The 57,671-nt window shown below is 44.8% G+C and carries 61 protein-coding genes (2 of these 61 cut by a window edge); 60 read left to right on the top strand and 1 reads right to left on the bottom strand.

Translation table 11 applies throughout. The features are described from left to right. The 5 genes from holB to rsmI all read left to right on the top strand — a co-directional run. Positions 1–587, top strand: the 3' portion of a protein-coding gene (holB, locus tag NSQ99_RS02290; RefSeq protein ID WP_251671329.1) for a DNA polymerase III subunit delta'. The gene continues 397 nt to the left of window position 1, outside the view; the window shows 587 of its 984 coding nt (coding positions 398–984); the start codon falls outside the window, past its left edge; its stop codon occupies positions 585–587. 3 nt (positions 588–590) lie between these two features. Continuing rightward, a complete protein-coding gene (locus NSQ99_RS02285) occupies positions 591–1,394 on the top strand; it encodes a PSP1 domain-containing protein (protein ID WP_251671327.1) in 804 nt (267 codons plus the stop codon). 46 nt (positions 1,395–1,440) lie between these two features. Then, positions 1,441–1,818: an initiation-control protein YabA gene (locus tag NSQ99_RS02280; RefSeq protein ID WP_251671325.1), complete on the top strand. Its 378-nt coding sequence runs from the start codon at positions 1,441–1,443 to the stop codon at positions 1,816–1,818. A 75-nt stretch (positions 1,819–1,893) separates the two neighbouring features. Further along, positions 1,894–2,619, top strand: a complete 726-nt coding sequence (locus NSQ99_RS02275; protein WP_340834765.1) for a tRNA1(Val) (adenine(37)-N6)-methyltransferase — start codon at positions 1,894–1,896, stop codon at positions 2,617–2,619. Further along, positions 2,616–3,494, top strand: coding sequence for a 16S rRNA (cytidine(1402)-2'-O)-methyltransferase (rsmI, locus tag NSQ99_RS02270; RefSeq protein ID WP_340834763.1), 879 nt, complete (start codon positions 2,616–2,618; stop codon positions 3,492–3,494). Before NSQ99_RS02275 ends, rsmI begins: the two co-directional genes overlap by 4 nt. Before the next feature lie 97 nt (positions 3,495–3,591). Here the strand turns inward: rsmI and NSQ99_RS02265 are convergent, their stop codons facing one another. Continuing rightward, complete coding sequence (locus NSQ99_RS02265; RefSeq protein WP_251671319.1) at positions 3,592–3,846, bottom strand: AbrB/MazE/SpoVT family DNA-binding domain-containing protein; 255 nt, start codon at positions 3,844–3,846, stop codon at positions 3,592–3,594. Between the two features lie 270 nt (positions 3,847–4,116). Here NSQ99_RS02265 and NSQ99_RS02260 point away from each other — a divergent pair, with 270 nt between their 5' ends. The 55 genes from NSQ99_RS02260 to NSQ99_RS01990 all read left to right on the top strand — a co-directional run. Then, positions 4,117–5,415, top strand: a complete 1,299-nt coding sequence (locus tag NSQ99_RS02260) for an HD domain-containing protein (RefSeq protein ID WP_340838712.1) — start codon at positions 4,117–4,119, stop codon at positions 5,413–5,415. Positions 5,416–5,422: 7 nt separating this feature from the next. Beyond that, positions 5,423–6,196 (top strand): TatD family hydrolase, encoded by a 774-nt coding sequence (locus NSQ99_RS02255; RefSeq protein ID WP_340834760.1) that lies wholly within the window; start codon positions 5,423–5,425, stop codon positions 6,194–6,196. 426 nt (positions 6,197–6,622) lie between these two features. Beyond that, positions 6,623–7,771, top strand: coding sequence for a ubiquitin-like domain-containing protein (locus tag NSQ99_RS02250; RefSeq protein WP_251671316.1), 1,149 nt, complete (start codon positions 6,623–6,625; stop codon positions 7,769–7,771). Between the two features lie 141 nt (positions 7,772–7,912). Continuing rightward, positions 7,913–8,467: a ribonuclease M5 gene (gene rnmV, locus NSQ99_RS02245; RefSeq protein ID WP_340834758.1), complete on the top strand. Its 555-nt coding sequence runs from the start codon at positions 7,913–7,915 to the stop codon at positions 8,465–8,467. After that, a complete protein-coding gene (gene rsmA / locus NSQ99_RS02240; RefSeq protein WP_251671312.1) occupies positions 8,467–9,348 on the top strand; it encodes a 16S rRNA (adenine(1518)-N(6)/adenine(1519)-N(6))-dimethyltransferase RsmA in 882 nt (293 codons plus the stop codon). The genes rnmV and rsmA overlap by 1 nt, the downstream gene beginning before the upstream one ends. Before the next feature lie 91 nt (positions 9,349–9,439). Beyond that, positions 9,440–10,309 (top strand): sporulation peptidase YabG, encoded by an 870-nt coding sequence (gene yabG / locus NSQ99_RS02235; protein WP_251671310.1) that lies wholly within the window; start codon positions 9,440–9,442, stop codon positions 10,307–10,309. 157 nt (positions 10,310–10,466) lie between these two features. Next, positions 10,467–10,742, top strand: a complete 276-nt coding sequence (gene veg / locus NSQ99_RS02230) for a biofilm formation stimulator Veg (protein WP_251671308.1) — start codon at positions 10,467–10,469, stop codon at positions 10,740–10,742. Between the two features lie 131 nt (positions 10,743–10,873). Then, on the top strand, positions 10,874–11,056 hold the full coding sequence (locus NSQ99_RS02225) for a small, acid-soluble spore protein, alpha/beta type (protein WP_251671306.1): 183 nt from the start codon (positions 10,874–10,876) through the stop codon (positions 11,054–11,056). A 103-nt stretch (positions 11,057–11,159) separates the two neighbouring features. Next, complete coding sequence (gene ispE / locus NSQ99_RS02220) at positions 11,160–12,017, top strand: 4-(cytidine 5'-diphospho)-2-C-methyl-D-erythritol kinase (protein WP_251671304.1); 858 nt, start codon at positions 11,160–11,162, stop codon at positions 12,015–12,017. 80 nt (positions 12,018–12,097) lie between these two features. Then, on the top strand, positions 12,098–12,928 hold the full coding sequence (purR, locus tag NSQ99_RS02215; RefSeq protein WP_251671302.1) for a pur operon repressor: 831 nt from the start codon (positions 12,098–12,100) through the stop codon (positions 12,926–12,928). A 225-nt stretch (positions 12,929–13,153) separates the two neighbouring features. After that, the gene (spoVG, locus tag NSQ99_RS02210) at positions 13,154–13,435 is read left to right on the top strand and encodes a septation regulator SpoVG (protein WP_251671300.1); all 282 of its coding nucleotides are present in this window, start codon (positions 13,154–13,156) and stop codon (positions 13,433–13,435) included. A gap of 118 nt (positions 13,436–13,553) precedes the next feature. Then, positions 13,554–14,945 carry a bifunctional UDP-N-acetylglucosamine diphosphorylase/glucosamine-1-phosphate N-acetyltransferase GlmU gene (gene glmU / locus NSQ99_RS02205; RefSeq protein ID WP_251671298.1) on the top strand — a complete coding sequence of 464 codons (1,392 nt, stop codon included), beginning with the start codon at positions 13,554–13,556 and terminating at the stop codon, positions 14,943–14,945. A gap of 12 nt (positions 14,946–14,957) precedes the next feature. Next, entirely contained in the window at positions 14,958–15,518 is a 561-nt protein-coding gene (gene pth / locus NSQ99_RS02200; protein WP_251671296.1) for an aminoacyl-tRNA hydrolase, read from the top strand. A 57-nt stretch (positions 15,519–15,575) separates the two neighbouring features. Next, entirely contained in the window at positions 15,576–15,806 is a 231-nt protein-coding gene (locus NSQ99_RS02195) for an anti-sigma-F factor Fin (protein WP_251671295.1), read from the top strand. Between the two features lie 135 nt (positions 15,807–15,941). Then, complete coding sequence (gene mfd / locus NSQ99_RS02190) at positions 15,942–19,472, top strand: transcription-repair coupling factor (protein ID WP_340834751.1); 3,531 nt, start codon at positions 15,942–15,944, stop codon at positions 19,470–19,472. Positions 19,473–19,542: 70 nt separating this feature from the next. Beyond that, positions 19,543–20,679 (top strand): peptidylprolyl isomerase, encoded by a 1,137-nt coding sequence (locus NSQ99_RS02185; RefSeq protein ID WP_340834750.1) that lies wholly within the window; start codon positions 19,543–19,545, stop codon positions 20,677–20,679. 375 nt (positions 20,680–21,054) lie between these two features. Beyond that, on the top strand, positions 21,055–21,663 hold the full coding sequence (locus NSQ99_RS02180) for a sigma-70 family RNA polymerase sigma factor (protein ID WP_340834748.1): 609 nt from the start codon (positions 21,055–21,057) through the stop codon (positions 21,661–21,663). Beyond that, on the top strand, positions 21,664–21,843 hold the full coding sequence (locus NSQ99_RS02175; protein WP_340834747.1) for a YvrJ family protein: 180 nt from the start codon (positions 21,664–21,666) through the stop codon (positions 21,841–21,843). It begins immediately after the preceding gene. After that, positions 21,830–22,090 (top strand): helix-turn-helix domain-containing protein, encoded by a 261-nt coding sequence (locus NSQ99_RS02170; protein WP_340834745.1) that lies wholly within the window; start codon positions 21,830–21,832, stop codon positions 22,088–22,090. The genes NSQ99_RS02175 and NSQ99_RS02170 overlap by 14 nt, the downstream gene beginning before the upstream one ends. A gap of 288 nt (positions 22,091–22,378) precedes the next feature. After that, on the top strand, positions 22,379–22,921 hold the full coding sequence (gene spoVT / locus NSQ99_RS02165) for a stage V sporulation protein T (protein ID WP_251671283.1): 543 nt from the start codon (positions 22,379–22,381) through the stop codon (positions 22,919–22,921). Positions 22,922–24,011: 1,090 nt separating this feature from the next. Continuing rightward, positions 24,012–25,574, top strand: a complete 1,563-nt coding sequence (locus NSQ99_RS02160; RefSeq protein WP_340834744.1) for an oligosaccharide flippase family protein — start codon at positions 24,012–24,014, stop codon at positions 25,572–25,574. 30 nt (positions 25,575–25,604) lie between these two features. Then, the gene (gene mazG, locus NSQ99_RS02155) at positions 25,605–27,110 is read left to right on the top strand and encodes a nucleoside triphosphate pyrophosphohydrolase (RefSeq protein ID WP_340834743.1); all 1,506 of its coding nucleotides are present in this window, start codon (positions 25,605–25,607) and stop codon (positions 27,108–27,110) included. Positions 27,111–27,287: 177 nt separating this feature from the next. Further along, a complete protein-coding gene (locus tag NSQ99_RS02150; RefSeq protein ID WP_251671276.1) occupies positions 27,288–27,560 on the top strand; it encodes an HU family DNA-binding protein in 273 nt (90 codons plus the stop codon). Positions 27,561–27,563: 3 nt separating this feature from the next. Beyond that, entirely contained in the window at positions 27,564–27,845 is a 282-nt protein-coding gene (locus NSQ99_RS02145) for an RNA-binding S4 domain-containing protein (protein ID WP_251671274.1), read from the top strand. A 122-nt stretch (positions 27,846–27,967) separates the two neighbouring features. After that, a complete protein-coding gene (yabP, locus tag NSQ99_RS02140; protein WP_251671272.1) occupies positions 27,968–28,252 on the top strand; it encodes a sporulation protein YabP in 285 nt (94 codons plus the stop codon). Then, positions 28,249–28,854: a spore cortex biosynthesis protein YabQ gene (gene yabQ / locus NSQ99_RS02135; protein WP_340834739.1), complete on the top strand. Its 606-nt coding sequence runs from the start codon at positions 28,249–28,251 to the stop codon at positions 28,852–28,854. The genes yabP and yabQ overlap by 4 nt, the downstream gene beginning before the upstream one ends. 3 nt (positions 28,855–28,857) lie before the next feature. Then, the gene (locus NSQ99_RS02130; protein ID WP_340834736.1) at positions 28,858–29,154 is read left to right on the top strand and encodes an FtsB family cell division protein; all 297 of its coding nucleotides are present in this window, start codon (positions 28,858–28,860) and stop codon (positions 29,152–29,154) included. 120 nt (positions 29,155–29,274) lie between these two features. After that, a complete protein-coding gene (locus NSQ99_RS02125; protein WP_251671267.1) occupies positions 29,275–29,766 on the top strand; it encodes a S1 domain-containing RNA-binding protein in 492 nt (163 codons plus the stop codon). 281 nt (positions 29,767–30,047) lie between these two features. Next, the gene (locus tag NSQ99_RS02120; protein WP_251671621.1) at positions 30,048–30,221 is read left to right on the top strand and encodes a hypothetical protein; all 174 of its coding nucleotides are present in this window, start codon (positions 30,048–30,050) and stop codon (positions 30,219–30,221) included. 163 nt (positions 30,222–30,384) lie between these two features. Continuing rightward, positions 30,385–31,647: a group II intron reverse transcriptase/maturase gene (gene ltrA, locus NSQ99_RS02115; protein ID WP_340834732.1), complete on the top strand. Its 1,263-nt coding sequence runs from the start codon at positions 30,385–30,387 to the stop codon at positions 31,645–31,647. Positions 31,648–32,085: 438 nt separating this feature from the next. Continuing rightward, entirely contained in the window at positions 32,086–34,551 is a 2,466-nt protein-coding gene (gene spoIIE / locus NSQ99_RS02110) for a stage II sporulation protein E (RefSeq protein WP_340834730.1), read from the top strand. 223 nt (positions 34,552–34,774) lie between these two features. Further along, the gene (locus NSQ99_RS02105) at positions 34,775–35,494 is read left to right on the top strand and encodes a vWA domain-containing protein (protein WP_251671263.1); all 720 of its coding nucleotides are present in this window, start codon (positions 34,775–34,777) and stop codon (positions 35,492–35,494) included. Beyond that, complete coding sequence (locus tag NSQ99_RS02100; RefSeq protein WP_340834728.1) at positions 35,478–36,413, top strand: protein kinase domain-containing protein; 936 nt, start codon at positions 35,478–35,480, stop codon at positions 36,411–36,413. Before NSQ99_RS02105 ends, NSQ99_RS02100 begins: the two co-directional genes overlap by 17 nt. Before the next feature lie 15 nt (positions 36,414–36,428). Further along, complete coding sequence (gene tilS / locus NSQ99_RS02095; protein WP_340834726.1) at positions 36,429–37,841, top strand: tRNA lysidine(34) synthetase TilS; 1,413 nt, start codon at positions 36,429–36,431, stop codon at positions 37,839–37,841. Positions 37,842–37,920: 79 nt separating this feature from the next. Next, entirely contained in the window at positions 37,921–38,457 is a 537-nt protein-coding gene (gene hpt / locus NSQ99_RS02090) for a hypoxanthine phosphoribosyltransferase (protein WP_251671257.1), read from the top strand. Between the two features lie 89 nt (positions 38,458–38,546). Next, positions 38,547–40,589: an ATP-dependent zinc metalloprotease FtsH gene (gene ftsH / locus NSQ99_RS02085; protein WP_251671255.1), complete on the top strand. Its 2,043-nt coding sequence runs from the start codon at positions 38,547–38,549 to the stop codon at positions 40,587–40,589. A 749-nt stretch (positions 40,590–41,338) separates the two neighbouring features. After that, positions 41,339–42,277, top strand: a complete 939-nt coding sequence (nadA, locus tag NSQ99_RS02080) for a quinolinate synthase NadA (protein WP_251671253.1) — start codon at positions 41,339–41,341, stop codon at positions 42,275–42,277. A gap of 42 nt (positions 42,278–42,319) precedes the next feature. Next, a complete protein-coding gene (gene nadB, locus NSQ99_RS02075) occupies positions 42,320–43,936 on the top strand; it encodes an L-aspartate oxidase (protein WP_340834720.1) in 1,617 nt (538 codons plus the stop codon). After that, on the top strand, positions 43,929–44,813 hold the full coding sequence (nadC, locus tag NSQ99_RS02070; protein ID WP_251671249.1) for a carboxylating nicotinate-nucleotide diphosphorylase: 885 nt from the start codon (positions 43,929–43,931) through the stop codon (positions 44,811–44,813). The genes nadB and nadC overlap by 8 nt, the downstream gene beginning before the upstream one ends. Continuing rightward, positions 44,810–45,577 (top strand): type III pantothenate kinase, encoded by a 768-nt coding sequence (locus NSQ99_RS02065; protein ID WP_251671247.1) that lies wholly within the window; start codon positions 44,810–44,812, stop codon positions 45,575–45,577. The genes nadC and NSQ99_RS02065 overlap by 4 nt, the downstream gene beginning before the upstream one ends. A gap of 4 nt (positions 45,578–45,581) precedes the next feature. Then, positions 45,582–46,475: an Hsp33 family molecular chaperone HslO gene (gene hslO, locus NSQ99_RS02060; RefSeq protein ID WP_340834716.1), complete on the top strand. Its 894-nt coding sequence runs from the start codon at positions 45,582–45,584 to the stop codon at positions 46,473–46,475. Between the two features lie 13 nt (positions 46,476–46,488). Further along, a complete protein-coding gene (locus tag NSQ99_RS02055; protein WP_340834715.1) occupies positions 46,489–47,439 on the top strand; it encodes a peptidylprolyl isomerase in 951 nt (316 codons plus the stop codon). Positions 47,440–47,553: 114 nt separating this feature from the next. After that, the gene (cysK, locus tag NSQ99_RS02050; RefSeq protein WP_251671241.1) at positions 47,554–48,492 is read left to right on the top strand and encodes a cysteine synthase A; all 939 of its coding nucleotides are present in this window, start codon (positions 47,554–47,556) and stop codon (positions 48,490–48,492) included. A gap of 170 nt (positions 48,493–48,662) precedes the next feature. Next, positions 48,663–50,231, top strand: a complete 1,569-nt coding sequence (locus NSQ99_RS02045; RefSeq protein ID WP_340834713.1) for an anthranilate synthase component I family protein — start codon at positions 48,663–48,665, stop codon at positions 50,229–50,231. Between the two features lie 19 nt (positions 50,232–50,250). Beyond that, on the top strand, positions 50,251–50,829 hold the full coding sequence (gene pabA, locus NSQ99_RS02040) for an aminodeoxychorismate/anthranilate synthase component II (RefSeq protein WP_340834711.1): 579 nt from the start codon (positions 50,251–50,253) through the stop codon (positions 50,827–50,829). 17 nt (positions 50,830–50,846) lie between these two features. Then, positions 50,847–51,743 (top strand): aminodeoxychorismate lyase, encoded by an 897-nt coding sequence (gene pabC, locus NSQ99_RS02035; RefSeq protein ID WP_340834709.1) that lies wholly within the window; start codon positions 50,847–50,849, stop codon positions 51,741–51,743. A 37-nt stretch (positions 51,744–51,780) separates the two neighbouring features. Further along, positions 51,781–52,647 carry a dihydropteroate synthase gene (gene folP, locus NSQ99_RS02030; protein ID WP_340834706.1) on the top strand — a complete coding sequence of 289 codons (867 nt, stop codon included), beginning with the start codon at positions 51,781–51,783 and terminating at the stop codon, positions 52,645–52,647. Then, a complete protein-coding gene (gene folB, locus NSQ99_RS02025; RefSeq protein WP_251671228.1) occupies positions 52,647–53,018 on the top strand; it encodes a dihydroneopterin aldolase in 372 nt (123 codons plus the stop codon). Before folP ends, folB begins: the two co-directional genes overlap by 1 nt. After that, positions 53,011–53,535, top strand: a complete 525-nt coding sequence (gene folK / locus NSQ99_RS02020; RefSeq protein WP_251671226.1) for a 2-amino-4-hydroxy-6-hydroxymethyldihydropteridine diphosphokinase — start codon at positions 53,011–53,013, stop codon at positions 53,533–53,535. The genes folB and folK overlap by 8 nt, the downstream gene beginning before the upstream one ends. Next, positions 53,505–53,717 carry a helix-turn-helix domain-containing protein gene (locus tag NSQ99_RS02015; RefSeq protein WP_251671224.1) on the top strand — a complete coding sequence of 71 codons (213 nt, stop codon included), beginning with the start codon at positions 53,505–53,507 and terminating at the stop codon, positions 53,715–53,717. The genes folK and NSQ99_RS02015 overlap by 31 nt, the downstream gene beginning before the upstream one ends. A 5-nt stretch (positions 53,718–53,722) precedes the next feature. Further along, entirely contained in the window at positions 53,723–54,703 is a 981-nt protein-coding gene (gene dusB / locus NSQ99_RS02010; RefSeq protein ID WP_251671222.1) for a tRNA dihydrouridine synthase DusB, read from the top strand. A 272-nt stretch (positions 54,704–54,975) separates the two neighbouring features. After that, on the top strand, positions 54,976–55,452 hold the full coding sequence (gene greA / locus NSQ99_RS02005; protein WP_251671341.1) for a transcription elongation factor GreA: 477 nt from the start codon (positions 54,976–54,978) through the stop codon (positions 55,450–55,452). A 69-nt stretch (positions 55,453–55,521) separates the two neighbouring features. After that, a complete protein-coding gene (lysS, locus tag NSQ99_RS02000; RefSeq protein WP_340834701.1) occupies positions 55,522–57,021 on the top strand; it encodes a lysine--tRNA ligase in 1,500 nt (499 codons plus the stop codon). A gap of 136 nt (positions 57,022–57,157) precedes the next feature. Continuing rightward, positions 57,158–57,664: an RNA polymerase sigma factor gene (locus tag NSQ99_RS01995; protein WP_340834699.1), complete on the top strand. Its 507-nt coding sequence runs from the start codon at positions 57,158–57,160 to the stop codon at positions 57,662–57,664. Continuing rightward, positions 57,657–57,671, top strand: partial view of a zf-HC2 domain-containing protein gene (locus NSQ99_RS01990; protein WP_340834696.1) — the 5' end (the start) only. 813 nt of this gene lie beyond the right edge of the window; 15 of the gene's 828 nt are visible here — the first part of the coding sequence; the start codon lies at positions 57,657–57,659; the stop codon falls past the right edge of the window. Before NSQ99_RS01995 ends, NSQ99_RS01990 begins: the two co-directional genes overlap by 8 nt.

Genomic DNA, 57,671 nt, shown 5'->3' with positions numbered 1-57,671 from the left:
TAGAGGAGCCCGTTTCACCAGTAGTTGCCCTGCTCATTACAAGCAATGTACAAGCCGTTCTGCCAACAATCCGCTCGCGGACGATGAACGTGCCCTTTACCCCGTTATCGCCTGAGCTTATGCTAGAGCAGCTTACAATGGAAGGGGCGTCTCCAACACTAGCTAGGGCAGCTGTACAACTAAGCTCTGGTATTGATGGAGCGCGAGCCATACTTGAAAAGAATGGGTTTGCAGAAATCAGAACGCTAGTGATACAATTAGGGAAGGAAAGCATAACAACATATACTACAGCTATGCTGACAGCAGCTCAAAAGCTATTTAAAGGAGAATATGCTGATCAAATTGAGCTTGTTCTGCAGCTGTTATTGCTGTGGTTTAAGGATATGACACAATTCCAAGCTGGGAGACAAGAAAACCTAGTTTTTATTGATCAATTGGAATGGATCAGCGCACATGCTTTCTCACGCTCTTTCGCTGGATGGGTTTCCTGTATGGAGCATATTCTTGAAGCGGACAAGCGTATTAAAGCAAACGTGACGCCCCAACTTTCTATTGAGCAACTTTTGGTAAAATTACAGGAGGGCTAATCCTTGTATAATGTTATAGGTGTTCGCTTTAAGAAGGCGGGCAAAATCTACTACTTTGACCCTGTAGATCATCCCGTAGAGAAGGAACAACACGTTATTGTTGAGACAGCTCGCGGTATAGAATACGGAAAAGTAGTAATTGGTCAAAAGCAGGTTGGTGAAGAGGATGTCGTATTGCCGCTTAAGCGTGTGATTCGGATCGCAAATGAGACGGATGCACAGGTGGTCGATGAAAACCGTAGTGCCGCGTCACAAGCGTTTACGACATGTCTGGAAAAAATCCAACATCACCAGCTGCGCATGAAGCTTGTAGATGTAGAATTTACCTTTGACCGCAATAAAATCATCTTTTATTTCACAGCGGAGGGAAGAGTAGATTTTCGTGAGCTCGTAAAGGATTTAGCAAGTGTCTTCCGTACGAGAATTGAGCTGCGCCAAATTGGTGTGCGCGATGAAGCGAAAATGCTTGGAGGAATAGGCCCGTGTGGACGCGTATTATGCTGCTCCTCCTGGTTAGGTGACTTTGAGCCAGTATCCATTAAAATGGCCAAGGATCAGAACTTATCTCTTAATCCTACTAAAATATCGGGTTTGTGTGGACGATTAATGTGCTGCTTGAAATTCGAGCATGATAACTATGAAAGTGTACGTGAAGAAATGCCGACAGTTGGTAAGCTTGTCATTACGTCACTTGGTGAAGGTAAAGTAACAGGAATCAATGCTTCAACCAAAACCGTCTTCGTTCAATTGTTTGATATACCAGGGAAGCCAAAGGAGCTTTCTTTGGATGATGTTGTTACAAAATAAAATACAGTTGTAGCTTAGCATGTAACTCTGGGGTGGAGACTTAGAGATGAAGGATATATTCGTACAAATGACAGAGCTTGAAGCTCGAGCTGAAGCAATGAATCAAGATCTTGGCTTGTTAAAGCAGAGGGTTGTAGCCTTGCTTGAGGAAAATCAACGTCTTACACAGGAGAATGAGCAGCTAAGAGGAATTTTGAAATTTGAACGTGAGCAAGAAGAACAACGCTCAAGTCCAAAATCCGAGCCACTCTCTCAGGTGCATGACGAGGCTTTACCGCAAGAACAACCTGCTGATGAGCCAGGTGAAGGTCATGATAATCTTGCTAAGCTTTATTATGAAGGCTTTCATATATGCAATGTGTATTATGGACATCTTCGTACTGAGGGAGATTGCTTATTCTGCTTATCTTTCCTTAATAAATAGTAAACTGTTAAGGCCGCCCCTTATATTGATAAGGGCGGCTTTTTTTCGAAATTAATGGTGTGGGGAGCGAAAGGCTTGAGCAAGAGTAACGATGTTATACTTAACGATGACGAGCGTATTGATGATCTGTTAACGGATTCAGGACTTCATATTATACAGAGTAGAGATGTCTTTAGCTTTTCACTCGATGCAGTGCTGCTTTCGCGCTTCGCTAAGCTGCCTAAGCAAGGACGAGTGGCTGATTTTTGCACGGGCAACGGCGTGATTGCGTTGCTATGCTCGGATAAAACAGAGGCAGCTATTGATGCAATCGAGATACAGCCAAGGCTTGCTGATATGGCTAGAAGAAATGTCACAATGAATAAGCTAGAGCACCAAATTCAAGTCATCGAAGCAGATTTAAGGCAGTATGCAATTGAAGCGGGCAATGGAATATATGATGCAATAACCGTAAATCCTCCATATATGAGACCTGCTGCTGGTGATAAAAATGTGAATGAGCATTATGCGATTGCAAGACATGAGGTCATGTGTACGATTGAGGATATTGCGAAGGCAACCTGCAAGCTGTTGCGTCCAGGAGGGAAAATATTTATCGTTCATCGTCCATCACGATTAGCCGATATTATCGAAGCATTGCGCAAGTGGAAGATTGAGCCTAAGATTGTGCAGTTTGTCCATCCGAAGCAACAAGGTGAGGCCAATATGGTTCTTATTGAAGCATGCCGTGACGGAAAGCCAGATCTGCGCGTACTACCTCCATTAATTGTATATAATGAAGCGGGAGAACAAATCATATGAACATTCAAAAAAGCTATCAGGACGAACGAGCATCAGGCACATTGTATTTAGTTGCCACACCAATAGGTAATCTTGAGGATATTACAATGCGCGCCCTGCGCATGCTCAAGGAAGTAGATATTATTGCTGCTGAGGATACACGCAATACACGCAAGCTATTGACGCATTTTGATATTAAAACAAGACTCGTTAGCTATCACGAGCACAACAAGGAAGCTAGTGGACCAGAGCTTATTAAGCTTTTAATAGAAGGAAAGCATATCGCATTAGTTAGCGACGCTGGAATGCCTGCTATATCTGACCCTGGTGCGGATCTGGCACGAATGGCTATAGAGCAAGAAATTGCCGTTGTTCCAATTCCTGGGGCGAATGCAGCGCTTTCTTCTTTAATTGTATCTGGCCTATCGACTGATCGCTTTACGTTTATTGGCTTTTTGCCAAGAGACAAAAAAGCAACACAGCAGCTGCTTGAGCAGTATAAAAACTATCGAGAAAGCATTATATTTTATGAATCACCGCATCGCATAAAAAAAACATTAGAGGCTATGTTAGATAGCTGGGGAGATCGTCAAGCTTCGATATCACGTGAGCTTACTAAAAAACATGAAGAAATGCTAAGAGGCCGTTTCACAGAGCTTCTTGCCCACTTTGAGGAGTATCAGCCATTAGGAGAGTTCTGCATAGTCGTAGAAGGATTAGATGAGGAAGGTGCAGAGCAGCTTAAGCAGGAAGCAAATGCTTGGTGGCAGAAGATGAGTATAGAGGAGCATGTCAGCTATTATGAAGCATCGATGCCACGTAAAGCTGCCATGAAACAGACAGCGTTAGATCGAAGTATTTCTAAGCGAGATGTCTATAACGAAATCAATCGATAAAAAAAGACCTTCCTGGCATAATATGTCCAGGAAGGCATCAAGGAGTATAAAAAGGTTAGAATTAACAAGTCGATAAGTATAGTATACCTTATTTTTTTTATTTTGTCACAGGAGAAGGCATTTCTGATAGACAATTTTGGCAAACAATTTTTCCTTTGAAGTAAGAAACGTTTTCAGCGTTGCCACAGAAGATACAAGCAGGCTCATACTTTTTAAGCATGATGCGCTCACCGTCTACATAAATCTCTAGAGCATCCTTCTCGCCAATACCTAATGTACGGCGTAGCTCGATAGGAATAACGACACGACCTAATTCATCTACTTTACGAACAATACCAGTTGATTTCATCATAAAAAATCGTCCTCTCACCTTTTGAACTTTGTCATTATTCGACAATGTTCGTGTTAATTTAAATTAATAATACCAACTCTTACCAAACCAGTCAATATTATTTTTTCATATTAAACTGCTTATTTTACAACGATTAATAGTATTAAGCTGCAATTCTCCTTGTAATAGAATACAACAAATGCGACTTTTTGGAAACTGTAAAACGACATTCTTCGACAAAAATCTTTAAATGTGACAAAACCTTGAATAAAGGGGGAGTATAAATTGAGTATGCTGCGGGAAGAAAAGGTGTTTAAGGACCCTGTTCATAGCTATGTCTATGTGCAGGACAAATTAATCTGGAATTTGATTAATAGCTCCGAGTTTCAACGTCTGCGCCGAATTAGGCAGCTAGGTACGACCTATCTAACATTCCATGGAGCTGAGCATAGTCGATTCTCTCACTCACTGGGCGTATATGAGATCACCCGTAGAATTATTTCGCAGTTTGAACGTCATCATTATCCAGACTGGCCTAAGGAAGAACGAATGGTCGCGTTGTGCGCAGCATTACTGCACGATATCGGTCATGCTCCATTCTCTCATTCTATTGAAGAAATATTTGGAACGGATCACGAGGAATGGACCGTGAATATCTTGCTAGGAGACACAGAGATTCATCGCATATTATCAGCAGCTTCTCCGACACTTCCGCAGCAGGTTGCAGAGGTGATTCAAAAGACGTACAGCCAGTCTATTGTAGTAAGCTTAATTTCGAGCCAGCTGGATGCAGATCGGATGGATTATCTGCTTAGGGATGCTTATTTTACTGGGACAGATTACGGCAACTTTGATTTGGAGCGGATTCTGCGTGTGCTTCGGCCACATCAAGGCACGATTGTTGTGAAGGAAAGTGGCATGCATGCCGTGGAGCATTATTTAATGTCGCGTTATCAAATGTATTGGCAAGTATATTTCCATCCCGTAACACGAAGCTCAGAGATTATATTGCGACAAATATTTAAAAGAGCGAAGCAGCTTCATGCGACAGGATACTCCTTTCAATGGATGGAGCCAGCCATCGGTTCTTTAATAGAAGGAAACTTATCGCTGGATGGTTATTTAAGTCTAGATGAGTCGTTAGTTCAGTACACATTCAGCCGCTGGCAGCAAGAATCAGATGAGCTGTTGGCAGAGCTTTGTTATCGTTTCATGAATCGAAAGCTATATCAATATATAACGTTCGAGGAAATATCTGCTGAGTCGCTTGATGAGATTGAAAAAGCGTTTTCAGAGCTTGGGCTTGATCCAGAATACTATATGGAAATTGACTATCCTTTTGATCGACCTTATGACGTATATCGAACGGAGAAAGCATCAATGGACGGCAAGGAAAAGGCCCCGATTATGCTGCTAGAAAAAGATGGATCATTATCAGAAATTGCAACACGTTCAGACATTGTTTCCTCAATTAGCGGTTTGCATCAAGGGCGTTACCATCTGTATTACCCAGAAGAGAAGCTAATTAGACAACGTCATCGGTTAAGTGCTAATATTAAACAAATTTTTAACATACATGATGAGGAGTAGCATACATATGGTTAAGTTATTCGACACTCACGCACATTTAGATGCGTCACAATATGACGAGGATCGCGACGAGATGATTGCAAGGGCGAAGGAAGCTGGGGTGGAGCTCATTGTAAATATCGGGTTTGATCGACAAACGATTCCGACAACAATGGCTTTAGCTGAGAAGTATGATTGGATCTATGCTGCAGTTGGCTGGCATCCCGTTGAAAGTATTCATATGCAGGAAGGAGATCTTGAGTGGATCGAGTCACTTTGCTCACATCCGAAAGTGGTGGCGATTGGTGAGATCGGTCTTGATTATCATTGGGACACTTCGCCTAAGGACATTCAGCATCAAGTGTTTCGGAAGCAAATTCGTCTTGCAAAAAAGGTGAATAAGCCGATCATTATTCACAATCGAGATGCTCATCAGGATATCGTCCGCATTCTTCAAGAAGAGGGAGCTGAAGAAGTTGGAGGGATTATGCACTGCTTTTCTGGTAGCTGGGAAACAGCAAAACAGTGTCTAGATATGAACTTCTATATCTCATTCGGGGGGCCTATTACTTTTAAGAATGCTAGAGTTCCAAAAGAGGTGCTGAAAAACGTTCCACTCGACCGATTATTGATCGAAACGGATTGTCCATATCTTACACCTCATCCATATCGTGGAAAGCGAAATGAGTCTGCATATGTGTCGCTTGTCGCTGAGTCAGCAGCACAAATAAAGGAAATTTCACTTGAGGAACTAGCGACGATTACTATGCAAAATGGTAAAAAATGTTTCCGAATTATGTAGAAACCGCTACAATCGGAAGAAATAAAGACCTTTCGTACGAAAAAACTGATTTTACTCGCTAAATTTAATATAATTTTCGGAAGAAACCTAGTTTTTTCTTGAAAATCGCATTTTATCGTGTCTTTACAAGTCCACCGTGAACAAGGTATGATTCATTTCAGAACTTTACACTCTGTATTGAATTTCCAGTTTTAATCATTTGCATTTCTTACTCCATATTCGATTTCGAGGAGGGACATGATCGCTCACAGTCATTACTTCCTGTTCTATTGATTTTGCATAAAAGAGAGATAGAGCTCATAGAGATAGTATTGAGGAGGATGAAGCTAAACTGGAAGCGTGCAAAGCACGCCATATAGGTTATAGTCGCGTCAGTTGTAACATGCGTAACACTTGGCGGCGGGGCTATGAAGGAGGACCGATGAAGTGGGATTAATTCCAGACAAGGACACCCATGGCAAACGATCATCCAGCATGACTTTCGCAATGCGATGGAAGCATGGAAACTTGCGTTTGATTATGTTAAGTATTGCAATCTCAATCGCTATGACTTTCATGTTTTTGGTGTTGTTGTACGGGACGAATGAAAAAAACGTCTCCGTAGTAGTGAATGGACAAGAAACTGTTGTGACAACTAAACAATGGGTCCTGCAACGCCTACTGGATGAACAAGCTATTACGGTTGGGCCGCATGACGAAATCTCAGCACCACTTCGTGCGCCAATAAAAAATGGTGATGTAATCGAGATTAATTATGCAATGCCGATCAATGTAATAGCAGACGGAAAATCGTCTAAAGTATACACAACGGAGAAAACGGTGCAGGCAGCGATCGAGAATTTGAATATATCGATTCGCAGTCAAGATAAAATAGATCCTCCACTAACTGCTGAGCTGGAGGCTAACGATACAATCAAAATTGTTCGTGTTGAAACGAAGGTTACGTCGCAAGAAAAGACAGTACCTTTCTCTATTGTGAAGAAGGAAGACAAGGCCTTGGATAAGGGCACAGAGAAGGTTGTGCAGCCAGGTCAAGTCGGTGTAGTTGTTGAACAAGTAGAGCAGCGCTATGAAGATGGTGTGCTCGTATCGAAAGAAGTTGTGCAGGAAACCGTGAAGACAGAAGCGATCGATCAGATCGTCGCACTAGGTACTGCAAAAGCGAAACCAGCGATCACTACGCTGGCAAACAGCAGTAGCTCTAACAAAACGGTATCGGTTGGCGATTATCAGTTTAAGGCTTCTGAGGTCTTAAAGAACGTTACGCTGACGGCTTACACGGCAGGACCTGAATCAACTGGCAAGGATGTAGGCGATAAAGGCTACGGCATTACTGCATCAGGCAGCAAGGTTGAAGAAGGGCGTACGATTGCTGTGGATACTTCTGTTATCCCGATGGGCTGGTGGGTTTACATCGAAGGTGTAGGCCTACGAAGAGCTGAGGATAAGGGTGGCGCAATAAAAGGTAATAAAATTGATGTTTATTTCGATGATGTCGATGTAGCGACGAAGTTTGGTAAGAAAAAAGGGGTTACGGTTTATGTTATCGGCCCTAACAAGCCAAAGGCGAGCTAACCGTATTCACTTATCGAAATAACCGGATGAATAAAGGAAGAGGCCTAGGCCTCTTCTTTTATTTTTGTTGAGGGTCAATATCGGCTATACTAGATGTAGTTATCAGGAACATCGTTATTCGTATGAAGGGTGGAAATCAGTTTGATTAAAGAGGTCATCGTCGTCGAGGGGAAAGATGACACAGTAGCGATAAAACGTGCTGTTGAGGCCGATACGATAGAAACAAATGGATCTGCGATAGGTAAAGAGGTGCTTGCTCGAATTAAGCTTGCCAACGAACGAAGGGGCATTATTATCTTTACAGACCCCGATCATGCGGGCGAGCGAATTCGCAAAATCGTGGCAGGTGTAGCTCCAGGATGCAAGCATGCCTTTCTACCGCAGGAGAAGGCATCCTATAAAGGCGACATCGGTATTGAAAATGCGAGCCCTGAGGCAATTCGTCAAGCACTTGCCGAGCTGCGTACAGAGACGGCTACGATCCGGGGCGAGATTGCGTTGGAGGACTTGATGCAGGCAGGCCTGCTCGTTCACCCTAATGCGGCAGAGCGTCGATTAGAGCTTGGGAAGCTGCTCGGCATCGGCTATGCCAACGGAAAGCAGTTTTATAAGCGCTGTACGAGCTTTAATATTACAAGAGAAGAGTTTTATGCTGCAGTAGATCAATTAGGCTATAGGCTGGAGGAAAACGAGTAATGAAGCAAATCGAGGTATCGACACCTAAGCGCACGAAAGAAATTATTCAAAGGCATGGCTTTTCTTTCAAAAAAAGCTTGGGTCAAAACTTTTTAATTGACGGCAATATATTGAATCGTATTGTAGGTGCGGCAGAGCTAACGAAGGAAAAGGGAGCGCTGGAAATCGGTCCCGGCATCGGCGCGCTAACCCAGCGACTTGCAGAGGAAGCAGGTAAAGTTACTGCTGTTGAGATTGATCAGCGACTCATTCCAATCTTAACTGAAATACTAGAGGACGAGTCTCACGTAAGCGTCATCCATGCCGATGTATTAAACGTCAATTTACGCGAGCTTTTTGCTGAGCAGTTTGATGATGTGAGCAAGGTGAGCGTCGTTGCAAATTTACCGTATTATGTGACAACTCCGATACTGATGAAGCTGCTGGAGGAAAAACTCCCATTAGAGCATATTGTGGTGATGATTCAAAAGGAAGTCGCTCAGCGGATGGCAGCAAAGCCTGGCGGCAAAGAATATGGAAGCCTCAGCGTAGCTGTACAGTATTACTGTACAACGGAAATTGTATGCATCGTTCCACATACGGTGTTTATTCCGCAACCCAATGTCGATTCGGCTGTTATTAAGCTAACGCTGCGTGATCGTCCAGCCGTAGAGGTCGATGATGAGGCGTTCTTTTTCCGTGTCGTGCAATCCGCGTTTGCACAGCGACGTAAAACGTTAATGAATAATTTACTTGCGTTAACAGGCAAGGATAAGCGTGCTGAGCTGTCTGAGCTGCTTGAGTCTATAAATATCGATGCCTCTCGTCGAGGTGAGACGTTGAGTCTTGAGGAATATGCAGCGCTAAGCGGGGCATTGTCCCGTTCAGGATTAGTCATATAGGGCGTGCTTAAAACGCCCTATATTTTTTTGCTTGTCAGGACTCACCATTTTTCTTCACTATCCATACGATAGATGAAGAGGTGATTAGCCTATGAAGCAAGGTGATTTAGTTGTTCGTCAATCGTATGGCGGAGACGTATTATTTCGAATCGAAGCGATGCAAAATGATTATGTAATCCTAAAGGGGTTAGATTTTCGTCTGCTGGCAGATGCACCAAGACATGACCTAGCATCGATTCACGACCAAGCAGCAAGCCAAGCCGCTTATATGGCAGTGCGTAACAAGGTCAATCAAGCTTTAAGACAAATCAATACAACACTAGAGGAGCCTGCGTCCATTGGCTCAGATGGACAGCGTAGGCGGGATACCCTTGACAGTGACATGTATTTTGAATGGCCAGGCAAGGTGCTGCATCTGGATGGCGATGCGAATTATTTGAAAAAAAGCATGCAGCTGTACGAAGCGACAAAGGTGCCGGCAGAAGGCTTTTATGTAAGTGAGTCGAAGATGGCTGACGCGCTGCTTCGTCTGCTTCCTGTTGTTCAGCCTGACATTGTTGTCATCACAGGTCATGACGGCGTGCTTAAAAATCGCGAAGGCATTGAGCTAGCCAGCTTAAGCAGCTATAAAAACTCTCAGAATTTTGTTAATGCTGTGAGAGTAGCTCGTGAATATGATCGCAATCGAGACAGTTTGGTAGTCGTTGCTGGAGCCTGTCAATCCCATTATGAAGCGCTGCTGCACTCCGGTGCGAATTTTGCAAGCTCACCAGGTAGAATACTTATTCATGCATTAGACCCGGTTTACGTAGCGATCAAAGCGAGCTACACACCGATGAAGAGCATTATAGATTTGCCTGACCTTGTATCCGGTACAATAAGCGGTATAGATGGGGTGGGCGGGATCGAAACGTTTGGCCGTTATCGTGTCGGTTATCCGCGACCAAAATCGTATGTATAAGAAGAAAAAACGATGGCATAATAAAAAAATATTAATTTTGGATGAAATGGGCGAATTAACCGTTGACAAGAAACCTGAGCTACTGATATAATATTTTGCTTATTTGACAAACACCTCAATTTCCGTTATAATGGACAAGGAAAGAGGTGGTAGATCGATGGCAAAAAATACGCTATTGGAAATAAAACGCAGCTTAGAAGCTCATGTTGGATCACGAATTATGCTTAAAGCAAATGGTGGTCGTCGCAAGACGGTTGAACGTACTGGCACGTTAGAAGAAACCTACCCTTCTGTCTTCATCGTCAAACTCGATGAAGATCAGCACGCGTTCAAGCGCGTGTCTTATAGCTATGCGGATATACTAACGGAATCGGTAGAAGTGACGGTTTGCAATGATGAAGGAGAAATCCGTATTGCACATCTTCAACAATAACGGACGTATTACGTATAGAATTGGTAACACAGTGAAGACGCGAATTGCTCGCGTCTTATTTTTTTGCCAGCATGCTATGGTTACATCTGTACATACTAAGCTTATGTTTCATCTAAGGAGGCTATAAGCGTATGGGCAGAAGAAGAAAAGTAATGTCTGAGCAGCTGAAAGTGGAAATTGCTCGTGAGCTCGGGATTCTAGATACGGTAGAGAAGGAAGGCTGGGGCGCCATAAAAGCTAAGGATGCCGGAAATATCGTTAAGCGCGCCATTCAAATAGCTGAGGAAGCTGCAGCCCGCGATATGAATAAGTAATGACGAAAAGCTAAACGAGGCTGACGATGCAGCATTGTTTAGCTTTTCTGCTTTTCGTTTGCTATAATGTACCTATGCTAAAATGAACGGGTGAATAGGATTCATGAAAATATACGAAAAAGCGCCAGCCAAAATTAACTTAATTTTAGATGCATTACGAAAGCGCGAGGATGGCTTCCACGAGGTTGAAATGATCATGACGATGGTTGATTTAGCGGATCGTCTAGAGATGGAACCATTATCGAGAGATCAAATTATTATTAGCTCGCAAGTCGGTTACATACCGCTTGATGAAAAAAATCTAGCCTTTCAAGCAGCTCAGCTTATTAAAGAGCGTTATGGTGTAAAGCAGGGTGTCTATATCCATCTCGATAAAAAAATTCCGGTCGCAGCTGGCTTAGCAGGTGGGAGCAGCGATGCTGCAGCTACATTGCGTGGGCTTAATCGTTTATGGGGGCTGGGTATTTCGGAAGAGGAGCTGTGTCAGCTAGGCGCTGAGCTAGGCTCTGATGTGCCGTTCTGTGTAACAGGAGGTACTGCGATTGCGACGGGGCGAGGGGAGAAGCTGGAGCGTATTGCAAATCCTCCTCAATGCTGGGTCGTGCTTGCGAAGCCGCCGATCAATGTATCTACAGCAGATGTGTATGGTCGTTTTCGTGTAAACAAAGTAGACAAGCATCCTTCGGTTGCAACGATGCGTGCTGCGTTAGAAGCGGGATCGTTCGCTGGAATGTGCTCTTCGCTTGGCAATGTGCTGGAGCAGGTGACGTTAAATCTATACCCTGAGGTTCGGCAATTAAAGGAAAGTATGATTCGATTAGGCGCCGACGGTGTATTAATGTCAGGAAGCGGGCCAACTGTATTTGGTCTAGTGAGTAAGGAAGCAAAGCTATCTAGAATATATAATGGGCTTCGTGGATACTGTAAAGAGGTGTATGTTGTTCGTATGCTTACCTCCTAATTAAGGAATCACTTGATTAAACCCGTATAAAAATGTAATAATGACATTATATTATTCGGATTTAGGAGGGGGAGAATACGTTGAAAAAGTTTAAGCGTAGTTCACGGCTTGTAGAAATGACTCAGTACCTGCTTGCTCGTCCCCATACGTTAATTTCACTAACTACGTTTGCAGAACGCTATCAGTCTGCTAAATCCTCGATTAGCGAAGACCTTGCTATCATTAAGGAAGTATTTGAGGAAGAGGGGATCGGTCAGCTGCATACATTAGCTGGTGCTGCAGGCGGAGTTATGTTTAAACCAATGATGCCTAAGGAAACCTCATTAAGCATTATGCAAAAGGTTTGTGAAGATCTTCAGCAGCCTGATCGCGTATTGCCAGGCGGTTATTTATATATGACGGATTTGCTTGGACATCCGGAATTGCTAGCAGATGTCGGAAAAATGTTCGCGACAGCATTCGCAGATCGACAGGTCGATCTTGTGATGACGGTAGAGACGAAAGGAATTCCTTTAGCTTATGCTACGGCAGCATGCATGAATATTCCGGTCGTAATCGTTCGTCGCGACAATAAAGTGACAGAAGGCTCCGCTGTAAGCATCAACTACGTATCTGGTTCTACAAAGCGAATTCAGACGATGTCGCTTGCAAGACGTGCGCTTAAGGAGCAATCAAGGGTTCTTATTGTCGACGACTTTATGAAAGTCGGCGGAACGATTCAAGGGATGATCGATTTACTGCATGAATTCAATGCTACGGTTGCAGGTGTTGGTGTATTTGCAGAGTCTGGTGAAGTTGAAAACGATGAACGTTTATTAACTGATTATGTATCATTAGCAAAGCTAACGTCAGTCGATCTGAAAATGAAACAGGCCGAGGTTGTACCAGGAAATTATTTTAGCGTAGATTAGCTGCTTTCAACAGCCTTTGAACGCAGCTACGATCGCGCATAGCATCTGTTGGCTTTTGTCGCATAAACCTTGATTTCAGCGCATTATGTCGAATGCAGTAGAATACTTTTAAGTTGCGAAAAAAAAATTAAAAAAAGTATCAAAATTGTCAAAAAACAAGAAGGATTTAGCTTCAAAATGTGGAATTATACACCAAGTCTCCAATAGACAAAGGTGGTGAACACAATGCAAATTACTGATGTAAGACTCCGCCGCGTGAACTCTGAAGGACGTATGAAGGCGATTGCATCAATCACGATTGATAATGAATTTGTCGTTCATGATATTCGTGTAATCGATGGCAACAACGGTATGTTTGTAGCTATGCCTAGTAAGCGTACTCCAGACGGAGAATTCCGCGATATCGCTCATCCTATCTCTTCTGCTACAAGAGAAAAGATCCAATCTGCTGTATTAGCAGAATATGAGCGTGCAGCTGATGAGGTTGCAATCGAAGAAGTTGTGTAAAACCGATGTACTGGTTACTGTTTTTACAAGGGGGAGAAGAGAGCTGAAGCTCTCTTTTCTTTTTTTGTATAATACGATATATTCAGTTGAGGAATGGTATTAAGGAAGGGGTAAGTCGATGAAAGTAATGTCTATTGTACTGGCTGCAGGTCAGGGGAAACGAATGAAATCTAAGCAATATAAGGTGCTCCATTCGGTTGGTGGAAAGCCGATGGTAGGACATGTGATCGATACAGTTAAGCAAGTGAACAGTGAGAAGATCGTCGTTATCGTAGGACACGGTGCGGAGCAGGTCATGGCCTATATCGGAGATCAAGCTCAATACGCAAAGCAAGAGCAACAGCTAGGAACGGGTCATGCTGTCCAGCAGGCTGAAGCGTTGCTTGGGAAGGAAGAAGGCACGACCATCGTCATCTGTGGGGATACCCCGCTCGTTAAGGCTAGTACGATAGAACAAATGCTGCAGCTTCACCAGCAAAGCGGTGCAGCGGCAACGATATTGACTGCTTCCTTTGATGATCCAACCGGATATGGCCGAATTATTCGCAATGCTGATGGATTTGTAGAACGCATTGTGGAGCAGAAGGATTGCACAGCTGAAGAAGCTGCGGTTAAGGAAATCAATACTGGCACATATTGCTTTGACAATAAAAAGCTATTTGAAGCATTAAGCAAAATTACGAACAACAATGCACAAGGCGAATACTATTTGACGGATGTTATCTCTATCTTCAAAAACGCAGGGGAGATCGTTCAAGGCTACTGTACAGCTGATCTAGCAGAGGCAATCGGCGTTAATGACCGCGTTGCATTAGCAGAGGCAGAGCGCCTGATGCGTGAGCGTATTAACCGTCAGCATCTCGTAAACGGTGTTACGATTATCGATCCAGCATCAACGTATATCGAGTCAGGGGTCGAGATTGGTGCAGATACCGTAATTTATCCTGGCGTTGTGCTAAAGGGCAGCACCGTGATAGGTGAGGATTGCGTTATTGGTGCTCAATCTGACATTACGAGCAGCATCATTGCCAGCGGCGTGTCTATTAAGCATTCAGTGCTGGACAAAGCCGAGGTTGGCGATGGCAGCAGCATCGGTCCGTTTGCTTATTTGCGACCGGGCAGTAAAGTCGGCAAAAATTGCAAGGTTGGCGATTTTGTAGAATTAAAAAATGCTCAGCTTGATGATGGCAGTAAAGTATCTCATCTAAGCTATGTCGGTGATGCAGTCGTTGGTAAAGAGGTTAATATCGGATGCGGCGCTATTACGGTCAACTATGACGGTATTAATAAGTTTAAGACTGAAATTGGTGATCATGCGTTTATTGGCAGCAATGTCAATTTGATTGCGCCAGTTAAAGTTGGTGAAGGCGCTTATGTTGTTGCAGGCTCGACCATTACGAAGGATGTACCAGCAGGAGACCTAGCTATCGCTCGCCAGCGTCAGGAGAATAAACCAGCTTATGCCGATAAAATTCGTGCACGTGCTAGAGCAAAGAAGGAAAGCAAATAAGGAGAACCTGTCATGAAATGGATTGTAGGCCTAGGTAACCCTGGCTCCAACTATGAAAAAACAAGACATAATGTCGGCTTTATGGTGATCGATGAATTAGCGCGTCGCTGGGGAATCTCTGTAACGCAGAGCAAGTGTAAGGCGCTAATCGGCGAAGGAAACGTCGCTGGTGTTAAGGTTGCTTTAATTAAGCCAATGACCTATATGAATTTATCCGGTGAATCCGTTCGTGCGTTTATCGATTACTACAAGCAGGATATTGCTGATGGTATGATCGTTTACGATGACCTCGATACGGAAATTGGCAAGCTGCGCCTACGTTATCAAGGCAGTGCAGGGGGCCACAACGGAATTAAATCACTTATTGCACATCTTAATACACAAACCTTCAATCGTGTCCGCATGGGCATTTCTCGTCCTGAGCCTGGATATGCTATTGTTGATTATGTATTAAGCAAATTTGCGAAAAATGAACAGGATAAGCTGGCAGCTATGATTGATCATGCATGTGATGCGATTGAATATAGCTTAACTCATCCGTTTGAGGATACAATGGGGAAGTATAACGGGTAATAGATTGTAAGCAATTGGGCATACTGAAGGTTATAAAAGACCTTCAGGAGGCATAACATGGCTGTAAACTATATTTGCAAATATTGCAGATCACATATGGGGACGATTGACAATTCAATAGTTTCCGAGCATCAGCTGGGCTTGCATTCCTTGACCGCTGACGAACGTAAAGATATGATTACGTATGATGGAAACGGTGATCTCGTCGTTCATCTCGTATGTGATTACTGCAATGAAGCGCTAAGCAGTAACCCTGAACTAAATCTCGTCAACAATCCGTTACAGTAATGTATGTAAACTAGCCGTCCATAAGACAGATTTGTTTTGTGGAGGGCTTGTTTGTGCATGAAAATCATAAAGTTATACTGCGAGATGTGATAAGGGATATCTATGCTGTAGCTGAGAAATGAGGTGCCTCAAACTTTGAAAGCGCTAATTGATTTATTTAAAGAAGATTCAGAATTAAAATCCGTAGTAACTGGCTTCAGTAAAGGAATGAAGGAGCAGATGGTGTCTGGACTTGCAGGCTCATCCCGCCAAGTCTTTCTTGCAGCACTGGAGCAGCAGCTAGACAGACCGCTGCTTGTCGTTACTCACAACATGTTCTCCGCTCAGAAAATTGCGGAGGATTTACAGGATTGCATGCCACAGAATAAAGTGATGCTCTATCCTGCCAATGAGCTGATGGCTGCAGAAGCTGCTATATCTAGTCCTGAGACGCTTGCACAGCGAATGGACGTGCTTATCTCGCTAGCGAAAGGCTATCGCGGGATAGTTGTTGTTCCTTTTTCCGGTATAAGACGTTATCTGCCAAGCAAGGATTCGATTATCGAAGCCGAGATTACGATCAATGTCGGGCAGGAGCTGGCAATCGATCAATTTATATATAAGCTCGTTGAGATGGGCTATACGAGAACCGACATTGTAGAGACAAAGGGCGAATTTAGTGTACGAGGCGGCATTATTGATTTTTATCCGCTTACTTCTAAGCTAGCAATTCGTGTGGAATGGTTCGGCGATGAGATAGATTCGATTCGAAGCTTTGATACGACAGATCAGCGTACGGTAGAACGGCTGGAGCAATACATTGTACCGCCTGCGCAGGAAGTGGTAGCTGCAAGGCAGCGGATGGAGACGGCAGCGCGTCATGCGACCCATTTGCTAGAAGGTCAGCTAGATAAGATGAGCGACCGTACAGCGAAGGAGAAGCTAAGTGAAGAGCTCGGAGCAGAGATAAACAAGCTAAAAGAGGGGATCTACTTCTCTGAAATATATAAGTATATCTCGCTGCTATATCCTGAGAAGCAAACGATGATAGATTATATGCCTGATGATACGCTGCTTGTGCTGGATGAACCAAGCCGACTTATTGAAACGGCGAAGCAGCTGGAGCGGGACGAGTCAGAATGGAATTTACATTTACTGCAGAACGGAAAGTCTCTGCCAAGCTTCGTGCTGGCTAGAGATACGAATGAGATATTAATGCATAGAAAATATCCAACGTTGTTTTTGCAGCTGTTCTTGAAGCAAATCCCGCATACCCAGCCGCAGAACATAGTAAATATCACGACTCGTACGATGCAGAACTTCCATGGTCAGATGAACGTGCTGAAGTCTGAAATGGAGCGCTGGCGTAAGAATGGAAGCACGATTATTATGCTAGCTGGCAAGAAAGAGCGGCTAGACCGGATGCATCGAGTGCTGGAAGACTATGAGATTAAACCGCCTACCTTGCTTGAGGGCAACCTGCAGCAGGGCTTTGAGCTGCCTTCGTCTAACCTAGTGGTGATTACGGAAGGCGAGATGTTTACGCAGAAGCAGCGTAAGGCACGCCGCGTAGATAAGAAGCTGGATAACGCGGAGCGCATCAAAAGCTATACGGAGCTTAAGGTTGGCGATTATGTTGTACACCAAAATCACGGAATCGGTAAATATATCGGCATCGGTACGCTTGAGATAGGTGGTATTCATCGCGATTACCTCCATATTGTGTATGCGGGTGGCGATAAGCTGTCTGTGCCCGTCGATCAAGTCGATCTGATTCAAAAATATGTCGCCTCTGAAGAGAAAGAGCCTAAAATCAATAAGCTGGGCGGCACGGAATGGACGAAAGCGAAAAGCAAGGCTCGCGCCTCTGTTCAGGATATCGCGGATGACCTGATCAAGCTATATGCTGAAAGACAAGCTACTCCTGGCTTTGCGTTTAGTGCGGATACGACCTATCAGCAGGAATTTGAAGCGATGTTCCCTTACGAGGAGACAACTGACCAGCTGCGTGCCATTGAAGAGATTAAGCGGGATATGGAACAGGCTCGTCCGATGGATCGATTGCTATGTGGAGATGTCGGCTACGGGAAGACAGAGGTAGCTGTGCGCGCTGCGTTCAAGGCAGCGATGGAAGGCAAGCAGGTGGCTGTGCTTGTCCCGACGACTATTCTTGCACAGCAGCACTATGAGACGTTCAGAGAGCGATTCAGTGGTTACCCGATCAATGTACAGGTAATGAGCAGATTCCGCTCACGCAAGGAGCAAAACGATACGATCAAGGCCTTAAAGAATGGAACGGTGGATGTCGTCATTGGTACGCATCGCCTGTTGTCCCAAGACGTCGTGTTCCACGCACTTGGGCTAGTTATTGTCGATGAAGAGCAGCGCTTTGGCGTTACGCATAAGGAGAAGCTGAAAAAGCTAAAAACGAGTGTGGATGTGTTGACGCTTACTGCAACCCCTATTCCTCGTACATTGCATATGTCAATGCTTGGCGTGCGCGACCTGTCCGTCATCGAGACGCCGCCGGAAAATCGATTCCCAGTGCAGACCTACGTGCTGGAGCATAGTCCTGCTCTTGTGCGTGAGGCCATTGAGCGAGAGCTCGCTAGAGGTGGTCAAGTCTATTATCTATACAATCGTGTTCAAGGCATCTACCAGATGGCCGAGGAAATTAGTGCGCTTGTGCCAGGTGCACGCGTAACGGTTGGTCATGGACGCATGAGTGAACAGGAGCTCGAGAAGACGATACTGGACTTCTTAGATGGTGAGTCAGATGTACTTGTCAGCACATCCATCATCGAGACCGGTGTAGATATTCCGAATGTTAATACCTTAATCGTTCATGATGCAGATAAGATGGGCTTGTCACAGCTCTATCAGCTGCGTGGCCGGGTAGGGCGTTCTAATCGGATTGCTTATGCATATTTTACCTATCAGCGTGATAAAGTGCTGACAGAGGTTGCGGAAAAACGTCTGCAATCGATTAAGGAATTTACGGAGCTAGGCTCAGGCTTTAAGATTGCTATGCGGGATCTATCGATTCGTGGAGCGGGCAATCTGCTTGGTGCTGAGCAGCATGGCTTTATTGCCTCTGTTGGCTTCGAAATGTTCTCCCAGATGCTTGCCGAGGAAATTAAGCTTAGAAAGCTGCAAATGAACGGTGAAGCTGTTGAGGAGAAGAAGATCATTCAGACGACGATTGATTTAAGCGTCGATGCGTATTTACCGAATGAATACATTTATGACAGCATGCAAAAAATCGAGATTTATAAAAAGGCAGCAGCTGTATCCTCCATTGAGGAGTCCGATGAGCTGATTGGTGAGCTGCTGGATCGCTTCGGAGACTTACCGCAGCCTGTTCTCAATCTTATGACTGTATCAAGGCTGAAGGCGTTAGGCTCATCACTAGGTATCGTTAGCATTAGTAGTCGCGGCGAGGATTTCAGACTAACGTTCGATCAAGCCCCGAAAAAGAAAGCAATACGTCGAGATATCGATAAGCTTTGCATGAAGCTAGAGAATCGTTTTAAGCAGGCACGTGAAGAAGAATCCTCATACTACGTTGATCTACGTGGGAAAGGTCTCAATATGGAACAAAAGCTTCATCTTACGGAGAAGTTTTTGTTTGACTATGTCGATCTGCAGCAAAAGGAAGAGGAGCTGCACAAAACGATCTCATCATAAAATTCGCTTTTTGATAAATGAATCTGCTACAATGAGTAGCAGATTCTAATTTTTTGAAAGGGGCTTGTACATGCTTCACAAAAAGACAAACAAGAAGATAAATAAATACTTAATGCTTTTATTAACGGCGGTGCTGTGCATCGGCTTACTATCAGCTTGTGGCAAAGATGATGAGTTAAATCCAGGTCTTACTTTTGCTGACGTGGAGGGCGGAGAGGTTGTAGCGACCTATAAAGACGGCTCTGTAACAGATAAGGAGTTTAACAAGTTCAAATCCGCACTGGCGCTTACGCAAGGCATGGATCCATCTATATTAGATATGGAAGGCTATCGTGAATATATCCTTGAGCAATATATCGTTTACAAGGTTCTAGCTGGAAAAGCAACAGAAGAACAGCAGACAGAAGCGAAGGATGAAGCGCTAGCGAACTTTACGCAGTTCGAAGAGATTTTGAAGGGCTCAGGCGATGTTAATGAGCAGCTAAAAAGCTACGATTTGACGCGTAATGATGTGGCAACGTTTCTAACGATGGGCAGTGCCGTATCAAAATACATCGACTCACAAATTACAGATGAGATGATGAAGACAGAGTATGAGGATAATAAAGCTGATTACTCGTTGTACGATGTCCGTCAAATTGTTATCAATCTAGCAGTTCCAGACGCTGAAACAGGCGAAACGAAGTCTCGTACAGAGGAAGAAGCGCTTGCTCTTGCACAAGAGGTGAAAACGAAGCTAGACGCTGGCGGAAGCTGGGACGAGCTAGCCAAGGAATACTCTGATGATGCGACGAAGGATTCTGGTGGTGTCTACACCGATTATATGGGTGGCAGATGGTATGAGCCGGTTAAAGAAGCTGCTTATACGCAGGAGCTGAACACCGTTGGTGATCCGGTGCTGTCACCAATTGGCTATCATATCCTCATGGTTGAAGGTCGCGATGTGCTGGAGTATGATGCTGTTGCACAAACAACGAAGGACATGATTCGTTATGTGCTCTCTAATACCGTTATGGACGATTTCATGAATAAAGAGCTTCCTGAGTATGAGATCAATATTACGCTTCCTCCAGTTAACAACGCAGAACCAGATGCTGCTGAGGGAACGGAAGAGGCTGGAAACGAACCATCCACGGATGAAGCTGCCAATGAAGAATCAACAGATGGAGCTGAATCAGACTCAACGTCTGAGGAAGCAGCACAGTAACCAGCTAGCGAAGTTACGACTAGTCTACGAGCGGCTCTGTGGGAGACCATAGCCCTCAACATAAATAACATTAGCAAAAGGAACAAGCAGTAAAGGACAGCTAGGTGAAGCACCTGAAGCCTTTATTACTTGTTCCTTTTTATATTTGCCTAAAAGCTTTCGGAGAAAGCAGCCTTTAAAGAGTACACTTTAGTGCATGGATTAGTTAGGTCATTGTGTTCTTGTTTAGTGTTACGATTCAATTTATAATAGGCTTCAGCGGACACCCTCTATTTTTTTTGCCTAAATATACGAACATATGTTCTCATTTTGGTTGTAATATGCGATGGAAAACACACTTTAATAATTAGAAGGCGATATAAAGGAGGGATTGTGGTGAAGGAGCATAGCGTCTTTCTAATGTTTCAGCAATTGCATCCAACATTGTTCGAGGATCGAGCGATCAGTAAGTTTTTTGAAAATCCCAACCACATTATTCTTTTTGTGGAGGCCGTGATGCACCCATCTGAGGAGAAGATGCAGGACTTTAAGCATAGACTCAGTTCATTTCTGTTCAGCCTGCGGTTTACAAGCTATATGGTATCGTTGATTCGATATGCAGCTATTGATCATCATCGAAAAAGAAGAAGATATATGGATAGATGCTTATTAATTTATGATTCTCCGGCTGGCGATGAGGAGAATGGGAACAGCGTAGGTGATTTTTTGCTTGAAAAGCAGAGTCAATACACTACTAGTACCGCTGCTGAGGATGAATTAATGGCCTTTGAAAGCACAATTGAGGATGAGCAGCTTCACGAGCAATTTATAAAACTGACTGACCGGCAAAAACATGTCGTGACGCTATACTACGCAGGAAGCTTTAAGGATGCTGAGATCGCGGCACTACTTGATGTAACGCAACAGGCAGTTTCAAAAACTCGAAGAGCCGCCATAAATAAAATGAGAAAAAACATGATGCCGAATAGAACGGAGGTATGTTAATTGCAGGATACGTCATTACTTTCAATGCTCACGTCTTTTATCTCTGAGCTAGGCTTTCCCATTGCTGTGGCGGCATTTTTGTTGCTGCGCTTTGAAAAGAAGATCGAGGCTTTAAGTGAACGTGTGAATGCGCTCACTCAAACGCTTAGAGAGGAGCGTGAAAAGAATGGATCAACATGATTTACTTAAGCTTGTCGTCAATGCCCAAGCAGGCGATAAGGGAAGTATGGAACAAATTATTACGAGGTTTGAACCTCTGTTAAGGAAGATTTGCTCAGAAGTGGATTATCACGAAAGAAATGAATTGATTCAGCATGTTCGTGAGAAAATAATACGGTCCGTACAGAGCTATAAATTTACGTCCATTCCCAATCATGATCATTTTTTTTCATTGATGGAAAAGTGGATAAAGGAGCAATCACAATAGCGGTAGCGAGCTAGGAGCATAACTTTCATGCGATGGAGTAAGTCCTCTCTTTCATTCAAAATCATTCAACAAAATGTATAAGATGTTAGATATGGATGAATACTATGTTCAGATTCAATTTTTGGCTACGCTGTTAGAATCGTTAGAAAAAATGTTACATGTGGCATGAATGGAAGCGCTATTCATCGCCGAAAGCGTTCGGTGTGGTCTAAACTAATTGTACATTTTGGTTTTTATACAAGCGGTATTTCACGCTATTTTAATCGATGTGAAAGAGAGGTATTTAGGATGAAAGCTACAGGTATTGTTCGTCGTATTGACGATCTAGGTCGTGTTGTTATTCCTAAAGAAATTCGTCGTACGTTAAGGATTCGTGAAGGCGATCCCCTAGAAATTTTTGTTGATCGTGACGGCGAGGTTATACTTAAGAAATACTCACCAATCGGTGAGTTGGGTGATTTTGCGAAGGAGTACGCAGAGTCTCTATTTGAAAGCGTAGGGCATATAACAATTATTTCAGATCGGGACTCCGTTATTGCCGTGGCTGGGGCTTCCAAGAAAGAGATGCTTGATCGAGCAATTGGACAAACCCTTGAAACATGTATGGAAAATCGAAAAACGCTTATGGAAACCAATAGCGGGAATTATGAGATCATTAAGGATAACCAGGACACTTATAACTCCTACGTCGTGGCGCCTATCATCGCAGGAGGCGACCCAATCGGTACCGTTGTCATTATAAGCAAGGATGAAAACATGAAGATTGGACAGCTAGAGCAGAAGATGGCTGAGACAGCTGCAGCATTTCTAGCTAAGCAAATGGAACAGTAATCGACATTTTTCACGTGGAACATATGGGCTTCTGTTGCTGTAGGCGACAGAAGCCTTTTTGCTGAGTGGAAGTTCAAAATATCCAGCTTTGATCACGAAGCAGCACTGAGGGCTTAATCGACGTCGAATCTTGAATTCAGCGAGGCCTTCCGGTGCTCACGTACCAATAACAAGCGAATGCTTCCGAAGCCGTTTTCTACAAAAACGTGTAGCTCCGCTCCTCATGCCCCTAGCTTCATCCAAGCTTCTCGGTGCTGAAAGCCGAACACTTTGAACCTGATTGGAAGGGGAAGTTTGAACCTGATTGGAATGGAAGTTCAAAATGTCGAGCTTTGATCACGAAGCAGCACTGAGGGCTTAATCGGCGTCGAATCTTGAATTCAGCGAGGCCTTCCGGTGCTCACGTACCAATTACAAGCGGATGCTTCCGAAGCCGTTTTCTACGAAAACGTGTAGCTCCGCTCCTCATTCCTCTGGCTTCATCCAAGCTTCTCGGTACTGAAAGCCCAATATTTAGAACCTGATTGGAAGGGGAAGTTCAAAATATCCAGCTTTGATCACGAAGCAGCGATGAAAGCTTACTCGGCATCGAATCTTGAATTCAGCGAGGCCTTCCGGTGCTCACGTACCAATTACAAGCGGATGCTTCCGAAGCCGTTTTCTACGAAAACGTGTAGCTCCGCTCCTCATTCCTTAGGCTTCATCCAAGCTTCTCGGTGCTGAAAGCCGAACACTTTGAACCTGATTGGAAGGGGAAGTTCAAAATATCCAGCTTTGATCACGAAGCAGCACTGAAAGCTTACTCGGCATCGAATCTTGAATTCAGCCAGGCCCTCGAATGCTCACGTACCCACTACGTACGCTGCGCTTCTCAGTCCTTAGGCTTCATCCAAGCTTCTCGGTGCTGAAAGCCGAACATTTAGAACCTGATTGGAATGGGAAGTTCAAAATATCCAGCTTTGATCACGAAGCAGCACTGAAAGCTTACTCGGCATCGAATCTTGAGTTCAGCAGATCGCTGAAAGTTGAACTTTTCGAGCAGGCATTTATAATGGAGGGATGGTGTACATAACTGACATAAGAAGGTAGTGTGAGAGGTTTGAGCATTCGAAAGCATTGGCTGAAGCTAAGCGGCTATGGGGCGCTGTGGCTTACGGCAGCAACACTACTAACGAAGCTTATTGGCGTACTGCAGAAGATTCCTTTACAAAATTTAGCTGGTGATGCTGTTTTTGGCATATATAATATCGTTTATCCGATTTACCAGCTTATGATGGCTTTGGCCATCGCTGGCATACCTACCGCACTTGCTTCATACATAGCTGTGCTTAGACCCGAGGAGCGACTGCGATCGCTACGAGTGGCGCTCGTTATGAGCAGTGTAACGGCAATTATTTTATCATTAATCGTATTTACGACAGCACCAATGCTTGGGGAGTGGATCGGGCATCCTGAGATCGCCAGCTCTCTGCGCGTACTCGCAGCAGCGCTATGTGTAACCCCGCTTATTGCTGTTTATCGAGGGTTTTACCAAGGAATTGATGATGCACGAAGCTCCTCACTGTCTCAGCTAATAGAGCAGCTCGTACGTGTGTGCTGTATGCTGCTTGCCTTGTGGATTGGTCTATCCATGGGATGGTCAGATGGTAAGCTAACAGCTGGTGTGATGTGGGGATCGGCATTTGGTGCTGGTGCAGCCTTATTATGGCTTTGGTATCAAAGGCCACGACAGCCATTCACTAGGCACAGCTTTCAGCTGTCCGTGCTGGAAGCAAGATCACTCATTAAGCTGGCGCTGCCTACTGCGCTCGCGGCAATTGTCGTGCCGATTGTTGCAGTGGTCGACGCCTTAAGCATCCCTCGCTTATTACAAGGTCATGCCGAGGACATTATGGCTCAATTCGGTCAATATAGTCGAATCCAACCACTTATACAGCTCGTTTCTATGCTGCTTGGAGCCTTTGCAGCAGGCTTCTTACCGCGCTGGATGAATTATGGGGCTGATCCAGGCGCTCTGAGGCTATTAGGACCAAGGCTGCTGCTTATGCATCGTATGGCTTGGTTTGTTGGCTGTGGGGCTACCGTAGGCTTGCTTATGCTAGCGGAACCAATAAACATTATGCTGTACAAGGATACTGTTGGGTTAGAAACGTTTCGTTACCTCTGCTTGACGACATTAACGAGCAGTCTGCTCGCGGTGCAGGCACCACTGCTGCAGGCAGCTGGTGTTTCACGACTCCCGCTTTGGCTGCTTGTCATCGCTGGAGGCAGTAAGGCATTATTGAATATATGGCTGGTTCCAATCTACGGCATTACGGGTGCTGCTATCGCAGCGAATTTTGCATTGCTGCTGCCCGCGTGTCTCGGTGCTATTGCATTAAAGCTTGCGGTGCGACAAATGAGCAGCTACGCTGAGCAAGAAAAGGACAACCCATCGCTTGTGCAATCCCTTATATCGACTGCAGTGGCGATGTTAACGATGGGCCTTACTCTATATTTGTTTCAGCTCATTCTGCTGCCAACAGGTGGTGTGAACAGGCTAGAGATGACGTTGTATTCACTAATGGCGGTTGTCGCTGGTGCGCTTGCGTATAGCTTAGCGCTTTGGATTACTCGAGGGGTGACTAAGCAGGAAATAACATGGTTAGGATAAAGAGGACGTAACGCATAAGGGGACGAGAATATGAACAAGAAAATTACGGTTGTAGGACTAGGCTCCGGAGATGCCGATCAGCTAACATTAGGGGTATGGAAGCTTCTGCAGCGTGCAGACAGATTGTATGTGCGGACGAAGCATCATCCGATGATGACGATGCTGGACGCTGAAGGCATCGCTCATACGAGCTTTGATGACATCTATGAGCGCCATAGTAACTTTCCAGATGTATATAAGGAGATTGTTGATGCACTTGTAGCAGAGGTCGAGCGATTGGCACAGCATGAGACTAGTGAGCCGCATATCGTATATGCAGTTCCAGGTCATCCCATGGTAGCAGAAAGCACCGTTCAGCAGCTGCTGACACGCTGTGAGGAAAACGGTATTGAGCTATGCGTTCGAGGCGGAGAAAGCTTTTTAGATGCTGCATTCGCTTCTCTCAAGTTTGACCCTATTGAAGGCTTTGTATTGCTGGATGCAGCGGAGCTAGACCCTTCGCAGCTGCAGCCACGTCTACATACGCTTATTGGACAAGTATATGATTCATTTACGGCCTCTGACGTTAAGCTTGCATTAATGGAGCGATATCCGGATGATTATGAAGTGATCGTTGGTCACGCGTTAGGTGTAGCAGGGCAGGAGCAAATTCACAAGGTGCCACTCTATGAGCTTGATCACCTGCAAGGCTACCATAACCTGTCGATCATTTACGTGCCTCGTTCTTCGGAGGCTGCACTACAAAACCGCATGTTCGATCGCTTGCACGAAATCGTGCGGATATTACGCAGTCCAGAGGGCTGTCCTTGGGATAAGGAGCAAACGCATCAATCGATTCGCAAAAACTTCATCGAAGAGCTTTATGAAGCACTAGAGGCGATTGATAACGATGATCCACAAGCGATGCAGGAGGAATTTGGCGATGTGTTGCTGCAGTTGATGCTGCATAGCCAGATGGAGGAAGAGCTAGGCAGCTTCTCTATCTATGACGTCATTGAGACCTTGAATGAGAAGCTCATATACCGTCATCCTCATGTCTTTGGTGATCTGTCAGCTCAGAGTGCAGAGGACGCACTTAAAAGCTGGGATGCGATGAAGAAGCAGGAGCAGGAGGAGAAAGGAATTGCAGCCAAGCGGCCTTCTCAGCTCGACGGCATACCGAAGGATTTACCAGCACTATTAACGGCCTATAAGCTACAGAAAAAAGCAGCAAAGGTAGGATTCGATTGGGATGACATTGGGCCTGTCCTTGATAAAATCGCAGAAGAGCTAGAAGAGCTAAAGCAGGAGCTAGCGTCTGGCGATCAACAGAAGCAAGCTGCAGAGCTAGGTGATCTATTGTTCGCGGTTGTCAATGCAGCACGCTTTATCGGAGCCGACCCTGAGGAGTCTCTAGCGAAAACTAATCTCAAATTTAAAACTAGATTTCAATATATTGAGAAGCAGCTTCGTATAAATAATAAAAGCTTTGACGATACTAATTTAATAGAGATGGATCAATGGTGGGACGAAGCAAAGAAGATGAAAAATGACTAATTGTCGTCAAAATCAACGCTTATTCAGCAAATCTTGTAAAAAATTTAATAGGAATAAGAAGGATTTTGTAAACTTTAGTTGAATTATTAATCTTCGTGAGAACAGAACGTACATACTGAGCCTCACTAATTGGCGCTAGCCTATAATTATGGATGCATTGTCAGGAGGAATATAACAATGAACAAAACAGATCTAATCAATAACATTGCAGAGAAAAATGGTCTTACTAAACGTGATGTAGAAACCGTAATTAACGGATTTCTAGCAGAAGTAACGGATGCACTAGCAAACGGCGATAAAGTACAATTGATCGGCTTCGGTACGTTTGAGACTCGTAAACGTTCTGGTCGTGTTGGCCGTAACCCGCAAACAGGTGAAGACATCAACATTCCAGAAACAACTGTACCTGCATTCAAAGCTGGTAACAAACTGAAAGAAGCGATCAAGTAATCTATGCGTCTTGATAAATTTCTCAAGGTATCACGTTTAATTAAGAGACGTACCGTTGCCAAGGATGTTTCTGAACAGGGACGGATCTGGATAAATGGTAGAGAAGCAAAGGCTAGCAGTACAGTGAAGGTAGGCGACGAGCTGCAAATCCAGTACGGTCAGAAGATTGTAACGGTTCGTGTAGATCGAATCGCTGACACGACACGCAAGGACGAAGCAGCCGAGCTGTATACCTTGTTGAAAGAAGAAGCACGCCCAAAAGAGAACATTATCGATTGGGAATAGATGCTGTTAAGAAGAGAGCACGCTGAAAATTATCAGCAGGCTCTCTTTTTTGTTGTTCTAAACTAAGGCATCCTTCCATACTTTATAGGGAGACCAGAACAATTGAAGTGGAGGACGAGTCTATGTCAGAACAGCAAAAAAAGCAGAAGCAGCAGGACGTGCGATTAACGAATCGTAAGCTGCTGGAGCTTACTGGGGTAACGAAGGTTGAGAGCTTCGATAACCAGTTGTTCTTACTGAATACAGAACTAGGCATGCTAACCGTAACCGGACATAATCTGCATATGAAGCATCTAAGTCTTGAGCAAGGACTAGTCGCAATAGAAGGTATGATTCAATCTCTCGCCTATTCTGATGGCACCCATGCAAGTAAAGGCAAGGGTGTATTCGGCAAGCTGTTTCGATGAGCTTAACGATTCAGTGGTTAACGCTAGGAGCTATGATTATGTCAGGCATAGGAATGGGAATTTTGTTCGATGGCTATCGTGTGTTGTCATCTGAATTTAAATTCCCCCGCTGGACTCTATCTTGTCTCGATATAGCGTATTGGATTGCCTCAGCTATTCTAGTATTCCGAATGCTATATGTAAGTAATTATGGCGAGGTACGAGCATATGTATTTATCGGACTAGCTGTAGGAGCCATATTATATTATTGGCTGTTTAGCTCATTTACCACGACGCTTACGAAATGGCTCATTCAAGCCATAAAGTGGCTGTTATCTGGAATTATTCGAATGTTCCAGCTGCTCATTGTTAAGCCGCTCCTGTTTCTGTGGATGGTTGTCCTTTATATTCTAAATCTTGGGACTAAGTTCACTATTGGAATCGGAAAAATTATGCTACAATTAGTTCGTCCTATCCTAAAATTAGTCCTATGGATGCTGTCTCCGATAACAAAACCGTTATTAAGATGGCTTGAACCCTACGGGAAATCAGGAATGGAGAGGCTGAAACAGTTATGGCTGGCAGCGGCGAAACGTCTGCCATCGTGGTTAAGGAGGAAGTAGCGAATGGTGCAAGGGAAGTCGGTTCAAGCTGCAACGAAGCGTAGACTTAAGATTTGGCTATTTCTAATTGTGTTATTTATGAGCTGGGCGGTATATACTGTCATTAACCAGATGTATCAAAAAGACCATTTGAATGAACAACTATTATCACTTGAAGCGAATCGTGACGTAATGGAACAGAAGCTTCAGGAATTGGAAAATAAAGTGATGCTGTTAAATGATCCAGAGTATATGTCTCAGCTTGCGACCAAGGAACAAGGGCTCGTAAGAGAAGGAGAGCAGCAAATTTTTAGTGAGTAACTGTGGTGCCTGTCTGTTGACCTTGTTTCGTTCCTTGGTTATAATCACTTTTATAAGCTACCTTTTATATTATTATTTAGGTAGTCCTAATAATACTTTAAGAGAGGAACATTTTATTTTATGGCAATTGAAGTGGGCGCCAAATTAGAAGGTAAAGTGACTGGCATTACAAATTTCGGAGCATTCGTTGATCTATCCGGAGGAGTCACTGGGCTGGTTCATATTTCAGAAATCGCTGATAACTATGTTAAAGATGTAAAGGATCATCTCAAAATTGATGATGTCGTTACGGTAAAAGTGATCAATGTGGACAAAGATGGTAAAATCGGCCTTTCAATCAAACAAGCTGTTGATCGTCCAGCTGGTGAACAGGCTCCGCCTTCTCGACCAGGAGGAAATAGCGGAGAGCGATTTAATCGCGGTGGTGGTAGCGGCAATAATGATCGCGGAGGACGTCCATTCAACAAGCAGGGCTTTGGTAAGCCTAATTATAGCAAACCTTCATTTGAGGATAGAATGTCTAAGTTCTTAAAGGATAGTGAAGAGCGCATTTCATCTTTAAAGAAAAACACCGAAGGTAAACGCGGTGGTCGCGGCGCAAAGCGCATGTAATATAATGAACAACTGAACTTCAATGATAACAAGCAGAGCGAAAGCTCTGCTTTTTTGTGGTGTGCCCAGCATGGGCGCTATCTCTAGGGTTCAAGTCCCGAATGGTGAAGGCAGTAGTAGCCATAGCTTAAGGCAAGGGTGTCCATCGCGAGATGGAATCTGAAGGAAGCCAGCGGCAAATCTCCGGTCTGAGGGACACGAACTTCATACAAGGCTAGCGTACGTTGGATGAAGTTGCCGCACAAACTGAAGTCCATACTGCCGAAGGCGTACGAGAGTAAATGAAGCAGATAGATGGAGAGGAAGATAGCGTTCTTACCTGGGGAGATCTGTGCGGAATGCGAAGTGAACTTCGTAACCTTGCCCACGAGGGCGAGCTGAACGTACAGAAGTCAGCAGAGGTCATAGTACGCAGGCTGTTGCAACAGCTAGCGGAAGGACCGAACATGGAATAGGAATGAAGAATCTTGGCGTTCGAGGATGGGCGATGAAAGCAGACAATCCGAAAGGACTTATCTGAGGAAAGTAGCGGTGAATACGCGAGGGTACTCGGAAGGGCAGAGCTCATCAGCGGCACAAAGAGAAAGAATCATTCACGCAAGGGAGTTGTATCTAAGGATGATCGAAGAAGTACTGTCACGAGAAAACATGCTATCGGCGCTAGCGAGGGTCGAAGCGAATAAAGGAAGCCACGGCGTAGATGGCATGTCGGTAAAAGATTTACGCAGACACCTCGTACAACATTGGCAAACCATTCGCGAAAGCATAAAGAAAGGAGCGTATGAACCGAGCCCAGTCCGTCGGGTCGAAATCCCGAAACCGAACGGTGGAACTCGGCTCTTAGGCATACCTACGGTGACAGATCGCCTCATTCAGCAAGCAATCATCCAAGTATTAACGCCTGTATTTGACCCAACGTTTTCCGAGCAAAGTTATGGATTTCGCCCACAACGGCGAGGGCATGATGCGGTAAGGAAAGCACGAAGCTACATGGAAGAGGGATACCGCATTGTGGTAGACATTGACATGGAGAAATTCTTCGACCGAATCCACCACGACCGCTTAATGGCAAAGCTGGCGGAACGAGTGACAGACAAAATGGTGCTGAAACTTATTCGCGGCTATCTGCAAGCGGGAGTAATGGAAGGTGGTCTCGTTCAATCGACAACGGAAGGAGCCCCGCAAGGAGGTCCACTTAGTCCGTTATTATCGAATATCGTCCTAGACGAGCTGGATAAGGAACTGGAAAAGAGGAACCTCCGTTTCGTGAGATATGCCGACGACTGCAACATCTACGTGAAAACGTGGAAGGCAGGACAACGAGTGATGAGCTCCATTACTGCATTCATCGAAGGAAAACTGAAATTGAAGGTTAACCGAGAGAAAAGTGCGGTTGCCCGTCCATGGAAGCGCAAGTTTCTAGGGTTCACGTTCAGCTGGGAGAAGAAAAATCCGCGAATAAAGATCGCAAAGCCATCACTAGATCGAGTGAAAGCAAAGATTAAAGCGATCACCTCTCGGAGTGAGCCGATCCCGATCGAACTACGAATAAAGGAACTCAATCAATATCTTACAGGTTGGTGCGGTTATTATGCATTAGCCGATACGAAAAGTGTGTTCCAAGGGTTGGACGAATGGATAAGAAGAAGGCTTCGAATGTGTATATGGAAAGAATGGAAGCAGCCGAAGACAAAGGTCAGAAAACTGCTGTCGTTAGGCGTTTCGAAACAAAAGGCACACGAATGGGGAAATTCGAGGAAGAAATACTGGAGAATTGCATGTAGCCCGATTCTTCATCGGTCACTAGACAACCAATATTGGTCATCTCTTGGACTGAGAAGTTTAACGGACAGATATAATCACTTGCGGAATATGACATGAACCGCCGTGTACCGAACGGTATGCACGGTGGTGTGAGAGGACGGGGGCTAGCCGCCCCCTCCTACTCGATTTCACGTAACATCCTACAACGCTTCTTGTTCGGGTGCTTCGTAGCAGGCTGTAGAACGAAAAGCTTAACATGTCGACTTTGGCTTATATACCAAATACTTTCAGTCACTTTTCATCATCTGCATGCGTAAGTCTAGTCCATTCGCCAATAAGTAGGCCTGTTTCCGACAAAGCGGCAATCCATCCTTTACCTTATGGCTTTGTCTGTAACCTTTGATAGTACTGGCTCCAACGCTAATCCGACATCACTTGCGAGACGCTTGTTTTTGTCGGAAAAAACTTTTGACGTGACACCGCCATCTGACAAAAAAAGTTGGCATAAGCCACTATAATGGGGAACACACAAATAAAGTAATGGTGGTGTAAAGCATGAAGAAAAGTGAAAGTGCAGTAGTCAGCTTTAACATCGGAGAGCGGTTGATGCAGATGAAGGGGGTACAGGGTGCCTACCAACAAATTGCAAGTCGAAAATGGCAAATCGTTCTTGTAGCTCTAGCTTTTTTACTTGGACGAGCTGTAATTTTAGAATCGCTCATGTCCTTTGCTGTTGCTTATTTTGCGGTAGTCTATTACATGCGCCGCGATGTCGCGTTTTTGTCAGGGCTAGCGATCGTGCTGGGCAGTACACTGGCCTTACAGCCAGCTCCACTGTGGATTGCGCTTGAGCTGCTCGTTGTATACTTACTGTTCAGAGGTTTGCAAGCGTTTGAAAAGGTAACGATATCGAGAGTTCCGTTAATCGTATTTATATCAGTCATATTAGTGCAGCTGTTTCATGCTTTTATTGGCAATACGTTAGACTGGTATAACCTAATGATGGTTTTTGTGGAAGCGGGACTTGCCTTCGTACTAACGCTCGTATTTATTCATGCGCTTCCAGTAATTACGCTCGCAAGAAAATCTGCCAAGCTAAAGAACGAGGAAATGATCTGTGTCATGATTCTGCTAGCATGTATAATGACGGGTACGGTAGGCTGGATCGTTCAAGGAATTTCTGTTGAGCATGTGTTATCTAGATATATGCTGCTTGTGTTCGCAATGGCGGGTGGTGCACCGCTTGGTGCGACGGTCGGTGTGGTAGCAGGGCTTATATTAAGCTTGGCTGATTATAGCGCTGTGCTCCAGATTGGTGTGTTGGCCTTCGCGGGCTTGCTTGCAGGCTTGCTGCGTGAGGGCGGAAAAATGGGTGCGTCCTTCGGTCTATTACTTGGCTCCTCTATCTTAACGATCTATGTTGGCAGCCAGGATCAGATGTTTACATCGGTATGGGAATCTTCCTTTGCTGTGCTGCTGCTTCTCCTTACACCGAAAGTTCTTATCCAATCGATAAGTAAATACGTTCCCGGTACAATAGAAAACAATAAATCACATTATGAGTACGCAAAGCATATTCGCAACGCTACAGCGGCGCGCGTTCTTCATTTTTCGGATATGTTCAAGGGCTTATCGAATAGCTTCTATCCGAATTACACGCTGGAGAAGGAACAAAACCATGAGGAACAGATCAGTCACTTTATGGAGGCGGTTGCTAATGAAAGCTGTGCAGGCTGTCATCGGCAAAAGGTATGCTGGGGAGACAAGCTGCTACAGACACGTAAGATGATGAATGAGATGATGAGCAGCATGGAGGCTAGTGAGGGACGGGTGAAGGATGTTCCGAAGGCATGGCAGACACATTGTGTGCATGTACCGGAGGTTCAGCTCGCGATGAAGCATCAATATGAGCTTCATATGGTGAATTATAAGTGGCAGCGTCAGCTGCATGAGCTAAAAGGGCTCGTTGCGGATCAGCTGCTAGGTGTATCACAGGTGATGGAGGATCTATCGCAGGAGATTAAGCGCGAGGGACAAGCACTGCATATTCAAGAGGAGCAAATCAAGGAGGCTGTGGAAGCGCTTGGCCTCTCGATCCATAGTATAGATATTGTTAGCTTAGAAATGGGAAATGTAGAAATCGAAATTCAGCATTCCTTCGAGCAAGGCTTTGAGGAGTGCCGAAAAATTATCGCACCACTGCTTAGTGAAATCCTCGGCGAGAATATTACCGTACGCAGCGAATCACCGGTAGCGACGCACAGTGAGCTGCAGCGAGCCATCTTTATGTCAGCCAAGCAATATGAAGTAGATATTGGTGTTGCAGGTGTCGCTAAGGGAGGCGACCTATTATCAGGAGACAGCTTCAGCATGATGGAGCTGGACAATGGCAAATTCGCAGTCGCGATTAGTGACGGAATGGGCAACGGTGAGCGTGCGCGTCAGGAGAGCAGCGCAGCGCTAACTATTCTTCAGCAGCTGCTGCAGTCAGGAATGAATGAGCAGCTTGCCGTAAAATCTGTTAACTCTATCTTATTGCTTCGTTCTCCTGAGGAAATCTATGCGACAGTAGACTTGGCGATTATTGATCTGTACTGCGCGAACACGACCTTTTTGAAAATAGGCTCCACACCAAGCTTCATTAAGCGAGGGAATGAAGTCATCCCGATTATTGCTAGCAATTTGCCAATCGGAATTATACAGGAAATTGACGTCGATTTTGTTCATATGCAGCTTATGCCGGGGGACTTACTTATTATGATGAGCGACGGCATCTATGATGCGCCGGGTTATGCGGTGAACAAGGAGCTTTGGATGAAGCGCGTCATTAGCGAGCTGCGCAGCAACGATCCACAGCAAATTGCTGATAGCTTGCTAGAGACCGTTGTACGTTTTCACGATGGAGTCATTAACGACGATATGACCGTACTCGTTACGAGACTTGATCGATACGTGCCGCAATGGGCTACCTTCAAATGGCCAGGCATCTCAAAAATTGAACGCAAAAAAAGCGTAAGTTAGACCTGTACAGCCCTTTGTCGTTCTGTTGGTTACGTTCAGCAGGCGTGCAAGGGGCTTTGATATGTTATGGGCATCAATATCATTAGCCATAGCAATTGGTGCTCATGTATAATAAAGCGTAATAGACATAGATTACTAGGGTTAAGTCTCTCTTTTTCAGGCAATGCTAGGAATAGATTGTCGTATACACAATTACGGCATGCTTGAAGAGGAGGGTATCGTAATGAAGCAAATGTTAATAATTACTGATGGCTGCTCTAATGTGGGAATGAGTCCAATCGTTGCAGCCGCTCACGCAAAATCAGAGGGGATTACGGTGAATGTCGTTGGTGTCGTAGATCAAGGTGATCTAGGAGAATATGGCGCGTCCGAGATTCATGAGATTGCTAGAGCAGGTGGTGGATTAAGTAGATTAGTGGAAACGAAGGAACTAGCACAGACCGTACAGATGATGACGCGGAAAACCGTTGTTCAAACGATTCAGCTTGCCGTACAGCGCGAGCTTCAAGCCGTGCTCGGCAACGATTCTATCGAAGCTCTGCCACCTGAGAAGCGGGGAGAGGTTGTACAGGTGATGGATGAGCTGACCGAATCCAGCTCACTGCAGGTTGCACTGCTTATTGATGCGAGTGCGAGCATGAAGCCAAAGCTTGCTTCGGTGGAGGAATCAATCCACGATCTTATGCTTAGCCTGCAAGCTAGAGAAGGAAAAAGTGAAATTGCAGTCTTTCATTTCCCAGGCTCGAAGCAGGAGGACTGTGTATTAGACCTCGACTGGACGACTCATCTAAAAGGGGTGCATTCGATTTTTCCGAAGCTGCATATGAGCGGAACGACACCTACAGGCCCTGCGATGATGAAGGTTATTGAATATTTTGTACAGCATAACGACTCCAAACGTCGTTCAGAAATGGAAGGGATGCTGGGTGACGACGTCGTTTAAGCTTCCTATAAAAAAAGGAAGCATCATTACGGGGAAATGGAAGAATGGACAGTATCGAGTTGAGCGATTGCTAGGCGAGGGAGCAAACGGGAAAGTATATCTGGTGTCCAAGGGCTGGCAATCGTACGCATTGAAAATGGGTGCGAGCTCGATTGACCTTCAATCTGAAATTAATGCACTGAAGGCTCTCTCTGGCGATGATTCGTCTCGGGGATCATATTTAATGGACGTGGATGACTGGATTACGCCACAAGGGAAAGAAGTGCCCTTTTACACGATGCGATACGTAAAAGGGCTGAATATGGCAAATTATATAGCCCAGCACGGAGCAGATTGGTTTCCGCTGCTCGGCTTGAATTTGCTTCGCAGCCTTGGAGAGCTTCATCGTGAGCGCTGGATATTTGGTGACTTAAAGCTTGAAAACATTATTGTTGGCGAGTATGGTGAAGTAGACTTAATTGATTTCGGAGGAGCGACCCCCTTTGGAAAGGGAGTCAAACAGTTTACAGAAATCTATGATCGCGGCTATTGGAACGAGGGCACAAGATCTGCAGATGCAGCCTACGACCTCTTCTCCTTCGGCGTGCTATGCTTACAAGTGTTTGCTCCGCGCAAGCTGGCCCAGCTGTCGAAGGAGCTGCTTCCACAAACTCGTTCAGCTGAGCAGCTGATTGAGCTAGCGCGTGAAATTCCTCAACTTGCGCCTTATCGTAAATGGCTGGAGCAAGCCTTTGATGGTGGATTCTCACATGGTAAGGAAGCAGCCTCAGCCTGGCGGGCTATTACCCATCAGCGTAAACCTACAGTTAAAAACACAGCAACTCCTCGCTGGCTAAAGGTAATGATTGCGATATCGATTGTATCGCTCTGCATTACTGCTTCACTTTATGCACTTGATTACACCGGATTATTAAGGTAGAGGATGATGGATGCGATGGGCATCATGGATGAATTAACAGCATCGTTATTAAAGGATCAATCGATTGATAAGTCTGGCAGCATCGTTGTTGCCGTTTCAGGTGGTGCAGATTCGATGGCGCTGCTCCATATTCTGCACCAGCTTGCTCCAAAGCTTGGTCTGACATTGATTGCAGCTCACGTGAATCATGGCTTTCGTGAGCAATCGCTTGCTGAAGCGGAGCTCGTACGCAGCTACTGCATGGAGCGAAACATATTATGTGAAATGATTGAGCTGGACATGCCTGCGTACTTGGAGCAAACGAACGAGAACAGCCAAGCAGCATCACGCAAGCGCAGGTATGCGTTTTTCCATGACGTCGCACAGCGCTACGGAGCGTATGCCATTGCTCTTGCCCACCATGCAGATGATCAGGCAGAAACTGTACTTATGCATGTGCTGCGAGGCTCGGGCTTGTCTGGGATAAGCGGTATGCAAAATCGGAGAAACGAAAAAAACGTGGAACTAATTCGCCCCTTGCTACGTATGAGAAAGAATGAGCTTATCTTGCTCTGTCAGCAGGAGCAAGTGCCTTATTTAGAAGATAGCAGCAATTTTTCTAGAGATTATCATCGCAATGAGCTCAGATTGGATGTTATTCCGATGCTTGAGCGCTATAATCCTCAGCTCGTTGATTCGCTAGGCCGTCTAGCTGAGATTGCTAGTGAAGAGGACGCATGGCTGCAGCAGCAGACAGAAGATAGATTTAGACAGCTTGTATCGAAGCAGGAGCAAAGCTTTGTCGTTTCATGTCATGCTTTATGCAATGAACCGATTGCTTTACAAAGGAGATTGATTAAACTAATATTAAGTTATCTGTCTCAAGAAGCAACGACGATATCATTTGATGGGATAGAGCGTATTAGACATATCGCAGCCAATCATGCGCATCAGACCTATCGTATGGACGTTGGCGAAGGAATAATGTGCATTCGCGAATATGAAATGTTACGATTGGTACATATTAAGCATTATGAACGTCTCAGATCGACATCCACGTCTTTAAGCATGGCATTGGAGCAGCTTCCATGTAAGCTTCAATTCGGCAATTGGTTGATTCATGCTGATATTATTCCGTCTGATGAGCTTCCTCAGCTTCAATCGAAGCACGAAGCCGCCTTTGATGCCGCAATTTTATCCTTTCCACTGCACATTCGTTCAAGAAAATCAGGTGATCGAATGCAGGTTTTAGGATTAAATGGCACGAAAAAGGTGCAAGATATGTTCGTGGATGGAAAGATAGCACTTGCTGAGCGTGATACATATCCGATTATCGTCGATCATGAGGACCGTGTATTATGGGTGCCTGGGCTGCGCAGATCATCTATTGGTCTTGTTCAATCGCATACAAGGCTAATTGTTTTCATTCAATGCTCGAGGCATACGTGAGAAGATTCATGCTTGACCAATGAATAGGAATGAACTTCAATTCGAAACATAACATAGTTAAATGTAGGGGGATTACCAGTTGTTAAACGATATTCAGGATGTACTATACAGCGAAGAGCAGATTCTAGACAAGGTAAAAGAGCTTGGGGAGCAGTTAACGAAGGATTTCGAAGGTCGTAATCCACTAGTAATCTGTATCCTTAAAGGCGCGTTTATCTTTATGTCTGATCTTGTAAAAGAAATAAAGGTTCCGCTTGAAATTGATTTTATGGCGGTATCAAGCTATGGTCAGTCTACAAAATCTTCAGGCGTCGTAAAAATTATTAAAGATCTTGATGTGTCTGTTGAAGGTCGTGACGTCCTCATTGTAGAAGATATTATAGATAGTGGTTTGACGCTTAGCTACTTAATCGATGTGCTGGAGCATCGCAATGCAGCTTCCGTTTCGGTCGTTACATTGTTTGACAAGCCTGCCCGTCGCTCAGTGAAGCTTGAGCCGAACTATAAAGGGTACACATTGCCAGACGAGTTTGTTGTCGGCTATGGGCTAGATTATGCGGAAAAGTACCGCAATCTGCCATTTATCGGCATTCTTAAGCCGGAAGTCTATTCATAACACCTCGCATGTTGCCTCCAAGCAGCTTCTATTGTGATGGAAAGTCATGCTATGGTAAAATATTTTAAGCGTCTGAGAGGAGGTAGGGGATGAAACGGTTCATCCGTAATACAGGTTATTATTTAATTATTTTTTTAGTTACAATTGGGATCTATAATTACATCAGTAATACAGGTGAATCTTCCACACCTTTAAGATACGATGAGCTAGTTACAGCGATCGAATCGGGCAATGTGGCAGAATTAACATTAAAGTATGAGGATCAGTCCTATCTAGTAACGGGTAAGTATATACAAGCGCCAGACGGCGGCAATGCCAGCTTCACTTCTCGTGCTGGGACGGCCTCGCTTGATCAGATTGAAGATTTAAGGCAGCAGTATAATTTCACCTTGAAGTACGAGAAGATGAAGACTACGGGCTTCTGGACGAATTTCTTTATTACGATCATTCCGTTCGTGCTTATTTTTATTCTGTTCTTCTTCCTAATGAATCAAGCTCAGGGTGGCGGCGGCAAAGTCATGAACTTCGGTAAGAGCCGTGCAAAGCTCTACAATGAAGAGAAGAAGCGTGTAACGTTCCAGGATGTTGCCGGTGCAGATGAAGAGAAGCAAGAGCTTGTTGAGGTTGTTGATTTCTTGAAAGACCCTCGCAAGTTTAATATGGTAGGTGCGCGTATTCCGAAAGGGGTACTACTAGTCGGACCTCCGGGTACAGGTAAAACATTGCTTGCACGTGCAGTAGCAGGTGAAGCGGGTGTTCCATTCTTCAGTATTTCAGGTTCTGACTTCGTCGAAATGTTCGTAGGGGTCGGTGCATCTCGTGTGCGTGACCTATTCGAAAATGCGAAGAAAAATGCACCTTGTATTATCTTTATTGATGAAATTGACGCTGTTGGTCGTCAGCGTGGCGCTGGTCTAGGCGGTGGTCATGATGAGCGTGAGCAAACGCTGAACCAAATGCTAGTTGAGATGGACGGCTTCGGAGCGAACGAAGGTATTATTATTATCGCTGCAACGAACCGTGCAGATATTCTTGACCCTGCATTATTACGTCCAGGTCGTTTTGACCGTCAAATTACAGTTGACCGTCCAGATGTTAAAGGACGTGAAGCAGTTCTTAAAGTTCATGCACGCAATAAGCCGCTGACGAGTGAGGTTCAGCTGGATGTCATCGCTAAGCGTACAACTGGCTTTAGTGGTGCGGATCTCGAGAACCTACTGAACGAAGCTGCGCTACTAGCTGCTCGTCGCAATAAAAAAGAGATTAACATGGTCGATATTGATGATGCCATTGACCGCGTTATCGTTGGTACTGAGAAGAAAAGCCGTGTTATTAGTGATCGTGAAAAACGCATCGTAGCTTATCACGAAGCCGGACATACGATTGCAGGCTACTTCTTGGAGCATGCTGACCAAGTGCATAAAGTAACGATCATTCCACGTGGACGCGCAGGCGGATACGTAATTATGCTTCCGAAGGAAGATCGTATGCTCGTTACGAAAAACGAATTGCTTGACCGTGTTTGTGGTTTGCTTGCAGGCCGGGTTGCCGAGGAGCTGTTTATCGGAGAAATCGGTACTGGGGCATACAGTGACTTCAAACAAGCAACGGGTATTGTTCGCAGCATGATTATGGAATATGGTATGAGTGATCGTCTTGGACCGATGCAATTCGGTAATTCTCAAGGTCAAGTATTCCTAGGACGCGATCTTGGTCATGAGCAGAATTATTCCGATGCCATCGCTTATGAGATTGATCAAGAAATGCAAACGATCATTAACAGCTGCTATGAGCGTACGAAAAAGCTATTGCAGGAGAAAAGTGATGAGATGCATTTGATTGCTCAAACGCTGCTAGAGGTTGAAACGCTAGAGATCGAGCAAATCAAATCATTGATTGATACAGGCGTATTGCCAGAGCCATTCTCAGGCGGTTCAAGCAGCACTCCAGCAAGCAATGGCGACTCAGCAGAGGAAGTAACGTCTTCTGAACCAATCGTTGATGAAATTGGAGATGTTAAGGTTCGTATTCAAACGCGTGATGCGAATGAGCCAATCGCTGAGCAGGATGTTGTTGAAGAGAAGGAAGTAGGTAAGACTATCTCCGACGAAGACAACAAAAAAGACTCTTAGAGGATATTCAAAAAGCACAACTTTGATCACGAAGTAATACACTGGATGGTTATTCGGCATCGAATATGGAACGCTACCGAAAACTCCGGTGCTCACGTACCCAAAACGTACGCTGCACTCCTCGTTTTCTAGTTTCGTTCCATCTTCTCGGTGCTGAAAGCTGAACTTTTTGAACCCGATTGAAGTGGATGCTCAAAAAGTACAACTTTGATCACGAAGTAGTACAGGATGGGTTTTCGGCATCGAATATGGAACGCTACCGAAAACTCCGGTGCTCACGTACCAACACCGTACGCTGCGCTCCTCGTTTTCTAGTTTCGTTCCATCTTCTCGGTGCTGAAAGCTGAACTTTTTGAACCTGACTGAAGAGGAAGTCAAAAATTCCAGCTTTGATCACGAAGTAGTAGCTGAACTTTTTGAACCTTATTGAAGAGGAAGTTCAAAAGAACACCTTTGATCTAAATAATGACTGTATTCTGTTTCTTGGCAACAAGGACAGAATACAGTTTTTTTGTATCACCTTTCGCTCTTATTTCGGGCCATCGAATAAATTTGTTAAAGAATGATGAACAATTGGTCCTAATTCCATTGACATGTGCTTGCAACACATGTAAATTAAATCTTGAAACATTAAGAAATTGTTCACAATCTTTCATTATTCAGAGGAAGCGACTTGGGAAAGTAAGTGCATGATTTCACAAAGTCGTTAAGAATAGGGTTATTATTGCTCACTTAAGGAGAGGATCATTGTGGAAACTTTAGCGATGGAACGCAAGCAGGAACAAAACCGATTATTGCGTGAACGACTGATGGAGCTTAAAAAGGAACGTAATGCCATTATTTTAGCGCACTATTATCAGCGCGACGAGATTCAGGAAGTTGCCGATTTTCGAGGGGATTCTTTCTTACTGGCACAAAAAGCAGCAGAAACCGATGCCGAGGTTATTGTTTTTTGCGGTGTTCATTTTATGGGCGAAAGCGCAAAGATTCTAGCTCCGAACAAAACGGTAATTATCCCTGATGAACGTGCCGGCTGCCCGATGGCAGATATGGTTAATGTAGACGGATTGCGCAAGCTAAAAGCTCAGCATCCAAATGCAAAGGTTGTTACTTATATTAACTCTTCTGCGGAGATTAAAGCTGAAACCGATATTTGCTGTACCTCAGCGAACGCGGTGAAGGTCGTTAATTCTGTAGACGCGGATGAAGTTATCTGGGTTCCAGATAAAAACTTAGGACATTACGTTCAGCAGAATACCGACAAGAAGATGATCATCTGGGAAGGGTACTGCAATACGCATGACATGCTGACCGTAAAAGACGTAGAAGAAATGAAAGCCAAATATCCAAACGCACAGTTCGTTGTTCATCCAGAATGCCGTCCTGAGGTTGTAGCTCTCGGTGATTTCGTAGGAAGCACAACAGCTATACTTAAATATTGCAAGGAATCTCCTTGTCAGGAGTTTATTGTTGGTACAGAGGACGGCACAGGCTACCAGCTTCGTGTGGACAGTCCGAATAAGCAATTCCACTTTGCATCCAAATACCTTGTATGCCCGAACATGAAAGTCAATAACTTAAAGAAGCTAGTTAAATGCCTTGAAACGATGCAGCCTGAAATTTTTGTGCCAGAACATATTGCAGACCAGGCGCGTCAATCATTGGAGCGCATGCTACTTGTAAAGTAGCATGCGTTGTTCCTATTCTAAGGAAATATAGGGGGTACCACGGTGATTCCAAGATACTTAGTGGATATCGATATTGATGCATTACCAGTGGTTGATACAGATGTTATTGTCATCGGAGCAGGAATTGCAGGCTTATTTACAGCACTTCGGGCAGCAGGTGAAGCGCAGTCCGTCGTTTTAGTTACAAAAAAATCGCTGCTAGACAGCAATACTCGTTATGCTCAGGGTGGAATTGCAGCGGTTATCTCCGAGGATGATTCCCCAGAGTATCATCTTCAGGATACGCTCGTTGCAGGCGCAGGCTTATGCGATCGAGAAGCCGTTGATGTGCTTGTCCATGAGGGACCGCTCGGCGTCGAGCATTTAATTAGGCTTGGAACGCAGTTTGATAAAGAGAATGGTGAATTTGCACTTACGCAGGAGGGCGCCCATAGCCAGCGCCGTATTCTTCATGCCAATGGCGATGCAACCGGCTATGAGATTGTTCGTGCGCTTTCTGAGAAAGCAATTAGTGAACCAGGCATTGACGTGTGGGATAACCATTTCGTTATCGATTTAGTTACAGCAGATAACGTATGCTACGGCGCCATTGTGCAGCGAAGCAACGGAGAGCGTGTTTTCCTTCGCGGCAAGTCCACGATATTGTGCTCTGGCGGTGCAGGACAGCTCTACCGTTACACAACGAATCCAGAGGTTGCTACGGGTGATGGTGTGGCGATTGCTTACCGCGCAGGAGCTAACATTCGAGATATGGAGTTTACGCAATTTCATCCAACGGCTCTATGCTATCCAGGTGCACCACGCTTTCTTATTTCAGAAGCGGTACGCGGTGAAGGGGCTTATTTGCGTAATATTAAGGGCGAGCGCTTTATGGAGAAGTACCATGAGCAGCTGGAGCTAGCGCCTCGTGATATTGTTGCTCGCGCCATTGTAAGTGAGATGGAAGAGACGAAAAGTACCTTTGTATACATTGATATTACTCATCAGTCTGAACAGCTGATTAAGCATCGTTTCCCGACGATTTATCAATATTGTCTCGCTTATGGTCTTGATCTAACGTCAGACTGGATTCCTGTAGCTCCGGCTATGCACTACATGATGGGCGGTGTACAAACCGATCTGCATGGAGAGACGAATATCGCTAGATTGTTTGCTTGCGGTGAGGTGTCATCGACGGGTGTTCACGGCGCAAATCGATTGGCTAGCAACTCATTATCGGAAGCCATCGTATTTGGCAGTCGCATCGTTGACCGCATCGTGAAGCTTGAGCCGCTTGAAGCTATGCCTTCCATTGTGTACAAAGCTGAGCGTCAGCCCCATGCGATGCAGCCCTTCGTGGAACGTCGCCTAAAGCTGCAAAAGGTGATGGTACGTCATACAGGCTTAAAACGCAGTCGTCAAGGCCTACAGCGCGGTCTAGAGGAATTGAACCGCCAGCGAGCAATTTTTGACACGGTGCTTATGGAGCGCGAGGAGTTTGAATTTGCCAATATGCTTACTTGCGCACTGCTTACGACCTCGTCAGCATTATATCGAGAAGAAAGTCGCGGGGGTCATTATCGTGAGGACTTCCCTCATCGTGATGACGAGCGCTGGTGCAAGCATACGATTGTTAATCGCAACCAGGATCAGTTAAAGGAGTGGATCGAGTATGTATGAATGGACGACGGGCGGCTATGCTGAGGAACTGAAGCAACAAATTCGCAGCTGGCTAGCTGAGGATATTGGCAGCGGAGACGTAACAACGGAGACAACTATACCGGCACACTCCCAAGCAAAAGCTATTATCCATATGAAGGAAGACGGTATTATTGCGGGCATACCGATTGCAAGGCTCGTATTCGAAGTCGTTGATCCAGCGCTAGAATTCAAGGCTCTTGTACAGGATGGAGATGCCGTAACGAAGGGTACCGTAATTATAGAGGTCGAAGGCAGTACAAGAAGCTTGTTAACGGGTGAGCGCTTAGCGCTTAACTTAATGCAGAGATTGTCAGGTATTGCAACGAGAACGAATCAGTATGTCAATGCGCTAAAAGGATTACCAACGCGCTTAGTTGATACGAGAAAAACAACACCTGGTCATCGCATGCTGGAAAAGTATGCTGTGCGTGTAGGCGGCGGACATAACCATCGCTTTGGCCTTTACGATGCAGTTATGATCAAGGATAATCATATTAAAGGTGCAGGAAGCATCACAGCAGCCGTGCAGTCAGCGCGTAAGTCTATTCCTCACACGATGAAAATCGAGGTAGAGACGGAATCGATGGAGCAAATTAAAGAGGCACTGGCATGTGGAGCCGATATCATTATGCTTGATAATATGAACGCTGAAGCCATGAAGCAAGCCGTAACGTATATTAAAGCTCAATCTCCACATGTTATAGTAGAAGCTTCCGGTGGAATTACGCTGGAGTCAATTTATGAGAAAGCTTCAGCAGGGGTAGATGTCATTTCTGTCGGGGCGTTAACGTATTCCACTCAAGCTTTAGATATTAGTCTGGACTTGAATGAGAAGAAGGGTGGAGCAACTGCATGATTTTAGTCATTGATGTTGGCAACACAAACATCGTGCTCGGTATTTATCAGCATAAAGAGCTTTTACATCATTGGAGAATTAGTACGAATCGATCCGGAACGGTCGATGAGTACGGTATGGCAATTCATAATTTGCTTCAATATGCAGGTCTTCGATTGGACAGTATAGAAGGAGTAGTGATCTCGTCTGTCGTTCCTCCACTAATGGGACTTTTAGAGCAGCTATGCTTGAAGTATATGAAAAAGACTCCGCTTATTGTAGGTCCGGGCATTAAAACTGGCTTAAATATTCGTTATGAGAACCCACGTGAGGTAGGCGCCGATCGAATCGTTAATTCTGTTGCAGCCATCGAAAAGTATGGGGCGCCTCTAATCGTTGTTGATTTTGGAACAGCTACAACATTTGACTATATTGACGGTGATGCTAACTATTTGGGCGGTGCAATTGTACCGGGTATTGGTATCTCAACCGAGGCATTGTATCAACGAGCGGCTAAGCTGCCGCGTATCGAATTAACGAAGCCAAAAAGCGTTATTGGCAGAAATACGGTTCATTCTATGCAAGCGGGTATTATTTACGGTTATGTTGGACAGGTTGATGGTATCGTCAATCGCATTAAAAAGGAATTTAACGTACAGCCGAGAGTCATCGCTACAGGCGGGTTAGCAGAGCTGATCTTTGCTGAATCAGAAACGATTGAAGAAGTTGATTCTATGCTAACACTCGAGGGCTTGCGTATTATATATGAACGAAATCAGGAGTGATGACATGGCTGAGCAATTGAAAGATATACTAGTACGTGGTACGGCTTGGGGCGGTAAATTACGCGTATTCGCTACACGTATGACAAACACCGTAGAAGAAATGCGTGTTCGTCACCAAATGTTTCCTACCGCGACCGCTGCAATTGGTAGAACGAGCATTGTGGCGGCTATAATGGGTGCGATGCTGAAGGGCAAGGAACGATTAACGATTCAGGTCAAAGGCGACGGTCCTATCGGTCAAATCGTTGTCGATGCCAACGCAGACGGTGAGATTAGAGGCTATGTAGATCATCCTCAGGCACACCATGCAAGCAATGAGCATGGCAAGCTCGACGTTGCAGGAGCGGTAGGAACATCAGGCAACATTTATGTTACGAAGGATTTGGGTTTAAAAGAGCCTTACAGCGGTAGTGTGCCGATTATATCGGGAGAGCTGGGGGAAGATTTTACGTACTACTTCAGCGTTTCGGAGCAAACGCCTTCTGCTGTTGGTGTAGGCGTGCTTGTTGACGTAGACAATTCTGTTATTCATGCGGGAGGCATTATCGTTCAAGTGCTCCCAGGCCTAAGCGATGAGGAGCTAACTCATCTGGAGCAAGCTGTTGCTGCACTTCCGCCTGTAACAACGTTGCTGGATCAAGGTGAGACGCCAGAAGGCATTATAAAATGGTTAGTCGGAGACGATTTTAAGATTCATGATGAGATGGAAATCCGTTTCCAATGTAAATGCTCTAGAGATCGCGTAAGTACGACACTACTAAGCATAGGAGCAGACGAGCTGCAGTCCATCATTGATGAAGACGGACAGGCAGAGCTGGTCTGTCACTTCTGTAATGAGAAATACCATTTTGACAAAGAGCAGTTAGAGCAATTACGAGATCAAGCAAGATCGTCATAAGGATTTGACCTTAATGAAGAAATACAATGTGTTAAAGGTGGTCGTCATCGCTCAAGCGATTGGAATGATCGCGCTAACCGTTCTATTCATATTGCATTACGTTCCTTACCTAACGACAGGGAAGGATAACAGCGAAGCACAGCAGATGACGGGTAGCAGCGATGCCGAGGATGAAGAAGTTATCGCAGTTATTGCAGATCATCAAATTACTAAGCAACAATTAATTAACGAACTGCTTGAGCTCTATGGTGATCGAGAGCTTGAGCAGATGCTTATCCATCATGCCATTGAGCTTGCGGCTGAAGAGAAAGGCATCACGCTTTCTGCTGATGAGCTTTCACAAGCTATTAAAGAAGCAGCAAGCGGCTATGAGAATGAAGAATCGTATTTTGAGCTAATGCGCAGTCAACTGGGACTCTCTCAGCAAAGGGTGGTCGCAGACATTGCCGATCATGCACTGCTTATGAAGATCATAACGGCCTCCGCTAACATAAGCGAGCAAGAAGTTAATGATTATATTGCTGAGCATATGGAAGAGTTAATGCCGAAGCAGCGTCTTGACCTAAGCTGGATTTTAAGTCCAACCTATGAAGACGCAGACAAGGTTATGCAGCTACTTCACAAAGGCAACCTCTTTTCAGATCTGGCGAAGAGCTTTTCGATAGACCCCTATAGTGCTGAGCAAGGTGGCAGTCTCGGAGAAATCGAAAGCGATGATCCTTTTTATGACGAGCGGATGCTACAAGAAGCGATGCAGCTAAACGTTGGTGATATTGTCGGACCGATTGAAATAAGTGAAGGATATGCCATTATTCAACTGCTTGGAAGACAAATAGAAAATGAAAAGTCAGAAGAAGCTATAAGAGAATGGGCGAGAAAGCAGTTAGCTTTGCAGCAGATCGGATCATTATCCGAAGCTAAGCAGCAGCTGCTGAATCAATACGTTACGGTGATCCGAAAATAATTACACATTTATTCCATTTAATCGCACAATGATATTGACAAACATACGCACGCATTGTTAAGATATTAGTATCAAAACCAACTAAATTAGTCGGAATAAGGAGGATTTATTCTCATGGCAAGAATTGTACAAAGCGTTACTGAACTTATTGGTGATACACCACTGGTACGTCTTAATCGTTTAGTTCCTGAAGGTAGTGCAGAAATATACGTAAAGCTTGAATATCAAAACCCTGGTGCAAGCGTAAAAGACCGTATTGCGATTAGCATGATTGAAGTTGCAGAGCAACAAGGTCTAATTAAACCAGGAGATACAATCGTTGAACCAACGAGTGGTAACACGGGAATCGGTCTTGCACTAGTAGCTGCAGCTAAGGGCTATAATGCAATTCTTGTTATGCCGGAAACGATGAGCATCGAGCGTCGCAATCTGCTACGTGCTTATGGTGCTAATCTTGTTCTGACTCCAGGCTCCGAAGGTATGAACGGCGCAGTACGTAAGGCGGAAGAGCTTGTTGCAGAAAACCCAGGCTACTTTATGCCGCAACAATTCAAAAACCAAGCCAACGTTAAAATCCACCGTGAAACAACTGGTCCAGAAATCGTTGAAGCGATCAACTCACTAGATGGTAAGCTAGACGCTTTCGTTGCAGGGATCGGAACCGGCGGTACGATTTCAGGTGCTGGCGAAGTGTTGAAAAATGCATTCCCTAATATTAAAGTGGTAGCAGTAGAACCTTCAGGCTCTCCTATTCTATCTGGCGGTAACCCAGGACCACATAAAATTCAAGGTATCGGAGCAAACTTTATTCCAGATATTTTGAATCGTGAAATTTATGATCAAGTCATTACAGTTGAAAACGAGGAAGCATTTGAATACGCTCGTCGTGCTGCGAAAGAAGAAGGTATTCTATGCGGTATTTCCTCTGGTGCTGCGATTAGCGCTGCTCTTCAAGTTGCGAAAGAGCTTGGTGCTGGTAAGCGTGTTGTAGCGATCGTTCCAAGTAATGGTGAACGTTACCTAAGTACGCCACTTTTCAACTTCGACAACTAATAGAGATATGTTCGATCGAGTAGAGGTATACCATGACATTGTGGTACTCCTCTACTTTTTTTGTTGAGGAGAGACCTGCTATAATAAGCTAACTAGCGATAAACCTTTATTTTTACGAGTCATTTTTGTATACTAGGCGAAAGTAAAACAAACGACAGGAGCTAGTATAGATGTTAACGTCTTGGCAATCATGGCAGGAGTGGCACAAACATGGAAGCTACACGAGCCTTCCATATATGAAAAGATTAGAGCTCGATTGGTTCGATTATGGCTATGTGCCAGCATGGACGGAAGTTTGGCAGGACGCTTCTCCCTACGCATTTGTACTTGAGAGCGGCAAGGTCGGACGTTATACATACGTTGGCTTGTCTCCTCAAAGCATCATCCACGGGACAGGAGAAGTAGCTCAAGTGCTAGATTTCGAGGAGGAAGGCGACCAGGCAAGCCCTTGGTCAGTCGTAAAGGGTAAGCCGTTAGAGGTTGTGCGTGAGTGGATGAAGCCTTATGTTAGCCCAAGAGTAGCGGGAGCTCCCAAATTTAGTGGAGGCTGCGTTGGGTTTTGGGGCTACGATGTCGTACGAAGCATAGAGCGTTTGCCACAGCAAGCATTGCGAGATATGTCGATCCCTGATTATTTGTTCATGAGAATGGATGAGGTGTGGGTGCTCGATCATGAAGAGCATGCGGTCTATTGTATTGTTCATCGCCATATTGACCCGAAGTGGAGCGAGCAGGAGCTGCGCAGCTGCTATGAACGAGCTGCAGGTCATGCAGACAGCATGGCAGATTACTGGCTGACATGGTTTGAAAGTGAGCAGCAGCGCTCTGCCGCAGAGCAGGAGCGTATGCGCAAGCTTGCTCATATCAAGCAGCAAAGCCTTCATATTAATGTAGAAGAAGTGCAGGATCTGTCATCGCCGTTCGAAAAAGAGCATTTTATTGCAGCAGTTGAACGGATCAGAGATTATATCGCTGCTGGTGATGTGTTCCAGGTTAATCTCTCCCAGCGGCAAAGCAAGCAGCTGACAGGAAAGCCCGAGGAGCTGTACGAATGGCTACGCTGCTTTAATCCTTCACCGTATATGGGTTATATTGCGACGCCAAGCTTTCAGATCGTATCGGCTTCACCAGAGCTGCTTGTTGAGCAGGTAGCGGGTAAGCTTGTAACGAGGCCCATTGCGGGTACACGCAGACGCGGTAAGACCGATGAGGAGGATGCGCGCTTTATTGAAGAGCTGCTTAGCAATGAGAAGGAGAAGGCTGAGCATATTATGCTCGTCGACTTGGAGCGTAATGACCTTGGCAGAGTGTCCGCCTATGGAAGCGTCAAGGTGGAAGAGTTAATGGTTATTGAGCGATATTCCCATGTCATGCATCTTGTGTCACAGGTCGAGGGGCAGCTTGCAGAGGGCAAAGATTTATTCGATGTCATCGCTGCGGTATTCCCAGGAGGGACAATAACAGGAGCTCCAAAAATTCGCACGATGGAAATTATCGAAGAGCTCGAGCCTGTACGCCGCGGGCCATACACCGGCTCCATGGGGTGGATTGACTACAACGGCGATATGGAATTTAACATTATTATTCGTACGATGATGATTGAAGAGGATCAAGTTCATGTACAGGCTGGCGCAGGCATCGTCATTGATTCAGATCCTGAGCGTGAATATTATGAATCATTAAGCAAAGCGAAGGCGCTGTGGAAAGCCATTCAATATAGCGAGACCTACCAATCATAACAAAGGAAGGAAGATCCCAATGATCCTTGTCATTGATAATTACGATTCTTTTACTTATAATCTAGTGCAATATCTCGGACAGCTAGGTGAAGACATTATCGTTAAGCGTAACGATGAGATAGATATCGCCGGAATAGAAGCACTTGCGCCAGACCATATTATGATTTCACCTGGACCATGTTCACCGAACGAGGCGGGGATTAGCCTGCAGGTTATCGATCACTTCAAAGGTGTAATTCCGATGATCGGTATATGTCTTGGACATCAATCGATCGGGCAAGCGTTTGGTGGCGAAGTTGTGCGTGCTGAGCAGCTAATGCACGGTAAAACCTCACAGATTCATCATGACGGTAAATCTTTGTTCGAGGGGCTGCCATCTCCATTTACAGCGACACGCTATCATTCCTTAATTGTCAGACGTGAATCACTGCCTGATTGCTTGGAGATTACTGCTGAGACGGAAGAAGGAGAAATTATGGGCTTGCGTCATAAACAATATTCAATCGAAGGCCTGCAATTTCATCCGGAGTCAATTATTACAGAGCACGGGCTGCGTATGCTCGAGAATTTCCTGAAGCAGCGCACTGTGAAAGCATAAGAGCAGATACGGTGAGTATGATGAGTATAGTTTATCTCAATGGACAAATGATGAATGCAGAGGAAGCTATGGTCTCCGTCTATGACCATGGCTTTTTGTACGGATTAGGACTGTTCGAGACATTTCGAACTTACGGTGGGCACTGTTTTTTATTGGAGCGACATATGAAACGGCTTCTAGAAAGCTGTGATCAGCTAGGCATTCAGCTTCGTATGAACGCAGAAGATGTTCAGCAGGCCGTAGGCGAGCTGCTGCAGCTCAATAAGCTAGAGGATGGCTATGTGCGTTTAACGGTAAGTGGAGGTATGGGAGAGCTGGGGCTGCCTTCAGAGGATTATGATCAAGCAACAGTCGTCATTATGGTAAAGCCGCTGGGAGCGATGTCTGAAGAAGTCTGGAATACTGGAAAGGCATTGCAGCTGCTTCAGACAAGAAGAAACACGCCGGAGGGGCGTTATCGGTTTAAATCACTCCACTATATGAACAATATACTAGCCAAAAGAGAGCTGCTATCCCTTGGAACGCGAACAGCTGCTGGCGCTGAAGGACTGATGCTCAGTGAAAAGGGAATACTGGCAGAAGGAATCGTAAGTAATCTGTTTTTCGTGCAGGATGGGGTGATCTATACCCCTCATGTCGATACAGGGATTCTACCCGGCATTACGCGTCAATACGTCATCGAGCTGGCAGGGCGTTTATCGTACGAGGTTAGAGAAGGTCACTATGATTTTGAAGCACTATGGAACAGCAGTGAGGCATGGATGACGAACTCCATACAGGAGCTTGTTCCTGTGACGACATTGCTTACGACAGCTGGTGAGAAGCAGCAGTTGTCGGGCGGGGAAGCAGGGCCGATCTGCAGGCAGCTGACAGCAGCCTATCGAGCGTCTATTGATAAGCAGATAGAAAGCTAAAAGCTACTATACATAATACAGATGAGGTGAATAGAGCGTGAGTGCACCTACGTTTTGGAAAAGAAGCTATACGCTTCACAATGATGTTTCGCTTGAGCTCGGCAACCGCACGTTAATTATGGGAATATTGAATGTGACTCCGGACTCGTTCTCAGATGGAGGCAAGCATAACACATTAGACCTGGCTGTTGCTCATGCACAAAAGCTGATTGAGGATGGGGCCGATATTATTGATATCGGAGGAGAATCGACAAGGCCTGGCTTTACGCCTGTATCTGTTGATGAGGAGCTGGAGCGAGTCATTCCGGTCATACAGGCTATCGCAGCAAAGTTTCCCAATATCCCGTTATCCATTGATACGTATAAATCAGAAACGGCAGCGAAAGCCTTGGACGCTGGTGCCCATATTATTAATGATATATGGTGTCTTAAGTATGATGGACAGATGGCGGATGTAGCGGCTCAGTACCAATGTCCAGTTATATTGAATCATAATCGTGAGAACTCCGATTATGCTGCGGTTGTGCAGGATGTTGTCTCTGACTTGAAATACAGTGTCGAGCTTGCGCTTGCCGCAGGGGTTAAGCACGAGGACATATGGCTTGACCCAGGCATTGGCTTTGCGAAGGGCTATGAGGAGAATATGGAGGTTCATGCGCATTTAGATCAAATTCATGCGCTTGGGTACCCTGTATTGCTTGGAACATCGCGCAAAAAATTTATTCGAGATACGCTTCAAGTAGAGGCATCAGAAACGTTGGAGGGAATCATTGCCTCCAACGTGATTGGTATAGCGCAAGGCTGTCAAATCGTACGTGTGCATGATGTTCAAGCGATGAAAAAGGCTGCAATGCTCGCTGATGCGATATTGTATCGCATCTCGAACAAGAAGGAGCATAAGTAATGGACAAGATGACGTTAAAGGGAATGCGTTTTTTTGGATATCATGGCGTATTTCCAGAGGAAAATCGTTTAGGTCAGCAGTTTTTTGTTGACCTTGAGCTGCTGATGGATATGAAGCAGGCTGCACGAACCGATGAACTGGAGTATGCACTTGATTATTCAGCTGTTCACGCATTTGTTAAACAAATCGTAGAAGGAACCCCATTCAAGCTGCTAGAAGCACTAACCGATCATATTGCATCGCGCGTTCTAGAGCATTATACTATTGTGAATGAAGTGACGGTTAGAGTAACAAAGCCGCACCCTCCTTTTGAAGTGTACTTTGATGGTGTAACCATCGAGATGAATAGAAAGAGAGACGATTATGTCTAAATCGACAGCACGTAATACTGCATATATCGCGCTCGGCTCCAATATGGGGGATCGTGAGCAATGGCTGCTGCAAGCCTTAGATGCATTAAACAAACGGGAAGAGCTTACTATTACTGCAGTATCGGCAATTTACGAGACGGATCCTGTAGGCTATACCGAGCAAGATGCATTTTTGAATATGGTTATTGAGGTAGAGACAACCTATTCTCCACATGAGCTTCTGCAGCAACAGTTAAAGATTGAGAATGAGCTTGGAAGAGTTCGACAGGTCCAATGGGGGCCAAGAACTATTGATCTAGATCTTCTGCTGTACGATAATATGGTCTTAGAGACAGAGCAATTAATATTGCCACATCCTAGAATGATGGAGCGGGCGTTTGTATTAGTTCCACTCCGCGATGTGCTTACTGAAAATCACGTTCTATACAGTCAGGTTGAACAGATCGCCAAGGAAGCGCTGCACTCAAGAAAGGAAGGCATTACAATATGGAAAACGATCAATTGGCTCAACGTGTAAGAGCATTTCGCAAATTGAAGGGCTACACGCAAATTGAGCTAGCTGAGGAATTAGGCGTATCCGTCGCTGTACTCGGCTCATTAGAGCGCGGTACAAGAAGAAATGACCCTAAGCTGCTAAGGCTTATCGCCAATAAATTAGAAATTAGCTATGAAGAGTTAGTGACGGTCAAAGGGGAGTAGGACACATGCTGAAAATCGGGAACATCGAGATGAACAATCAAGTCGTTCTTGCTCCGATGGCAGGCGTGTGCAACCCAGCATTTCGCTTAATCGCTAAAGAATTTGGTGCAGGCTTAGTTTGCGCAGAAATGGTGAGCGATAAAGCAATTCTTCACGGCAACAAGCGAACGATGGAAATGTTATATGTCGATGAGCGTGAAAAGCCGCTTAGCCTTCAAATCATTGGAGGTGACCGGGAATCGCTTGTCGAAGCTGCGAAGGTCGTAGATAAACAGACGAATGCTGATATTATCGATATTAATATGGGCTGTCCGGTACCAAAGGTTACAAAATGCGATGCAGGTGCACGTTGGCTGCTGGATCCGAATAAAATTTATGAGATGGTATCTGCAGTAGTTGAGGCGGTAGAGAAGCCCGTTACAGTTAAGATGAGAATTGGCTGGGACAGTGAGCATATCTATGCCGTTGAGAATGCGCAAGCAGTAGAGCGTGCTGGGGGAAGTGCAGTAAGTGTTCATGGACGTACACGAGAGCAGCAATATACGGGAAAAGCCGATTGGAGCATGATTAAGCAAGTGAAGCAATCGGTATCGATCCCCGTTATCGGTAACGGAGATGTCTTTGAGCCTGAGGATGCTCGTCGTATGCTTGATGAGACGGGGGTTGATGGCGTAATGATTGGCCGCGGTGCACTAGGCAACCCATGGATGCTATATCGTACGATTGAGTATTTAACTTCGGGGCAGCTGCCGAGCGATCCGACACCTGAAGAGAAGATCGAAGTGGCTATTCTTCATATGGATCGTTTAATTGCACTGCGTAATGAAGCCGTTGCTGTTCGAGAAATGAGAAAGCATATGGCTTGGTATCTTAAGGGACTGCCAGGAGCCGCCCGCGTAAAAGATCAAATCATGGAAGAAACAAGTCGTGGTCGTTTGGTCGAAATACTGAAGGAATTTGTTGCATCCTTAAATAAGGGGCAATGAGGCTTAAGAGGTAATTATGGCTGGTTTATAGCCTTTCGTTGAAGTGCTAAGTGCGTAATTTTGTAGACGATGGGACATGTTATTTGGATAATACAAGAAATGTTGACTGATTTTTCATATCCAATTGACATATCCTCTTCTAATGCAATATAATCTTGCAATATATATTGTAAACACTTTAACGGGCATGTTCAAACATATCTGTAATATATTAATTATCAGTGAATTCATACACGGTATGAAAATAAGTCACATGACAGGGGACTTGGATGATGAATGATAAGGAAACTATTCTAACTCAGGACGGACTGAAAAAGTATGAAGAAGAATTAGAAAACTTGAAGTCCGTCAAGCGTCGTGAAGTTGCTGAACGTATTAAAATTGCGATTGGCTACGGTGACATCAGTGAGAACTCTGAGTATGAGGACGCAAAAAATGAACAGGCATTTATCGAAGGTCGTATTATTACATTGGAAAAAATGCTTCGCAATGCAAGAATCATTAACAATGATGAAATCGACGTTGATATGGTAAGTGTAGGCTGTACGGTAACGGTAGAGGATTTAGAATTCGGTGACCATGTGGACTACACCATTGTAGGTACTGCGGAATCTAATCCATTTGAGAATAAAATCTCTAACGAGAGCCCACTTGGCAAAGCAATTCTAGGTCAAAAGAAAGGAACGGTTGTAGAAGTTAACGTTCCTGCTGGCAATATTCAATATAAAATTGTAGATATCAAAAAATAAGGTATAATGTGTTTAAGAGAAAGCTTCCTTAAGGAAGCTTTTTGAACGTTTACCGCAAGATTCAAGGAGATGAGTAGATTGGAACAAGATAACCAAACGCAAGAACTAAGTGAATTGTTGCAAATCCGTCGAGACAAGCTTGACTCGCTTCGAGAGCTAGGTGTAGATCCGTTCGGTAAAAAGTTTGAGCGTTCGAATAACGCGAAAGAATTGCTCGATGCATATGCAGAAGTAGACAAGCCTCAGCTAGAAGAAATGAATGTATCCGTAAGCCTTGCTGGTCGTATTATGCAAAAGCGTGGGATGGGTAAGGCGAGCTTTGCACATATCCAGGACTTAACGGGCCGTATCCAAATATACGTACGTAAAGATACAGTTGATGCTGACAAATTTGCAGCGTTTGAACTGTTAGATATCGGTGATATTGTAGGCGTTAAGGGAACGGTGTTCAAAACAAACACAGGAGAAGTTTCCGTTAAAGTTTTGGAGCTTGAGGTCTTGTCCAAGTCTTTGCTGCCACTGCCAGACAAGCATCATGGCTTGAAGGATGTTGATTTGCGCTATCGTCAACGCTATGTTGACCTTATTGTAAATCCAGAAGTACAGCAAACCTTCATCTATCGTTCCAAAATTATCCAGTCTATGCGTCATTACTTGGATTCACTTGGATACTTAGAAGTCGAAACTCCTACGCTGCACTCTATTGCAGGCGGAGCTGCCGCACGTCCGTTCATTACACACCATAATGCACTGGACATGCAGCTATATATGCGTATTGCGATTGAGCTTCATCTAAAACGTCTTATCGTAGGCGGTTTGGAGAAAGTGTATGAGATTGGTCGCGTTTATCGTAATGAAGGGATGTCTACGCGTCATAATCCTGAATTTACAATGATTGAGCTATATGAAGCATACGCTGATTATAAAGATATTATGGCGTTGACTGAAAATATGATTGCTCATATTGCACAAGAGGTGCTAGGCACGACGAAAATTATGTACCAAGGTGTAGAGGTTGATCTAACACCGCAATGGCGTCGCGTAAGCATGGTTGATCTTGTTAAAGAAGTGACAGGTGTAGATTTTAGCGTACAGATGTCAGATGAAGAAGCACATGCGCTAGCTAAAGAGCATAAAGTTCCAGTTGAGCCGCATATGACATTTGGACATATTGTCAATGCGTTCTTCGAGCAATTCTGTGAGCACACTTTAATCCAGCCTACCTTTGTAACGGGTCATCCGGTAGCCATTTCACCACTAGCTAAGAAAAGCGAGGCTGACCCTCGTTTTACGGATCGCTTCGAGTTGTTTATTGTTGCTCGTGAGCATGCCAATGCATTTACCGAGCTTAACGATCCAATCGATCAACGCGAGCGCTTTGAATCACAGCTTACAGAGCGTGAGCAAGGGAATGACGAAGCGCATGAAATGGATGAAGACTTCCTGCGTGCATTAGAGTACGGTATGCCACCAACAGGTGGACTGGGAATCGGTATCGATCGCCTAGTTATGCTGCTTACCGATGCACCATCCATTCGTGATGTACTGCTATTCCCTCATATGAGATAAGGATGAGTTAAGACCAACGCTTTTTTCGCAAGAATAACTTAAAAAACTCTGTCATCGTGTATTGCGGTGTCAGAGTTTTTTTGTTTTTTGTAACGAATTGCACATTTACTAGTCGTATGTAGAGAAAGGAGGAACGATGCTGATTAACTTTAAGATCATTTATGAAAAGCATTTTAGAGATGTCTATCGATTTATTTACTCGCTATGCGGGGATGAGAGCTTGGCAGAGGAAATCACGCAGGAGACCTTTCTTAGAGCTTTAACGCATATCGACTCATTTCAAGGTAAATGTCAAATGAAGGTCTGGCTATGTCAAATTGCTAAAAACATATTCTTCACACACCAATCGAAGCGGAAGAGGATAAGCGACTGTGAGATAGACATGGATAACAGCTTACCGAGTCAAGATCAGCCGCTAGTTAAAGCATTAGCTCAAAAAGATGAAGCGCTTCGCATTCATAAAATAGTACATAGACTTAAAGAGCCATATAAAGAGGTGTTTACACTTCGCATATTCGGTGAGCTATCTTTTGCGGAAATTAGTCAATTGTTTAACAAGAGTGAAAGCTGGGCAAGAGTAACCTTTTACCGAGCTAAGCAAATGATTCATCGAAGAATGGAGGAGGAAGGAAGCTTTGAGTAAAGACACA

The sequence above is a fragment of the Paenibacillus sp. FSL W7-1287 genome, assembly GCF_038004245.1.
Lineage (GTDB): Bacteria > Bacillota > Bacilli > Paenibacillales > Paenibacillaceae > Pristimantibacillus > Pristimantibacillus camelliae.
This window is presented reverse-complemented; position numbering and strand designations above follow the sequence as displayed.

Excerpts from the sequence above, each read along its gene's own strand:
- NSQ99_RS02195 (WP_251671295.1), top strand. The coding sequence starts at position 15,576 with ATGGCTGTAAACTATATTTGCAAATATTGCAGATCACATATGGGGACG.
- tilS (WP_340834726.1), top strand. The coding sequence starts at position 36,429 with ATGGGCATCATGGATGAATTAACAGCATCGTTATTAAAGGATCAATCG.
- NSQ99_RS02065 (WP_251671247.1), top strand. The coding sequence starts at position 44,810 with ATGATTTTAGTCATTGATGTTGGCAACACAAACATCGTGCTCGGTATT.
- NSQ99_RS02170 (WP_340834745.1), top strand. The coding sequence starts at position 21,830 with ATGGATCAACATGATTTACTTAAGCTTGTCGTCAATGCCCAAGCAGGC.
- yabQ (WP_340834739.1), top strand. The coding sequence starts at position 28,249 with ATGAGCTTAACGATTCAGTGGTTAACGCTAGGAGCTATGATTATGTCA.
- NSQ99_RS02105 (WP_251671263.1), top strand. The coding sequence starts at position 34,775 with ATGAAGCAAATGTTAATAATTACTGATGGCTGCTCTAATGTGGGAATG.
- veg (WP_251671308.1), top strand. The coding sequence starts at position 10,467 with ATGGCAAAAAATACGCTATTGGAAATAAAACGCAGCTTAGAAGCTCAT.
- spoVT (WP_251671283.1), top strand. The coding sequence starts at position 22,379 with ATGAAAGCTACAGGTATTGTTCGTCGTATTGACGATCTAGGTCGTGTT.
- rsmI (WP_340834763.1), top strand. The coding sequence starts at position 2,616 with ATGAACATTCAAAAAAGCTATCAGGACGAACGAGCATCAGGCACATTG.
- lysS (WP_340834701.1), top strand. The coding sequence starts at position 55,522 with ATGAGTAGATTGGAACAAGATAACCAAACGCAAGAACTAAGTGAATTG.
- glmU (WP_251671298.1), top strand. The coding sequence starts at position 13,554 with ATGAAAGTAATGTCTATTGTACTGGCTGCAGGTCAGGGGAAACGAATG.
- NSQ99_RS02265 (WP_251671319.1), bottom strand. The coding sequence starts at position 3,846 with ATGATGAAATCAACTGGTATTGTTCGTAAAGTAGATGAATTAGGTCGT.
- NSQ99_RS02225 (WP_251671306.1), top strand. The coding sequence starts at position 10,874 with ATGGGCAGAAGAAGAAAAGTAATGTCTGAGCAGCTGAAAGTGGAAATT.
- NSQ99_RS02125 (WP_251671267.1), top strand. The coding sequence starts at position 29,275 with ATGGCAATTGAAGTGGGCGCCAAATTAGAAGGTAAAGTGACTGGCATT.
- ltrA (WP_340834732.1), top strand. The coding sequence starts at position 30,385 with ATGATCGAAGAAGTACTGTCACGAGAAAACATGCTATCGGCGCTAGCG.
- NSQ99_RS02145 (WP_251671274.1), top strand. The coding sequence starts at position 27,564 with ATGCGTCTTGATAAATTTCTCAAGGTATCACGTTTAATTAAGAGACGT.
- yabP (WP_251671272.1), top strand. The coding sequence starts at position 27,968 with ATGTCAGAACAGCAAAAAAAGCAGAAGCAGCAGGACGTGCGATTAACG.
- rsmA (WP_251671312.1), top strand. The coding sequence starts at position 8,467 with ATGAAGCAAATCGAGGTATCGACACCTAAGCGCACGAAAGAAATTATT.
- cysK (WP_251671241.1), top strand. The coding sequence starts at position 47,554 with ATGGCAAGAATTGTACAAAGCGTTACTGAACTTATTGGTGATACACCA.
- yabG (WP_251671310.1), top strand. The coding sequence starts at position 9,440 with ATGAAGCAAGGTGATTTAGTTGTTCGTCAATCGTATGGCGGAGACGTA.
- spoVG (WP_251671300.1), top strand. The coding sequence starts at position 13,154 with ATGCAAATTACTGATGTAAGACTCCGCCGCGTGAACTCTGAAGGACGT.
- folK (WP_251671226.1), top strand. The coding sequence starts at position 53,011 with ATGTCTAAATCGACAGCACGTAATACTGCATATATCGCGCTCGGCTCC.
- NSQ99_RS02130 (WP_340834736.1), top strand. The coding sequence starts at position 28,858 with ATGGTGCAAGGGAAGTCGGTTCAAGCTGCAACGAAGCGTAGACTTAAG.
- spoIIE (WP_340834730.1), top strand. The coding sequence starts at position 32,086 with ATGAAGAAAAGTGAAAGTGCAGTAGTCAGCTTTAACATCGGAGAGCGG.
- NSQ99_RS02185 (WP_340834750.1), top strand. The coding sequence starts at position 19,543 with ATGCTTCACAAAAAGACAAACAAGAAGATAAATAAATACTTAATGCTT.
- pabC (WP_340834709.1), top strand. The coding sequence starts at position 50,847 with ATGATGAGTATAGTTTATCTCAATGGACAAATGATGAATGCAGAGGAA.
- hslO (WP_340834716.1), top strand. The coding sequence starts at position 45,582 with ATGGCTGAGCAATTGAAAGATATACTAGTACGTGGTACGGCTTGGGGC.
- NSQ99_RS02150 (WP_251671276.1), top strand. The coding sequence starts at position 27,288 with ATGAACAAAACAGATCTAATCAATAACATTGCAGAGAAAAATGGTCTT.
- mazG (WP_340834743.1), top strand. The coding sequence starts at position 25,605 with ATGAACAAGAAAATTACGGTTGTAGGACTAGGCTCCGGAGATGCCGAT.
- ispE (WP_251671304.1), top strand. The coding sequence starts at position 11,160 with ATGAAAATATACGAAAAAGCGCCAGCCAAAATTAACTTAATTTTAGAT.
- greA (WP_251671341.1), top strand. The coding sequence starts at position 54,976 with ATGAATGATAAGGAAACTATTCTAACTCAGGACGGACTGAAAAAGTAT.
- NSQ99_RS02055 (WP_340834715.1), top strand. The coding sequence starts at position 46,489 with ATGAAGAAATACAATGTGTTAAAGGTGGTCGTCATCGCTCAAGCGATT.
- NSQ99_RS02255 (WP_340834760.1), top strand. The coding sequence starts at position 5,423 with ATGGTTAAGTTATTCGACACTCACGCACATTTAGATGCGTCACAATAT.
- ftsH (WP_251671255.1), top strand. The coding sequence starts at position 38,547 with ATGAAACGGTTCATCCGTAATACAGGTTATTATTTAATTATTTTTTTA.
- pth (WP_251671296.1), top strand. The coding sequence starts at position 14,958 with ATGAAATGGATTGTAGGCCTAGGTAACCCTGGCTCCAACTATGAAAAA.
- NSQ99_RS02015 (WP_251671224.1), top strand. The coding sequence starts at position 53,505 with ATGGAAAACGATCAATTGGCTCAACGTGTAAGAGCATTTCGCAAATTG.
- NSQ99_RS02120 (WP_251671621.1), top strand. The coding sequence starts at position 30,048 with ATGAAGCAGATAGATGGAGAGGAAGATAGCGTTCTTACCTGGGGAGAT.
- NSQ99_RS02260 (WP_340838712.1), top strand. The coding sequence starts at position 4,117 with ATGCTGCGGGAAGAAAAGGTGTTTAAGGACCCTGTTCATAGCTATGTC.
- nadC (WP_251671249.1), top strand. The coding sequence starts at position 43,929 with ATGTATGAATGGACGACGGGCGGCTATGCTGAGGAACTGAAGCAACAA.
- NSQ99_RS01995 (WP_340834699.1), top strand. The coding sequence starts at position 57,158 with ATGCTGATTAACTTTAAGATCATTTATGAAAAGCATTTTAGAGATGTC.
- folB (WP_251671228.1), top strand. The coding sequence starts at position 52,647 with ATGGACAAGATGACGTTAAAGGGAATGCGTTTTTTTGGATATCATGGC.
- NSQ99_RS02280 (WP_251671325.1), top strand. The coding sequence starts at position 1,441 with ATGAAGGATATATTCGTACAAATGACAGAGCTTGAAGCTCGAGCTGAA.
- pabA (WP_340834711.1), top strand. The coding sequence starts at position 50,251 with ATGATCCTTGTCATTGATAATTACGATTCTTTTACTTATAATCTAGTG.
- NSQ99_RS02045 (WP_340834713.1), top strand. The coding sequence starts at position 48,663 with ATGTTAACGTCTTGGCAATCATGGCAGGAGTGGCACAAACATGGAAGC.
- dusB (WP_251671222.1), top strand. The coding sequence starts at position 53,723 with ATGCTGAAAATCGGGAACATCGAGATGAACAATCAAGTCGTTCTTGCT.